46 protein-coding genes (2 of these 46 cut by a window edge) are annotated in these 57,671 nt (G+C 53.2%); 16 read left to right on the top strand and 30 right to left on the bottom strand.

From position 1 onward, the window contains the following. Positions 1-495, bottom strand: partial view of a YsnF/AvaK domain-containing protein gene (locus tag FOV68_RS20990; RefSeq protein ID WP_143991492.1) — the start only. It extends 984 nt beyond the left edge of the window; only the first 495 of its 1,479 coding nucleotides appear in the window; it begins with the start codon at positions 493-495; its stop codon lies off the left edge, out of view. A gap of 286 nt (positions 496-781) precedes the next feature. After that, complete coding sequence (locus FOV68_RS20985) at positions 782-1,351, bottom strand: pyridoxamine 5'-phosphate oxidase family protein (protein ID WP_143991491.1); 570 nt, start codon at positions 1,349-1,351, stop codon at positions 782-784. Between the two features lie 260 nt (positions 1,352-1,611). Between FOV68_RS20985 and FOV68_RS20980 the strand changes: the two genes are divergently transcribed. Next, positions 1,612-2,196 carry a GNAT family N-acetyltransferase gene (locus tag FOV68_RS20980; protein WP_143991490.1) on the top strand — a complete coding sequence of 195 codons (585 nt, stop codon included), beginning with the start codon at positions 1,612-1,614 and terminating at the stop codon, positions 2,194-2,196. A gap of 47 nt (positions 2,197-2,243) precedes the next feature. Here FOV68_RS20980 and FOV68_RS20975 read toward each other — a convergent pair whose 3' ends face one another. The 3 genes from FOV68_RS20975 to FOV68_RS20955 all read right to left on the bottom strand — a co-directional run bounded on the left by FOV68_RS20975 (position 2,244) and on the right by FOV68_RS20955 (position 6,823). After that, positions 2,244-4,382 carry an EAL domain-containing protein gene (locus tag FOV68_RS20975; protein ID WP_143991489.1) on the bottom strand — a complete coding sequence of 713 codons (2,139 nt, stop codon included), beginning with the start codon at positions 4,380-4,382 and terminating at the stop codon, positions 2,244-2,246. A 405-nt stretch (positions 4,383-4,787) separates the two neighbouring features. Further along, entirely contained in the window at positions 4,788-5,027 is a 240-nt protein-coding gene (locus tag FOV68_RS20965) for a hypothetical protein (protein WP_031593758.1), read from the bottom strand. A 362-nt stretch (positions 5,028-5,389) separates the two neighbouring features. Continuing rightward, positions 5,390-6,823, bottom strand: a complete 1,434-nt coding sequence (locus tag FOV68_RS20955; RefSeq protein ID WP_143991488.1) for a methyl-accepting chemotaxis protein — start codon at positions 6,821-6,823, stop codon at positions 5,390-5,392. A 346-nt stretch (positions 6,824-7,169) separates the two neighbouring features. On the opposite strand from FOV68_RS20955, the gene FOV68_RS20950 reads away from it, so the two are divergent. Beyond that, positions 7,170-8,951 (top strand): GGDEF and EAL domain-containing protein, encoded by a 1,782-nt coding sequence (locus tag FOV68_RS20950; RefSeq protein ID WP_143991487.1) that lies wholly within the window; start codon positions 7,170-7,172, stop codon positions 8,949-8,951. Positions 8,952-8,971: 20 nt separating this feature from the next. On the opposite strand, the gene FOV68_RS20945 is transcribed toward FOV68_RS20950, so the two are convergent. Together FOV68_RS20945 and FOV68_RS20940 are read right to left on the bottom strand one after the other, a co-directional pair. Then, the gene (locus FOV68_RS20945; protein WP_069027152.1) at positions 8,972-10,555 is read right to left on the bottom strand and encodes a diguanylate cyclase; all 1,584 of its coding nucleotides are present in this window, start codon (positions 10,553-10,555) and stop codon (positions 8,972-8,974) included. 403 nt (positions 10,556-10,958) lie between these two features. Then, complete coding sequence (locus FOV68_RS20940) at positions 10,959-11,132, bottom strand: hypothetical protein (RefSeq protein WP_231115725.1); 174 nt, start codon at positions 11,130-11,132, stop codon at positions 10,959-10,961. Between the two features lie 518 nt (positions 11,133-11,650). Here FOV68_RS20940 and FOV68_RS20935 point away from each other — a divergent pair. Further along, positions 11,651-12,562 (top strand): hypothetical protein, encoded by a 912-nt coding sequence (locus FOV68_RS20935; protein ID WP_031593112.1) that lies wholly within the window; start codon positions 11,651-11,653, stop codon positions 12,560-12,562. A gap of 1 nt (position 12,563) precedes the next feature. Here FOV68_RS20935 and FOV68_RS20930 read toward each other — a convergent pair whose 3' ends face one another. Beyond that, positions 12,564-12,809, bottom strand: a complete 246-nt coding sequence (locus tag FOV68_RS20930; protein WP_031593111.1) for a hypothetical protein — start codon at positions 12,807-12,809, stop codon at positions 12,564-12,566. Positions 12,810-13,028: 219 nt separating this feature from the next. On the opposite strand from FOV68_RS20930, the gene FOV68_RS20925 reads away from it, so the two are divergent. From FOV68_RS20925 to FOV68_RS20910, 4 genes are all read left to right on the top strand, one after another. After that, entirely contained in the window at positions 13,029-13,562 is a 534-nt protein-coding gene (locus FOV68_RS20925; RefSeq protein ID WP_186289768.1) for an SRPBCC family protein, read from the top strand. Next, positions 13,563-14,729: a zinc-dependent alcohol dehydrogenase gene (locus FOV68_RS20920; protein ID WP_031593109.1), complete on the top strand. Its 1,167-nt coding sequence runs from the start codon at positions 13,563-13,565 to the stop codon at positions 14,727-14,729. A 337-nt stretch (positions 14,730-15,066) separates the two neighbouring features. Beyond that, complete coding sequence (locus FOV68_RS20915) at positions 15,067-15,612, top strand: chorismate mutase (protein ID WP_031593108.1); 546 nt, start codon at positions 15,067-15,069, stop codon at positions 15,610-15,612. 22 nt (positions 15,613-15,634) lie between these two features. Continuing rightward, positions 15,635-16,825 (top strand): cytochrome P450, encoded by a 1,191-nt coding sequence (locus FOV68_RS20910; RefSeq protein ID WP_143991485.1) that lies wholly within the window; start codon positions 15,635-15,637, stop codon positions 16,823-16,825. Positions 16,826-16,860: 35 nt separating this feature from the next. Here the strand turns inward: FOV68_RS20910 and FOV68_RS20905 are convergent, their stop codons facing one another. The 7 genes from FOV68_RS20905 to FOV68_RS20875 form a co-directional block, all read right to left on the bottom strand. Then, the gene (locus tag FOV68_RS20905) at positions 16,861-17,865 is read right to left on the bottom strand and encodes a substrate-binding domain-containing protein (protein WP_039387344.1); all 1,005 of its coding nucleotides are present in this window, start codon (positions 17,863-17,865) and stop codon (positions 16,861-16,863) included. 29 nt (positions 17,866-17,894) lie between these two features. Then, complete coding sequence (locus FOV68_RS20900) at positions 17,895-19,304, bottom strand: sucrose-6-phosphate hydrolase (protein WP_143991484.1); 1,410 nt, start codon at positions 19,302-19,304, stop codon at positions 17,895-17,897. Next, positions 19,304-20,674 (bottom strand): sucrose-specific PTS transporter subunit IIBC, encoded by a 1,371-nt coding sequence (locus FOV68_RS20895; RefSeq protein ID WP_010256928.1) that lies wholly within the window; start codon positions 20,672-20,674, stop codon positions 19,304-19,306. Before FOV68_RS20895 ends, FOV68_RS20900 begins: the two co-directional genes overlap by 1 nt. 67 nt (positions 20,675-20,741) lie before the next feature. Next, complete coding sequence (locus FOV68_RS20890; RefSeq protein ID WP_031593101.1) at positions 20,742-22,277, bottom strand: carbohydrate porin; 1,536 nt, start codon at positions 22,275-22,277, stop codon at positions 20,742-20,744. Positions 22,278-22,434: 157 nt separating this feature from the next. After that, a complete protein-coding gene (locus tag FOV68_RS20885) occupies positions 22,435-23,361 on the bottom strand; it encodes an aminoimidazole riboside kinase (RefSeq protein WP_143790106.1) in 927 nt (308 codons plus the stop codon). A gap of 219 nt (positions 23,362-23,580) precedes the next feature. Then, a complete protein-coding gene (locus FOV68_RS20880; RefSeq protein ID WP_143991483.1) occupies positions 23,581-24,552 on the bottom strand; it encodes a ParB family protein in 972 nt (323 codons plus the stop codon). Continuing rightward, positions 24,549-25,751 (bottom strand): AAA family ATPase, encoded by a 1,203-nt coding sequence (locus tag FOV68_RS20875; protein ID WP_010256940.1) that lies wholly within the window; start codon positions 25,749-25,751, stop codon positions 24,549-24,551. Before FOV68_RS20875 ends, FOV68_RS20880 begins: the two co-directional genes overlap by 4 nt. 2,010 nt (positions 25,752-27,761) lie before the next feature. Between FOV68_RS20875 and FOV68_RS20870 the strand changes: the two genes are divergently transcribed. Further along, positions 27,762-28,835: a RepB family plasmid replication initiator protein gene (locus FOV68_RS20870; RefSeq protein WP_031593098.1), complete on the top strand. Its 1,074-nt coding sequence runs from the start codon at positions 27,762-27,764 to the stop codon at positions 28,833-28,835. A gap of 1,363 nt (positions 28,836-30,198) precedes the next feature. Here FOV68_RS20870 and FOV68_RS20865 read toward each other — a convergent pair. The 4 genes from FOV68_RS20865 to FOV68_RS20850 form a co-directional block, all read right to left on the bottom strand. Further along, positions 30,199-31,386, bottom strand: a complete 1,188-nt coding sequence (locus FOV68_RS20865) for a diguanylate phosphodiesterase (RefSeq protein ID WP_143991482.1) — start codon at positions 31,384-31,386, stop codon at positions 30,199-30,201. A 251-nt stretch (positions 31,387-31,637) separates the two neighbouring features. Further along, positions 31,638-31,847, bottom strand: coding sequence for a YdgH/BhsA/McbA-like domain containing protein (locus tag FOV68_RS20860; RefSeq protein ID WP_143991481.1), 210 nt, complete (start codon positions 31,845-31,847; stop codon positions 31,638-31,640). Positions 31,848-32,048: 201 nt separating this feature from the next. Then, positions 32,049-33,833 carry a GGDEF and EAL domain-containing protein gene (locus tag FOV68_RS20855; RefSeq protein WP_134161885.1) on the bottom strand — a complete coding sequence of 595 codons (1,785 nt, stop codon included), beginning with the start codon at positions 33,831-33,833 and terminating at the stop codon, positions 32,049-32,051. Positions 33,834-34,352: 519 nt separating this feature from the next. Continuing rightward, the gene (locus tag FOV68_RS20850; RefSeq protein ID WP_010256955.1) at positions 34,353-34,577 is read right to left on the bottom strand and encodes a DUF3606 domain-containing protein; all 225 of its coding nucleotides are present in this window, start codon (positions 34,575-34,577) and stop codon (positions 34,353-34,355) included. Positions 34,578-34,946: 369 nt separating this feature from the next. On the opposite strand from FOV68_RS20850, the gene FOV68_RS20845 reads away from it, so the two are divergent. Further along, the gene (locus FOV68_RS20845; protein WP_022624236.1) at positions 34,947-35,186 is read left to right on the top strand and encodes a hypothetical protein; all 240 of its coding nucleotides are present in this window, start codon (positions 34,947-34,949) and stop codon (positions 35,184-35,186) included. A gap of 175 nt (positions 35,187-35,361) precedes the next feature. Continuing rightward, positions 35,362-35,850: an Hsp20 family protein gene (locus FOV68_RS20840; RefSeq protein WP_039387365.1), complete on the top strand. Its 489-nt coding sequence runs from the start codon at positions 35,362-35,364 to the stop codon at positions 35,848-35,850. A gap of 73 nt (positions 35,851-35,923) precedes the next feature. Here FOV68_RS20840 and FOV68_RS20835 read toward each other — a convergent pair whose 3' ends face one another. The 3 genes from FOV68_RS20835 to FOV68_RS20825 all read right to left on the bottom strand — a co-directional run bounded on the left by FOV68_RS20835 (position 35,924) and on the right by FOV68_RS20825 (position 38,482). Continuing rightward, entirely contained in the window at positions 35,924-36,688 is a 765-nt protein-coding gene (locus tag FOV68_RS20835; RefSeq protein ID WP_143991480.1) for a MerR family transcriptional regulator, read from the bottom strand. A 195-nt stretch (positions 36,689-36,883) separates the two neighbouring features. Next, positions 36,884-37,093, bottom strand: a complete 210-nt coding sequence (locus tag FOV68_RS20830) for a CsbD family protein (RefSeq protein ID WP_010256969.1) — start codon at positions 37,091-37,093, stop codon at positions 36,884-36,886. A 159-nt stretch (positions 37,094-37,252) separates the two neighbouring features. Beyond that, positions 37,253-38,482 (bottom strand): diguanylate phosphodiesterase, encoded by a 1,230-nt coding sequence (locus FOV68_RS20825; RefSeq protein WP_143991479.1) that lies wholly within the window; start codon positions 38,480-38,482, stop codon positions 37,253-37,255. Between the two features lie 956 nt (positions 38,483-39,438). Here FOV68_RS20825 and FOV68_RS24445 point away from each other — a divergent pair. After that, positions 39,439-39,672, top strand: a complete 234-nt coding sequence (locus FOV68_RS24445; RefSeq protein WP_060678836.1) for a hypothetical protein — start codon at positions 39,439-39,441, stop codon at positions 39,670-39,672. 75 nt (positions 39,673-39,747) lie between these two features. On the opposite strand, the gene FOV68_RS20815 is transcribed toward FOV68_RS24445, so the two are convergent. Then, positions 39,748-40,077, bottom strand: coding sequence for a hypothetical protein (locus tag FOV68_RS20815; protein ID WP_031593089.1), 330 nt, complete (start codon positions 40,075-40,077; stop codon positions 39,748-39,750). 638 nt (positions 40,078-40,715) lie between these two features. On the opposite strand from FOV68_RS20815, the gene FOV68_RS20810 reads away from it, so the two are divergent. Beyond that, the gene (locus tag FOV68_RS20810; protein ID WP_143991478.1) at positions 40,716-42,374 is read left to right on the top strand and encodes a methyl-accepting chemotaxis protein; all 1,659 of its coding nucleotides are present in this window, start codon (positions 40,716-40,718) and stop codon (positions 42,372-42,374) included. Between the two features lie 604 nt (positions 42,375-42,978). Then, positions 42,979-44,904: a methyl-accepting chemotaxis protein gene (locus FOV68_RS20805; protein ID WP_143991477.1), complete on the top strand. Its 1,926-nt coding sequence runs from the start codon at positions 42,979-42,981 to the stop codon at positions 44,902-44,904. Positions 44,905-44,959: 55 nt separating this feature from the next. Here the strand turns inward: FOV68_RS20805 and FOV68_RS20800 are convergent, their stop codons facing one another. The 3 genes from FOV68_RS20800 to FOV68_RS20790 all read right to left on the bottom strand — a co-directional run bounded on the left by FOV68_RS20800 (position 44,960) and on the right by FOV68_RS20790 (position 49,518). Continuing rightward, entirely contained in the window at positions 44,960-45,760 is an 801-nt protein-coding gene (locus tag FOV68_RS20800) for an MBL fold metallo-hydrolase (protein ID WP_031593086.1), read from the bottom strand. Between the two features lie 77 nt (positions 45,761-45,837). Further along, entirely contained in the window at positions 45,838-46,953 is a 1,116-nt protein-coding gene (locus FOV68_RS20795; RefSeq protein WP_143991476.1) for a metallophosphoesterase, read from the bottom strand. A 237-nt stretch (positions 46,954-47,190) separates the two neighbouring features. Beyond that, entirely contained in the window at positions 47,191-49,518 is a 2,328-nt protein-coding gene (locus FOV68_RS20790; protein ID WP_143991475.1) for an FdhF/YdeP family oxidoreductase, read from the bottom strand. Between the two features lie 228 nt (positions 49,519-49,746). Here FOV68_RS20790 and FOV68_RS20785 point away from each other — a divergent pair, with 228 nt between their 5' ends. Beyond that, positions 49,747-50,316 (top strand): cyclophilin-like fold protein, encoded by a 570-nt coding sequence (locus FOV68_RS20785; RefSeq protein WP_255473728.1) that lies wholly within the window; start codon positions 49,747-49,749, stop codon positions 50,314-50,316. 173 nt (positions 50,317-50,489) lie between these two features. Here the strand turns inward: FOV68_RS20785 and yajD are convergent, their stop codons facing one another. Next, the gene (yajD, locus tag FOV68_RS20780) at positions 50,490-50,837 is read right to left on the bottom strand and encodes an HNH nuclease YajD (RefSeq protein ID WP_003850685.1); all 348 of its coding nucleotides are present in this window, start codon (positions 50,835-50,837) and stop codon (positions 50,490-50,492) included. Positions 50,838-51,171: 334 nt separating this feature from the next. Beyond that, positions 51,172-51,339, bottom strand: coding sequence for a hypothetical protein (locus FOV68_RS24075; RefSeq protein ID WP_009093121.1), 168 nt, complete (start codon positions 51,337-51,339; stop codon positions 51,172-51,174). A gap of 287 nt (positions 51,340-51,626) precedes the next feature. Here FOV68_RS24075 and FOV68_RS20775 point away from each other — a divergent pair, with 287 nt between their 5' ends. Beyond that, entirely contained in the window at positions 51,627-54,731 is a 3,105-nt protein-coding gene (locus FOV68_RS20775; protein WP_143991474.1) for an efflux RND transporter permease subunit, read from the top strand. 49 nt (positions 54,732-54,780) lie between these two features. On the opposite strand, the gene FOV68_RS20770 is transcribed toward FOV68_RS20775, so the two are convergent. Together FOV68_RS20770 and FOV68_RS20765 are read right to left on the bottom strand one after the other, a co-directional pair. Further along, positions 54,781-55,806 carry an alpha/beta hydrolase gene (locus FOV68_RS20770; RefSeq protein WP_143991473.1) on the bottom strand — a complete coding sequence of 342 codons (1,026 nt, stop codon included), beginning with the start codon at positions 55,804-55,806 and terminating at the stop codon, positions 54,781-54,783. A gap of 68 nt (positions 55,807-55,874) precedes the next feature. Next, positions 55,875-56,999, bottom strand: coding sequence for an MFS transporter (locus FOV68_RS20765; protein ID WP_143991519.1), 1,125 nt, complete (start codon positions 56,997-56,999; stop codon positions 55,875-55,877). Positions 57,000-57,201: 202 nt separating this feature from the next. Here FOV68_RS20765 and FOV68_RS20760 point away from each other — a divergent pair, with 202 nt between their 5' ends. Then, on the top strand, positions 57,202-57,671 hold the 5' portion of the coding sequence (locus FOV68_RS20760) for a LysR family transcriptional regulator (protein WP_143991472.1). The gene runs 427 nt beyond the window's last position; the window shows 470 of its 897 coding nt (coding positions 1-470); the start codon lies at positions 57,202-57,204; its stop codon lies beyond the right edge, outside the window.

The raw sequence follows: 57,671 nt of genomic DNA, 5'->3' as shown, positions 1-57,671 counted from the left end.
CTTTGCACCCTCTGCCAGTGAGATATTGCTGAACATTGTTACGATTGTTTCACGCGCCATGTTGTGCTCCTCGGTGATGGATTTGGACGGCTCTGAATAGGGTATTCGGGTCAGGTGAGCGTGCTGTTTTCGCAGGGAGACAACCTGTTCTGTCGCTTCCTCACTGACAACTTTGCGGATATGCCACTCCTCTTTCAGCACCAGATGACGAACGATCTCGATTTCCTCTTCAACGACAGGAATGATCAGAACACCATTTTCTTCACGGATCTCCGGCATCTCAGCCAGGCGTTCCGATTTAGGAATGCGTTCTATTTCCGCCGTCTGGTGCCGGAGCATCAGCGCAATCTTCTGCTGATGCTCAGTGACCTGTCGGGTAACCCTGACATGACCGTCGATGACCCGCTGTTTCGAGACCTCAACGGTTTCCTCCGCCAGGCTTATCACCTGGTCGCTACCCTCTGACCCTGGTTTTTCAGGAGGTTGATTGTTCATGTTTAACCTGCCTGTGATACAGAGCGATCATTTGTTCTTTTCTTTACCTTGAGCATAAGTCACTGCTTTTCGGTTAGTAAAAGCCTGGCACAAACAATGACAAAAGATAGTAAAAAGCAGAAAAACGCCATTATATGAAGATAACGTGGTGCTAAAATCGATTAAGCGGTGCGGCAGATAAAAAACAGATAACGAAGCGGCAGACAGTGAAATCTCTTTTATCGCGTGCGCGAAAACAGGATCAATCAGGCGTTAACCCGACCTGAAGTGAATCAGGCATATCGGGTCAGGGGTTGAGCCATTCGCTTTCCTGCAACTCGCCGTTAGCCGAATAGCGAAACAGGGCGCGCTGATTTTCGTTTCGCTGAAGCTGATAGGCGTCCAGCATACTGGCCTGAAAAATCACCACGCCAAAACGGGACTCCCCGGTTTCCGCTGCCGTCGCGTCAGGCGTTTCGTTAGCCGTTGTCCGCGCTTCCCCCGGAGGTCCGCCGGTGTAAGGCTGCCGCGTGTGCTGCGGTAACGCACGCCAGGCTGCCCGGGCAACATCACTTCCCGCCGCATAACACTCAACCCGCCCTGCCAGCCGCAGCTGCAGGCGACGCTGATGGCAATATCCCAGCACGGTAACCTGCGGATTCGCCGCCATCTCCTGCCACTTCGGGCTGCGAACATCCGTATGAAATGTCAGCATCCGGCGGTCGTCGACACACTGGCGCAGAACCACGGTGCGCGCCTGAGGTTGCAACAGAGCATCGACCGTACAGAGCATCAGATAACGAAATCCGCCCTGTGGATCGGGCGCAGATTCCTGCAGTGCAGCCCAGGCTCCAGTTTCAAACGTTTTCAATTCCATGGGGATTACTCTCATCAGGGTCAATTTTCAGCCATCTGGCTAAAAGCGTAGCAATGAAGTGGGAAGAAGGCCTGACAGCGCAGCGATAAGAGCAAATGTGGCCAGCGGGATCTGGATAATACACGAGAGCAGGCGCTGTTGAGATAGCGTCGGGATTGCGGGATACCTCGCAGAGCAGCGAAAGCACGTCCCGCCAGTCAGCCACTCTGTGTTATTTTTGCGCCATCGCCACAGAGATCCGATCCACAGGGAGTTGCACGATGACAACTGAAGAGCCAGCTAAAGTACCGGCTGAAATACCGCTGAAAGTCACCTCGCCACGCCTGACTTATCGGCCACTTCGGCAGGAAGACTGGCCCTTCTATCTGGCAGTCAGTCAGGATAGATCGGTGATGCAGTACATCAGCGATCCGCGCAGCGCTGAAGAGATCAGAACCCACTCATTTGATGTCCGCCTGCCCGCCTGGTACAAGGGTTGCAGGCACTGGCTCTGTCTGGTTATCGGAGAAAAAACATCCGGTTCTCCGGCTGGCTTTTGCGGGTTTATCGATCGCGGAGAGGGTATTGCGGAGTTTGGCTTTATTCTGGCCGCAGATGCGCAGGGCAAAGGCTACGGCAGCGAGTCTCTGCATGCCATTATCACCTTCTGCTTTGAGCAACAGGATTACCGCAAACTGATCGCGACGGTGACAGCAGGCAATGCGGCCTCACGCCGGACCCTGATCTCAGCGAGCTTTGTGCAGGAGGGAACGTTGCGGCAGAACTTCTTTCTCAACGGCCAGTGGCAGGATGACTGGATCTTCGGCTTGCTGAAACAGGAATACCGGCCCGCACACTCACCCTGAGGCGCAGACTATCAGGCGTCGGGCATTCTCCTCTCCGCTCGCCACCATCAGACCGATTCGCGTGGCGTAATGTCGGAACCACTGGCGACAGCGGGTGGATAGTGCTCCTCTCCGCACAGCATCGCCTCAAAGTCCGCCGGCGTCAGTGGCTGGCACAGACCATTGCCCTGCATAATGTCGCATCCGGCGGCGGTAACAAAGGCGATCTGCTCTTTGTCTTCCACCCCTTCGGCAGCCACCCGGATACCCAGGCTTTTGCCGAGCGCGGTAATTGCCCGGAACATCATACGCACCCGCACGCTGGAACCCAGCTCGTGCGTCATCGACTTATCGATTTTAAAACCCGTCACAACGCTATAGCGCAGCAGGTTAATCGCCCCCAGCGTACGCCCGTAATGATCGATAACGAACGAGGCTCCCGTTCGGCGTACGGCGTCAACCTGAACCGGCATATCCTGCATCAGCACGGCCAGCAGTGGCTCATCCACTTCCAGCTCGACAAAACCGGCATCGCCTCCGGCACTCTCACGTATCACCGTCTCCAGGCTGTTCCCTGCCAGCTGGCGCGGAAACAGGTTGATGCTGACGCGAAGCTGAGGAGAGCGAACCTGCCACTGCCGGACCTGTGCCAGAGCACTGCGGATGATCCATTCACCCAGCGTGACTGAAAGCGGGCTTTTAACCAGCATGCCTATAAATTCAGCCGGCAACAGCAGCCCGCGCGTCGGATGCTGCCAGCGCACCAGCGTCTCACAGCCAATAAGCTTTCCGCTTTCAACGTCGTAGCGGGGCTGATAGTAAAGAGTGAACTGCTGCTGCCGCACAGCCGTTTCCAGTTCGCGCTCAAAGCGGCGGCGCTGCTGCTCCGCCTCACGAAACGCGGGCATAAACAGCATGCTGCAGCCTTTACCCGACGCTTTGGCGCGGTAGAGCGCCAGATCAGCGGCGGACATCACCGAAGAGGGATCCCTTCCGTGCTCCGGATAGGAGGCGATGCCGGTGCTGGCACCGACCACCACCGGCGAGTCGTGATAGCGGAATGGCGTCTGAACGGCCGCAATCAGTTTCTCCGCAGTGATCGCTGCCTCAGCACTGCCGCCCGCTAACAGGATCACAAATTCATCACCGCCCAGGCGCGCAGCCGTCACAGCACTGGCGCACACCGCACGAATCTGTTCGGCAACGTGACACAACAACGCATCGCCTGCCGCATGTCCCAGCGTATCGTTAACCTCTTTAAAACCATCGAGATCGGTCATCAGTAACGTATAGGGGACGCCCGCCCGGGTCAGCTGGCCCACCTGATCCATAAACGCGCTCCGGCTGGCGAGACGTGTCAGCATATCCAGTGAGGCCAGCTCACAGAGTCGCGCCTCACTCTCATAGCGGGCCGTGACATCGCGGATGATCATGCCCACCAGCCGCTCGCCCTCTTCACGCCAGCCCGAAAAAGAGACCTCTGCCGGAAATTCACGACCTTCACGCGTCACACCCCATATCTGCAAAGAGCGAGGGTGCGAGATAGCCGCTTCGTCAGAGGTAATCCGGACCAGTTCATTACGGTAGTCAGTCTGACAGCGAGCAGGGATCAGCTCGCTGATATACTGGCCGCGCATCTCCTCTGCGCTGTAGCCAAACAGCGCGGTGGCAGCCGGGTTCCAGAAGGTTATGCCACGCCGAAGGTCGGTGCAGACAATGGCGTCAGGCGAAGTGGATGAGATCGCCTCGAGTCGCTGCTGGCTGGTGTAGCGCAATAACTCCAGACGATGCATCTCCATGCGATCCATCACCAGTGCAGCAATATCAATCAGATGCTTCCGGTCCTCTGCGGTCAGCGGCTCACGCGGATGGCTGTCGGTCAGGCAGACCGTGCCAATGTGATGCCCATCCGGGGTCGAAAGCGGGATCCCCGCGTAAAAGCGGATAAAGGGGTAACCGTGAACCAGTGGACTATCGCAGAAGCGCGGATCTTTCAGCGTATCGGGCACGCAGAGGATATCGCCCTGCGCCAGCGTATGGTGGCAGAAGGCAACGTTGCGCGCCGTACCTGAAATATTTAAACCGTAACGGGAGGCGAAGAACTGTCGCTTTTCATCGATAAGCGAGACAAAAGCGACCGGCACCCGAAACAGCCGCGCGGCAAGCGTAGTAAGGCGATCCAGCGCATCGGTCGGCGGTGAATCCATCAGATGATACTGCTTAAGTGCGTCGAGGCGAGCCGCCTCGGCATCATGATAAACTGGACGTTTCAGCGTAACTCTCCTCTGATGTTATCTGCTGTGGCAGGCCAGCCACAGCATAAAGAGGACACGTTCAATCAGACAGAACGCGCAGAGTTCACTGCCGACCCGCTGCCAGAAGAAAGGCCCGTCAGTGAACCCGGCAGCAACAGGTTGCCGCGCTGAGCCCGATAAAGCTGACGCCGCAAACATAAAGGCATCAGTTAATACGTTATGCCTGGCAGAGAGGGTGCGACGAACGCCCAACATTATCTGGCCAGAACAGAGCAGACGAGCGGTAAACACGCTTCGCTTAACTCTCTATATCGGCCCGACATGACTTTACTTAAGAGAAAACAGGGGCTGAATGCCTTACTTTTTGAGCTTCGGTACCAGTTGATAGTGCGGATGCTCTCCGGCGAGCAACATCAGCAGTTCATATTCTCCCTGGCTGAGCAGCGCAGGATTTTTCGCTGCTTCTTTGGTCTGCCAGACACGCTGACTAAGATCGAAACGCTCGGCTGCAATCTCCTGAGAGAGACCGGCCGCAAGGCGTAGTTCACGTACGTTGTGCTGGACGGCGACAGGCCGTTGTAAAATCTGATTTCCCATATAAATACTCCGCATAACGGTGCCCCGGCGAGATGGCCTGGCGGAAGAACACGCCTGCGGCCAAAACATAAATTTGAGTTAAGTTTTAAAAGCCCGGCATTTTACACTTATCAGGAAAGCGTAGCGCACCAGTAAAAACAGAGAAAATAACCTGAATTATATTTAAATCGCTGCCCGGATAATTTTTGTACCGCTGAGAAGAGTAATTGTCATTCTGAATGGTGGCGTTGATCCAATGATGATCAACGTCAATCACAGTCACAAAAAATGACCGTTTCATTCCTCTTTTAAAAAGAGTGAGCGTTAATCGTTATCCCGTCCCGGACAGACATTATCTACAGTTCAGAAAAAATACGTTCAGGCTATGCCCGCGCAAACGTTGCCCAGCCACCTTTTTCAGCAGGCGTGACGCGTTTAGTCTCTAAGGCGAGAGGAGGATGCGGCAGGGTAAAGCGCGTAATCACGCTGCCCAGCGTTTCAGTCTGTCCACTGAGACTGCCTGCCGTCGCCGAAACCTGCTGAACCAGCGTCGCATTCTGCTGCGTTACGCGATCAAGTTCTGCAACGGCGACCGTGACCTGAGCAATCCCTTTGCTCTGTTCATCCGAAGCCAGCGCAATCTGTCCGATCAGTTCATTCACGCCGCCGACGCCGCGCAGCACGGCCTCCATGGTGGTACCTGCGCTCTCAGCCGCCCGCCGTCCATCGTCAACGCGTGCCACGGTATCGGCAATCAGCTCTTCGATCTCTTTAGAGGCAGCAGCACTTCGCTGTGCCAGTGAACGTACCTCACTGGCGACCACCGCGAAGCCGCGGCCCTGCTCACCCGCACGGGCAGCTTCTACAGCGGCGTTTAACGCCAGAATGTTGGTCTGAAACGCAATGCCATTGATAGTGGTGGTGAACTGCCGGATTTTTTCTGATCCCTGAGCGATGCTGGTGATGGCTGCCGATACCAACTGAACCAGTTCTACGCCCTGCTGAGTCGTATCCGTGGTGCTGGCAGCCAGTTCACGTGCCTCCCGGGCATTCTGTGCATTGTGACGCACGGTGACGGTAATCTCCTCCATACTGGCTGCGGTCTGCTCCAGCGCAGCAGCCTGAGTGGATGTCCGGTCGGAGAGATCGGCATTACCCGCAGCAATGTCGCCCGCTTCACGATGAAGAATGGCGGCGTTGTCTCGGATAGCGCTGACCGTCTGCAACAGACTGTGCTGCATCTCTTTGACCAGCGGCACCAGTTGTCCGACACAGTTGCGCCCCAGATCTTCCGGCTCGCGCGTCAGATCGCCATCGGCAATAATTTTTAAATGACCGCGAATTTTACCTACCGGACGCACCAGATGAACGACCAGATAGCGGTCGCAAAACAGCAGTAACGCTACTGCCGCCAGCAGTGCTGCCAGCAAGACGCCCTCAAGCCGATGCCGGTCAGCCTTCAGCGGGGCCTGATTCCCGGCCAGCTGCTGCGTCACCTTGTCCAGCTGCGCACGGGCAACCGTTGCGTATTCTGAGGGGGTTGTCGTGAGTGCCGCGCGGAAGTTATCCCAGTCAGCATCTGCCGGGGTGGAGGCGACGAGCGCGTTTTTATCGGCTGGCGTACCGCTCTGCATGACGATAGCGCTGTGCGCCAGAAAGCTCAGCTGCTGCGTCAGAACGGCCGAACGATCGGTTTGACGAAAGATATCGCGCACTACCTGGCTGCTGTAGCCGCCTGCCAGCACGACGATGCCCAGTGAGACGATCATCATCCACAGCACAACGCGGCGGATAGTGAAATGCCTGAGTGAATTCATGAGGTTTCCCCGATGTTGTCATTGGTGTGGTTAAAATTAAGCAAAAATAAGTTATGTCATCTACTTTAGTGCGTTATTATATAGTGCACTATGTTTATGCTCTATATACTGGCAGGATATTTAAGAAATTAAAAGTTTTTAACGACAAAATAATAGAATCGTAATTACTAAAATATTTCGTTAAAGAAAAGGTATTTGCTATTCTGACCAGTAGTGGCGTGCAGTGTGATAAAAAATAAATGGTCATGACTCTTTCTTTTTGCAGAATTTGCCTGTAGTCATGACGTCATACCCTTCAATTTTTCTGTTTAATTTCGCGCCGTAATCAGCCGGTGCGGAGGAATCCATGCTTATGAGTCTCAGCGACGGCGACGATTGCCGTACGCGAACACTGCACGCGCTGCGCAGTAACGACGAAAGTCGTGACGATGTGTTGCGACAGTTCGTCCGGCTGGCCAGCCAGGCACTCGGTATACCCGGCAGCTTTATCTCCGTACTGGATGATGAGATGCAGCATGTAAAGGCCGCGCAAAATTTCACACTCACTCAATCCTCCCGGCAGGACTCGCTCTGCCGCCATGCAGTGGACAGTGACAGCACCGTGGTAGTACCCGATACGTTGCTGGATACCCGCTTTGCTGAGCATCCGCTGATTGTTGGCGCGCCTTTTATCCGCTTTTATGCCGGCGTACCGCTTAAAAGCAGCACAGGTCTGATACTGGGTACGCTGTGCGTGACTGACACCGCGCCTCATCCCTTTAATGCGGATCAGGTCGCCATGCTGAAGATGCTGGCGGCACTGGTGATGTCATTTCTTGAGGCCTGGTACTCGGCTGGCTTTGCCGACCCGGTAACCGGTCTGCCCAACCGCCAGCGTCTGATTCGCGACCTTCAATTTCTTGCCGCCTCCGGTGACACCACGCCACGGCGGCTGGTGCTGATTGACTGTATCGATATGCCGCGCGCCTACGAGCTTGCACGCTCAATGGGCATGGGGCCGGTTGAAAGCCTGTTGAAAGATGTGGCGACACTGCTGCCGCTGCGCCTGAGGCCTGCGCCAGGAGAGATGCTCTACACCGTAGCCACCGGGCGCTTTGCCCTGCTGACACGTCAGGAGAGCAGACTCACTGCCAGCTGGGTGGCAAACAAGCTGGCCGGGATCAGCGCGGATCTCGGCGATGGGCTGTCGGTTGCACTGATGACCCACACCGGTGAGGCGAGTTTCAATACCGGGGAGATGCCTGCCCAGGAGATCCTGCGGCGTGCCGTTAGCGCGCTGCACGAGGCCATTACACGCGACGTCGCCTCGATGCCTTTTAGCGAGGCTACTGATACGCGCCATACGCAGGACTTCACCCTGATGCATGATCTGGCCATCGCGATACGCCAGGATAAGGGATTGTGGCTGGCGTATCAGCCTAAAATCTGTCTGCACAGCGGCAAGCCAATTGGCCTGGAGGCCCTGATCCGCTGGCAGCATCCGCAGCGCGGCGAACTGTCTCCTGCACAGTTTTTACCCTTTGCCGTGCAAACCGCGCTGCTCAGCGAACTGACCACCTGGGTGACAGAGCACGCCATCGCCCGGCTCTCCCGGCTGCGCAACAGCTATATTCAGCTGCCCATCACCATTAACGTCAGCAGCAGCGATTTTTCCCGTGACGGGTTTGCCGACGAGCTGGAAGAGCAGATGATCAGGGCGAAGCTCCCGGTTTCGCTGCTGGGCATTGAGTGTCTGGAGACGGAACGGATTCTGGAGAGCGCAACCGCAATGCGGGGGCTTGAGATGCTGAAACTTCGTGGATTCGGTATTTCACTGGATGACTTTGGAACCGGCTACAGCAATATCAGTTATCTGCGGCGCATACCGCTGGATGTGATCAAGCTGGACCGTTCACTGATCAGCGAAATTTCATCTGACACCGCATCGCGCGTCATCGCCCGCAGTATTATAGCGATGCTTAAAGATCTCGATTATATGGTGCTGGCTGAGGGCGTGGAGAATGCGGAAACCGATACGGCGCTGACCGAGTTCGGCTGCGACCAGGCACAGGGCTTTTTCTACTCGAGGCCGCTGCCTGAAGCGGCACTGGATGAGTGGCTCGGCTGGCGATTGCGCAGTAAGTGCTGAGTCTGTCCCACCCTGGAATCTTACCCGGCCGAATCAGACGCGCTGAACCCCTCAGGTCCGGCAATGATGACGGTATTACGCCCGGCGGCTTTTGCTTCGTAAAGCGCTTCATCGGCACGCCGCAGCAGAGAGTCGCGATCGCTATCCTGAGCACTCCGTGAAGCCACCCCGGCTGATATCGTCATCGTTCCGGCAAACGGAAAGGTGGTGGCGCTGACGGTCTCACGGATGCGCTCCGCGGTGCGGACGGCATCAGCCAGCGTGGTATGCGGCAGCAGCAGAATAAACTCCTCGCCACCAAACCGGCTGACGATATCGCCGGTGCGACAGGCCTGACGCAGCAACGCTGCCAGGCTCACCAGAACCGCATCACCCGCGTCATGCCCGTACCAGTCGTTTATCTTCTTAAAATGGTCAATATCAATGGCTATGGCACACTGTTCATGCTCGCTGTCTGACTGCGCCGCCAGCGCCGAAAATCCGCGTCGGTTACAGAGCCCGGTCAGCGGATCGGTCATCGCCTCATCGTTTAGCGCGGCAAGGTGACCTGCAACGGCGTGGCGATGCGCCTGCACGGCTTCTTTGAGCCGGTCAGCCTCGTAATACCAGGTTTTTACCGTGGCGAGAGATTCCGCCTGCGCTTCGCTGCCGCCATCGCGCACTCTGTCAGCCAGCTTTTCCAGTGGAGAGGCGATCCGACCGGCCATAAAGGCAATAATAGCCGCCGTCACGGCAATAATGCCCAGAACGAACCAGACAGCGCTTTCTGCTGTGCGCATCAGAATTTGCCTGACCGTTTCAGAAGTGCCGGTAATAAACACGTTCCAGCCCGTTTTATGCAGTGTGCCATAGCCGGTCAGATAGTGCTGTCCATCACTCTCCAGCGTGAAATGCCCACTTTCTGTCGTGGCGAGCCGTTTCTGCAGTGCCAGACTCAGCAGCATCTTTGTTCCGACGCGCGCCGCGTCATGACTGAAAATAATCAGCCCTTCATTGCTGACCACGCTGACCGTTGACCCATTGGTATAAAAATGCTGGCTCAGGATCTCGCTCAGCATGCTCTGTTTCTTGAGATAAATAGTCCCGCCAATGTAGCCCAGATAGCGGCCATCTTCGCTGAACAGAGGTTGTGATAAAAACACCACATAGTTACCGGCAGCAGAGGTAAAAGGAGCTGAGATAAAAGGCTTTTGGGTCGCTATGGCCTGCAGGCTGGCCGCCGAGTGTAGCTTCACGCCAATGAGATTCAGACTATCGGGTGACGTTGCTGCAATAATGGCATCATGATTGACCACCACCACCGAGTTGAAAAAGCCCGACTGCATTCGCAGGCGATCGCTCTCTGCTTCCAGTCGTTTGATATCACTGAGCCCCTTGATCTGCGACGCACTCCAGGCCAGTTCACGTTGCGCTGTCGCCAGGTAACGATCGGTGGTATCAGCCAGCTTGCGGGCATAGGCAATGTTCCCTTCAAGCAGACTGTCTTCGATGTTGGCCTTCTGAAACAGCAGCAGCGCACTCAGCAGCAGACCGGAGGTCAGAATGACGCCCCCGATGGAAAGCAAAGTCAGCAGCGAGCGAAGGCGCATTTTTTCATAGGGCATTGCAGTCGGGATCCGGATTAAGTGTCATCTGAGTGTAACAGTAGACGTTTCTCGTCAAGGGCAGAACAGAAGATGATTTACACAGGATCACGGCGCATTGGCGGGCGCAGCCCACAACCGTCCAGTCCTGCATAAAGGAAAGGATTGTTTAGCGTTTCGATAGCCCTGATAAGCAACAGCAGAAAATGATTAAGCAGTAATAATGATACTGAGCAGACCGGAATCTGTGCAGATGACGCGCTATTATTATCGCTGACCGTGATAACAACGCCATCCGGTTGCTGAAAATAACGGGGCAGGCTCTGCCCCGTTATTTATTGTGTTAAAAATATGCGTAGAACAGTTAAATAAAACCTGCATCAACAATAATTAATTGTGCATCAGCCTTATCTTTTAAGCGAATTTAACGCCAAAAGGATTTAATATAAGAGCGGCTGCTGAGCCTTTTAATAAAATGATGCGGACAGGTAAAGCGACGCCCTTCCCATTCAAGATTAAACCACTGAAATTCATCATCTTTAATTTTTTCCAGCAGGGTCATTGCCTGCATCGGCGTCTGAAAAGCATAAGCTTTCATCACGCCCTCCTGGGTGCATAAATCAATATGAACCATGTAACCCCCGGGTGTTAAAAAGAACGGAAATTTTATAATTATTGAACAGCCTCGTTATCATAATCCATTTATCGGCTGCCGATTATCTGATTCCGTAATATTTAAGTAAAAATTTCACCTCTATTTCGCGTTTAAATTTTTGGGCAACCCTGCCTTATTTCATCAATTAATTTGACCATGTATACGAAATCCAGCCAGACCCGAAGAGATCGTTACCCATGTTTAATTCAGCTCAGAGGGTCGGAGCGATAAGCGATCACACAAGATGACGGACATCTGCTCATATTGTTAGCATTGAACCGTCTGGCAGGTCCGGAGCCGTCATGCAGAGGGGATCTAATGGTGCTTGCTGAGAGGTTGAGATGGTCATAAACAGAGCACATCGTTTACACTCTCATCAGCCTCATCTGCAAGCCGGCAACGGTACAGATTTATCGCGGAGAGAGGCAGGAGATCACTGACGGCGGGCAATAAGGAATCTTATGCTGGATTATATGGTGTCGCTCTACCGTACTGTTCCTGTCTCATCTGAACGTCTCAGCGACTGGCTTGCCAGCTGGCTGGCGCAGCAGCAGACACGATGCCACGATCACCATTTTTCTGCCGCCTTTCCATGGCGTGAAACCGGTCTGCCCCAGCACGCCTTTTTGCAGCGTGAACTGACGATAAATGGCCAGCGTTATCTCACCGGGCCGCGCTATCTGGGTGGCGATCCTGCACAGCCCTTTATTGAGGTTGTTGCGCGTGACGGCATCATCGATTACAGGGTCGCTAGCGCCATTATGCAGGCATGGCAGCCGCTGAAACCTCTGAAGCTGCGCATCCTGTTGCCTGCGACTTATCCTGACATCGGTATAACCGATCAACTGCTTTTCCTCAGCGACCTGGCTTCACTCTCTGTTCCTGTCGACGAAGATATTTCACTGGTGACAGCCTGCCGGAAAGATTATCCCGCCTGTATCACGGCGATTAATCGCGCCTATCGTGCCAGCTGGCACACGCTGCCGCATCTGCGCGATCAGCTACTGGCAACCAGCAGGCAGGAGTTACGGGAGGATATCGCCGCGGGACATGTGTTTCTGATTATCTGGCAGGGCATAGTGGCAGGGCTGATGATTTGTGTCCCCCGGCGACTGACCTTTATTGAGGGGTTTCAGATTATGGATGAAGTGATAATGCCCGCTTATCAGGGCCGTGGACTCGCCGCGCGCGCTCAGCAGCGTTTGCAGCAGCAGCTTCATCATCAATATGGTGAGAAGGCGCTGCTCACCGGTACCATTCTGCCCGGTAATACTCCTTCACTGCGCAGCGCACAAAATGCCGGGCGACGCTGCGTGCTGAAATATCATTTTTTTACCCCTGACGATTTACGTGCGGGCCAACGGGCAATTTAAATCACCACAAAGCCAGCTCAATCAACTTATCCTGCACGCTGTAAACGCGCTGCTTAAGGCTCAGGCTCTCGTCTGCGCTGATCCATTTTGCCTCAAACGCACCATTAATTTTTTCCAGTGCGATTTTGGTGCTGCTTTTCAGACCTTCGTGCCAGTTCGCGTCTGAACGTTTTGCCGCCTGATTTTCCAGGCTCTCAACTAACGCCGCGACACTTTTACCACCGGTAGTCGCTTCAGATTCAGACATATCTACCTCTTGTTGCTGCTAAAAAACCGCCACACTCGCGAATCACATTATACCTGAACCCAGACCGGCATGGCGCTTTCCTGTGCGCACGACCCGGCATCCTTTCTGACATCGCAGATCTTCGCGGAAGGGCACGGCTTCGCTCGCAAAATTCCGCTAGCTGTTCTTAACTCAGATTGAATGATTTTCGTTCCACTGAGAGAGCTACCGGAGGACGTTTTGACAACAACATCTCAGACAACCGCCAGTGATAATACCCTGACACTGCGGCGCTGGATTACCGTCGGTTTGCCCGCCACTGAACTTTTTGCCCTTTGGCTTGAGCCCGATACCCTGCCACGCATTATGAGCCACTTTGCCAGCGTGAAAACGGTTAATAAAAGCGATGCGCACTGGCAGATTGAAGGGCCATTAGGTAAGCACTACCGCTGGGAAACCCGCATTGTTGAAGCGCAGCCAGGCGAAATGATTGTCTGGCGCTCGCTGGAAGGTGCTGACATTCCTAACGAAGGTGAATTACGTCTGCGCCCTGCCCCGGGTGAATGGGGTACTGAACTGGCTCTGACGTTGCACTTCACCCCACCGGGTGGCGCACTGGGAAAAAAGGTGACGACGTTATTTGATCTGTTACCGAAAGAGGTGGCCAGCAAAGCGTTACATCGCTTTAAGAGTCTGGCAGAGACCGGTGAGATCCCCACGCTGCAGGGGCAGCCTGCGGGTCGTCATGCCGGACATCAGGATAAGGAGAAATAAATGCGCGCACTCTGCTGGAATGGCGTTAACGATTTAAGCGTTGAAACCGTGGCCGATCCTGGTCTGCTCAATCCTCATGATGCCATTATTCGCGTCAGGCTCACTACCACCTGCGGTTCCGATTTGCACGTCATTGATGGCCTGATTCCGGGTATGCGGGAAGGCGACATCCTGGGGCATGAATTCATGGGAGAAGTGGTGGAGGTCGGCAGCGCGGTCAACAATATCCGACGCGGTGATCGGGTGGTGGTACCCTCCTTTATCTCATGTGGTTCCTGCTGGTATTGCCAGCATCAGTTGCCCTCCTGTTGTGACAATACCCATCCGCAGTGGGAGAAAGGAGAGACGGTGCTGGGTCACGCGACCGGTGGCATATACGCTTACAGTCACGCGTTTGGTGGCTATGCAGGCTCACACGCAGAATATGTTCGCGTGCCTTTTGCGGACAATGATTGCTTCGTCGTCCCTGAGGGCGTAACCGATGAGCAGGCGCTGTTCCTCTCCGATGCGACTCCCACCGGCTACATGGGCGCCGATTTCTGTAATATTCATCCGGGTGACACGGTGGTGGTCTGGGGTTGTGGCGGCGTCGGCCTGATGGCACAGCAAAGCGCATGGTTGATGGGAGCTCATCAGGTCATCGGTATCGATCGCTATCCGGAGCGACTGGCGATGGCGCGCGACTACGCCGGCAGCATCACACTGGATTATACGGAGGTCGATATCAACGAAGCACTGCTGGAGTTAACCGGCGGACGCGGCCCGGACAGCTGTATTGATGCTGTTGGTATGGAAGCACGTGGCGAGGGATTAAGTCAGGTCTACGACAAGACCAAACAGATGCTGCATCTTGAAACTGATGTGGGCGCAGCATTGCGGCAGGCGATGTATGTCTGCCGTAAAGGCGGCAACATCGCCATTCTGGGGGTGTACGGCGTCATGGATAAGTTTCCGCTAGGGCTGATGATCAATAAGAGCCTGACCATTCGTACTGCCCAGCAGCATGGGCAACGCTACATGCACCGTCTGCTTGAACATGTTGCCCGAAACGAACTGAACCCGGCTTTCATGGCGACGCATCGTTTTCCGCTGGAAGAGGCGCCGCGGGGCTATGAAATGTTTAAACATAAAGAAGATGGCTGCGTTCGTGCCGTGTTCGTTCCCTGATAACAGGTCTGTCGTGACTCCGCAAAACCCGATCCGGGCGGCTGTGCCTCCCTGCTAAACCTCAGCTTATCTTCGCAGATGATCCCATCAGACGCCGGACGCTCTTAATCGAATTATGACAGCCGGTAACGGCCTGACCGGGCTGAAATCAACCGGGCACAATGACATACCAATATGAAGCTTTCATGAATTAAAAGCGAAAAACCGGCTTTAAATTAACAACATGCCAGTATCAGGCTGGCACAGGCCTCTGTTCACATTTTGAAAACAAAATAATCACACATAGTTATTTTTTCATGCCTAAATTAGTGCCAGTTTTCATTTATGGAGCAGGCAAATGACGCACTTTGTGGCAATTTTTTTCTCTTCACTGTTTATGTGCAGTAACGTTTTTGCAGGTTCGGTTTCATCTGTTTCTCTTGGATCACTCTCTTCTGCGCTCAATGAACGGATGCAGGTGATGAAAGCGGTGGCGGGTTATAAAGCACTGCATCATTTACCTATTGAGGATCTGCCACGGGAACAGGTGGTGCTGGATAACATGCTGCAAAACGCACAACAGGCCGGGCTTGAACCCCACTCCGTGGAGCCGTTTGTTCACGCTTTGATGAACGCCAGCAAGGCGATCCAGTATCGCTATCGGGCTGACTGGCTCTCAGCTCCAGACAGCGCTGTTCCTGTCAGGGATCTGACCGAGACCAGACAGCAGATACAACAGCTGGATACCCAGCTCCTGACGGCGATCAGCCAGCGCCTGATGGCTGGCGCCTTCTCGCAGGAGGACAAAGAATTTCTGATGTCACAACTCACGGCACCTCACCTCAGTGAAAGTGATAAAAACAGCCTGTTCGCTTCCCTCTCCCGCATTCAGCGCCAGCACTAACCCTCAATCAGCGGAGTATGCTATGCAGCTTCATGAACTCATGAACCCCGACTACTCTGACAATCCCTTTCCCCTTTATCGAAAACTGCATCAGCAGGGACCGCTTATCCCTGCCGGAGAGAAGATCATCATCAGTGGCAGTCACGCCGTGGTGGACGCCCTGCTGAACGACCGGCGGGTCGGTAAAAATTATATGGAAAGTGTCAGAGTAAGATTTGGTGATGATGCAGCCGGACTGCCGCTGTTTCAGGGTATCAGCAGAATGTTTCTGGTGCTGAACCCACCCGATCATAACCGGTTAAGAGGACTGGTTATGAAGGCGTTCAGCGCCCGGGAGATTAAATCCCTCCGGGAGATGGCGCTGACGATAGCCAATGAACTGGTTGATGCACTGGAAGGCCGTCGTGCCTGCGATCTGGCTCAGGCATTCGCTTTTCCGCTACCGGTGCGCATTATCTGCCGGATGCTGGATGTCTCAGAATCTGATGCACCAGAACTGGGTCGCCTTACCTCTGCGCTGGTCAGGGTTTTCGATCCTCAAATCAGCCAGTCGGATTTGCTGAAAGCCGCTGAAGCATTTGCCGTGCTGGAAAATTACTTCAGTGCCGTGATCGTCTCCCGTCGTGACAGCACCGCCAGCGATCTGGTGTCACTTTTTCTGCGCAGCGACAGTGACGGCGACCAGCTGGATCACGATGAGATCATCGCCAATGTGATACTGCTGTTTCTTGCCGGTCATGAGACAACGTCAAATATGCTGTGCAACACCATTCTGGCCCTGCATGCTCATCCGCAGGAACTTGCGAGCCTGACACAGAATCATGCGCTGATACCCGATGCCATAGAGGAATGTCTGCGCTACGACAGTTCGGTCCAGATGCTTTACCGCACGACTCTGGAAGAGATTGAGTTGGCAGGCGAGCTCATCCCGCCCGGAACCCGCTTCTTCCTTAGCCTTGGTGCAGCCAATCACGACCCGCTGGTATTTACCTCTCCGGAACGGCTGAATATCCGGCGGCATGAGGGGCGATGTCTGGCATTCGGTGGCGGTATACATCACTGTATGGGCTACCGGCTGGCACTGGCAGAAATGGAGGTGGCGCTGGAAGTATTACTGACCCGATTGCCAGAGATGCGGCCCGTGGCCGCTGGCGTTCGCCGCAACCACAGAGCCAATCTGCGCGGCGTCACCGCCCTGCCGGTCGAATGGTAAAGCACTGCAGCGCCCTGCCCTGAAGCGCCCGGCGGTTAACCGCGCAGCCGCAGCGTGGCGGGCAGGATTAGCTGACTGTCAGCGGGATCCTCTCCAGCGATCATGGTGGTCAGCATAGAAAAGCAGGCCTGCGCCAGTGCCGGGACATTCTGCTCAACCGTGTCGATCGGAATGGAGAGTGAATCATAGAGATAGTGATCGTCGAAACTGGCAATGCGGATGTCGCTGGTCAGCAGGTTATGCTCGCTCATGTAGCGCAGTACTCCCTCCAGCAGACCGCAGGCGGCGGTGAACATCGCTTTAGGGGGGCGTCCCAGCCGGCGACAGAGCGCGGCAAACATCTCATAGCCACTGCCGGGATGGTAGTTACCCTGAATTATCCACTCCGGCCGCAGCGTCACACCCGCCCGCATCAGTCCCTCTTTGAATCCCGTCAGACGATCCTGGGTCGGGGAGAGGTCAGACTGTCCGCCAAGAAAATAGATCTCCTCCGGACAGGTGCGCGCCAGCTTTTCGACCAGCTCAGCGGTGGGCGTCACAGAGTCGGTGATGACCCAGGGCAGCCTGGTATTGTTCATGTGGCGGTCAAACAGCAGCACCGGCAGCTGTTCGCTGAGGCTGACATAGTCGCTGTCGCTCAGCATACTGGAGGCGACAATCAGCCCGTCGACCTGACGCGCCACCAGGTTATTGACCACGGCCATCTCCTGACCGGCATTTTCATCGGTGCAGGAGATCAACAGTTGCAGACCGGCCGCGCGACAGAGATTTTCCAGCGCATGGGAAAAGGCCGCAAAGCCGTGGTTGGTGATTTCCGGTACCACCAGCCCCAGCGTATGACTGCGGGCGTCATGCAGCATCCGGGCGTGGATGCTGGGCTGATAATGGTGTTCCCGGGCCAGTGTCAGAACCCGCTCACGCGTCTCCTTCGCCACCCGTAACTCTTCGCCACGGCCGTTGAGCACCAGGCTGGCAGTGGCTTTAGAAACCCCAGCCAGTCCGGCGATGTCACTGATGGTAACGCGTTTTGTTTTTCTCACGGCAAGGCATCGGTTAGTGAAACAAGGACTTATTCTACCATGCAGCGGCGTAACGACCAGTAGCGGGCCTGCAGTTCTGCGCGACCGCGCAGGGTTAGCATCGCCGGGTGGTCCGGAAAATAACGGCTGCTCATCACCCCTTCCCCGTCGTTGATAAAGATCTCAACGCTGGAGTGATCACACAGGATCTGCAACCGGCGCGCAGCCCCTGTCCAGTAACGATAGGTCCATTGACCCGATACCAGGCTGCGACGGGCAAGCCGCAGTTCATTCTGCTGCCACGTCAGGATTAGCGTATCGGCGAAATTGAGTTCTATATCGCCCAGGCTCTCCAGCGCAAGCTCCAGCCGCTGCGCGGCGATTGGCGGCGCGTCATCGGCGCGGCCCTGGTAGTGCTGCTCCCTCTCCCGCAGCGCCTGCAGTTCTGCAATCGGCTGCTGACAGAGCCGGCCATTGCGGGAGCTCAGCTCGCGCAGACAGGTCATCTGATGGATCCAGTGATGCGCCACGGTTGGCTGGGCCATCTCTTCACCGTCTGGTGTTCCCATCCAGCCCACCAGCAGACGCCGGCCGTCAGCGGTCAGCGTGGTTTGTGGTGCATAGAATTCAAACCCGGCATCCATTTCGTTCAGCGGGCCGTGCAGGTATGCAGCCTGCTGATAATCCAGCGAGCCACTCAGCCAGGCGCAGGCGTGACTGTTCAGGTAGCGTTTCTCTTCAGGCATAACACCCTGCGGACAGCAGATCAGATAGGTGCTGTCGCCGAGCGTGAACATATCCGGGCACTCCCACATGTAGCCAGCGGCATCCAGCCCGCCCAGTTTGCTGCCCGCAATCTCGCCGAGGTTCTGCCACTCGCGCAGATTATCAGAACGCAAAAGCAATACCCTGCCCTGCAGCTGGGTATTCTGCGCGGCCAGCACCATGTACCAGTAATCTTCATGACGCCACACTTTGGGATCGCGAACGTGGCCGGTGTAGCCCTCCGGCACGGCGATAACCGGACCGAGTTTGTCAAAACCGCCAGTGCTGTTCTGCTGCGCCAGACACTGCCACGCGGTGCGTGAACCATCATCAAACTTCACATTGCCAGTGTAGATCAGCATCAGTACACCGTTATCGTCTACCGCACTGCCCGAGTAACAACCGCCGCGGTCATACTCCTCGTCTGGCATCAGGGCGATGGGCTGATGCTGCCAGTGCAGCAGATCGGCTGAGCGCCAGTGTCCCCAGCATTTTTGCTGATGCGCGCACTCCAGCGCGTTCCACTGATAGAAGAGATGATATTCACCGTCGAAATGGATAAAGCCATTGGGATCGTTTAGCAGGCCGGTTACCGGTGCCAGATGCCAGCCAGGGTAATGGCTGTCGCTGAGCGCCTTTGGCATACCCTGCATCACCGCCTGCAGAATGGCGGCAAGACGTGTTGATGAGGCCATTATTCAGAATCCGTTTTGTATTTAAGCAGGTAAGAGATTACAAACGCAGTGGTGAACGCGATGGCGATGCCGATGACATAGTTGAGCAGAGAGCCAGCCTGGACAATCGCCATGCCCGGCAAACCGGTCAGTCCGACCGCAGTCATATAAACATGGACCGACACCACCCAGGCACCACCGAGCGCGCCGCCCACCAGACCCGCTATAAAGGGTTTCATAAAGCGCAGGTTAATACCAAAGATAGCCGCCTCGGTAATCCCCAGCAGCGCGGAAAACGCTGAAGGCAGCGAAATCGCTTTGATCTTCGCATCGCGGGTTTTAAACCATACGGCCAGACAGGCACCGCCCTGAGCCACGTTCGCCATCGCCCAGATAGGCAGCAGGAAGTTCACGCCGATGGAAGGATTGCCCAGCAGTCCGGCTTCGATAGCGTGAAAACTGTGATGGACGCCGGTAATCACAATCACCGAATAGAGTCCACCAAACACCAGTCCCGCCAGCCAGCCAGCGTGCGCAATCAGCGTACTGAGAATAAAGGAGATGCCATCACCCAGCATACGACCCGCCGGTCCGATAATCAGCAACGCAATAAAGCCAGAGATAATCACCGTCAGGAACGGGGTCAGGATCAGATCCAGCGCATCCGGGATAACCCGACGCAGCTGCTTTTCCAGCATGCTCATAAACCACACCGCCAGCAGCACCGGGAATACCGTGCCCTGATAGCCAATCATCGCCACTTCAATGCCGAAGAAGTTCATGGTGTGGAAACCGGCGGCGACGCCCCAGGCGTTGGTCAGCGCCGGATGAGTGAGAATGCCGCCCAGTGTCGCACCAAGAAACGGGTTACCACCAAACTCGCGGGCAGCCGTAAAGCCAATCAGGATCGGCAGGATAATAAAGGCCGCCGAGCTGCACATATCCAGCATGATATAGAGCGCATTTTCCGGATTGACCCAGCCGTAAGTTTTGACCATCCCCAACAGGCCCATCAGCAGACCTGATGCCACAATCGCCGGAATGATCGGCACAAAGATGTTCGACAACAGGCGGGCGATGCGCTGGAAAGGGTTGAGCTTACGTGCGGCTATATCAGCGGCCTCGGATTTGCTCGATTCACTGATGCCTGCCTCGGCGATAAAGGCAGCATAGACCTTGTTCACCACGCCGGTTCCGAAGATAACCTGAAGCTGGCCCGCATTGCGGAAGCAGCCTTTAACCCCCTCAATCCGGCCAATCGCGGTGGTATCCGCTTTTTCATCATCCGCCAGCACCAGCCGCAGCCGGGTGGCACAGTGAGCAGCACTGGCGATGTTCTCTTTACCACCCAGCAGGGGCAGCAATGCCCGCGATATTTTTACATAGTCCATACACACCTCAATCTTGTTATGTTTTTATCCATCCTGATCTCTGGCCCCGGCATCCGGGGCCGCCCGGTCAGAACCAGGTTTCCATCTGTACGCCGAAGTTCCATTCGCCACCGGCATCGAATCCTTTACTGCCGAAAGCGTCGTCACTGGCATAGTTATCCAGCCGGTGATCCCAGTTCATCCAGGTTGCAAAGAGACGAATTTCCGGACGTTTGAGGAAGTCACCGACATCACCGGCTTTCAGGGTTGGCGCAACGGTGAGTTTGGTAAAGCTGCCGCTGACCGCATTACGGTTGTTGTAGCCTTCGGGACGCAGATCCATGTACTGATAAGAGCCTTCATACTGCATCTCAAAGTTCTGGGTGATTTCCTGAATCAGCCGCAGGTTAACTGTCGCCCAGTCATAGCTGTCACCTTTGACATAACGATCGTCACTACGCTGAGCCAGTAAAGCAGGTGCAATGTGCCAGCCACCGCCCAGCGGGGTAATACCGTAACTCGCCAGACGCCAGGTGTTCGCTTCCGGCAACAGTGCGCCATCAGAACCAATCGACTTCACCTCTGCGCCCAGTCCATGACCATAGAGCAGTGCAGTTTTCGAGGTGCCCTCTGTCAGCCCATAAAAGCTGTCGTTATGCAGGCCAAGCAGCGCATGTACGCCGGTTTCTGCCGCATCGCTTTTGACTCTGAGGCCGTCGATATCCCGTCGGTCATCGTTATCTTTCGCACGCATACCGCTGACCATCAGCTGCACCGGCCCGACAAAGTTATTCAGCGACAGGATGTAGTTCTGCGCAGTGTTTTCATTGTTTTCGATGTCGCCAAAGGTACGACCATAAAGGGAAATGTTACTGCGCGCCTGATCGCTCCATTTCATGTCGTAAATACCGGCACCAGTACCGGCAAGAAACACCACATCGGAGTCGATCCAGTGAATATCAAAGTTATCGCGATCAAAACGTTTACCGGCCCAGACCGTGGCGTTATCGAATGCGCCGCTGAAGGTGGGAAGCTGCCCGAGCTCGACAAACGCCTGACGCAGGTTGAGATCGCTGCTGGCGGCTGTCCAGTCGTTGTAGGTGCGCTGTCCATCGGCCAGCATCGCTTTGAAACGGGTGGTGGCGCCGTTGTCCAGCGTCTGCTTATGTTCAAGGTTGAGCTCAACGTAGGTATCCGGCTCATTGCCAAGGCGACCAACGTGCCCGCCGGTTTCCCCGGCAGGGGTCACGGTCGGGCCACCCTGAGTTTTGGCGGCCGAGCTGTTCATCAGCAATCCTGAACGGGCATAACCGTGGAACTCGAAGCCACCTTCATCGGTTGATTTCTGTTCCAGTTTCGCGGTGCGCTGCGCGACCTCAGCGGTGGAGTTTTGGGTCTGTTGCTGCACGGCAGCCAGCTGCTGTGCCTGCTTCTCAGCCATCTGTGCCTGTTTCTCAGCGACCTGTGCGCGGGTTTCCGCTGCATTCGCTCGCTGCTCGGCTGCCTGCAGTCGCTGCTCCATGGCCGCAAGGCGTGCCTCAATGCTGCTCATACTGGAGTCGGCCCAGACTGATGTGGAAAGTAATATCGTTGAGAGACTCACTGCTAACGCGCTTTTTTTCATTTTTTATGTCCCTGAAGAGAGGCTATCACCACCGGATTTTTTGCTAAACCGGTTTAGGCGCAAATCATAGCCACGGGTAATTTCCCTGCGCAATGAAAATAGCTAAACCGGTTTAGTGATTGTGAGATAGCTCCCAAAACAGGGGGAATAATGATAATCAGTCTGGCAGGTCGTTCAGCTGGTGGAGCCGCGGAAGTGCTGTCATGGCTCCTTTAGCCGTGGTTGCCAGTGCACCGCAGCGTTGTGCGCTGGTAAGGCAGATGGCCAGCTGCGATTCATCGGCAGGCAGACCCGACTTCGCCAGCCCCCAGAGTAATCCGGCCACAAAGGCATCACCTGCGCCTGTAGTGTCAACGCTGACCACGGGTGAAGTAGCATAGTGGCATAGCTGGCCCTGATAGCAGGCGATCACCCCTTCCCTGCCCCGCGTGACCAGCAATAGTTTTATGCTGAATCGCGCCGCCAGCTTCGGCATGCTGACAGTGGATTCCTGATCCGGACAGAGAAAATCGAGTTCCTCGTCGGACAGTTTAACCACGTCCGCATGGCTCAGCACCTCGTTCACCACCGCATGCAGCAGTTGCGGATCGGGCCAGAGGTCATGACGCAGATTTAAATCGAAACTGACATGGCCGCCTGCTGCCCGGATCTGCTTCATGGCGGTCAGGGTCGCCGTGCGTGACGGTTCAGCTGATAAGGCAATAGAACAGCAATGCAGCCACTCCCCGTGCCGGAATACGGGCAGGTCTTGCGCCTCAAGAAACAGGTCAGCACTCGGCCTCACCATAAAGGTAAAGGACCGTTCGCCATGGTCATCCAGTCCGACCACTACGGTTGAAGTGCGGTGCTGGGTATCGGCAATCATGTAGCGGGTATCAACCTTCTCTTCAATGAGCGTCTGCCGCATAAACTCACCAAAGGGATCATCCCCTACTCGTCCGATAAAACCGCTGTTTCCCTGCAGACGGGCAATTCCAACGGCGACATTGGCAGGCGCCCCGCCCGGACACTGCATCAGGCGACCCGGCATTTCGGGAAGCAAATCCACCACGGCATCCCCGAGGCACCATACGCGTACAGACATAAAAAACTCCTCTGATTAATCCTGACAGCTAAACCGTTTTAGCTATAGCGATAAACCGTGCTGAGTTCAAGCGTTACCCATCGGAAATGATGTGTGACTAACAGAAGTCGTGATCAGGCGAAGCGATAAGATACGGATTGCACAATCGGGAGGCCGGTGGAGGGAAGAATTAAAAAACCGGCACAGGGGCCGGTTCCGGTATTCAAACCGTAAAGAGAATTATTTTAACGTGGAGAGTATCTGTCTGATCGACGCGTCGATCTGTTCAGCAATCTCTTTTGGCAGACGGCTAAATTCATACTGCACGGTGCGCTTCTCATCATTAGTTTTACGACGCGCGTAGGTGTTAGCAGTGGTAAAGGTAGCCAGCTTTTCCGTCACCGTCTTGCTGACGGGTGCAGTTTTTTTTAACTGACGACGGGCGCTTTTAAAGCCGTTAAGAATCGCGCTCTTTTTCTCATCCGCATTGGCGCTTAGCACGGAATCATTAGCTTTTAGCGTTTGCTTAATATCGCTGACCAGCGCGGTGACATCAACCGCTTCCGCTTTCGCCTCTTCCCAGACATCGAGCAGCAACTGGTAATCCTGAAGTGTCAGCTCAGATACGACCGGAAAGAGTTCGATAAATTCAGCGGGTACGGCTGCGGCCTGGAACGCACGTGAGACCTTGGCGTTTGAGATGCCTTCTGCTTTAGCAATCTCTGTTTTGCTCATGCCATTTTCGTTCATCAGCATAAAGCGCAGGCCTAATTCACGCAGGTTATGCTCTTTTGCTGTCTGAATATCAGCGGCCAGCTGACGCGCATCACTGAGGCTCAGTTCATCAGCGGTGACCAGTACTTCCAGACTGGCACCGGAAAGAATACATGCGGCGCGGCGGCGCGAACCATCCATGATTTCAATCCGGTCACCGTTGACACGACCAATAGCCGGAAAAAATTGCTGCAGCGTAATGGTGCGGGTGATCTCCTGAAGCGATTCCGGCGTCAGCGTGCTCTGATCACGTCCGTTGATTTTTGGGTCAACGCTGGTTCTGGTTTCAATATCATCATGCAGGATTAGCTGGCGCACAAAGGTGGCCTTCGCGCCCGACTTCAGCGTAAATGTGCGCGACTGGCTGCTGCTGTCGATCATGTTTGCGATAGCAGAATCACCAAACTTGCGCCCGATGCGCTGTATAGGTTTGCTCACAGGGTACTCCTGATATATTCAATGCGGTCAAACACAGCCCTTGAGAACTGCTCGGCTTCATATTTAGCTTTGCGCAGAGCGTCCGCACTGCCCGGATAAGAGGAGGGATTGGCACTGATCACCGTATCAAAGGATTCGCCGCAGCGTTCAAATCCATCCAGTCGCGGCAGGCTGCAGTCCAGCATCGATTTAGTAAACACTTCCCTGGCATAGCTTTGCGAAGTCAGGTGATCGTGTTTAGAAGTCATTTTGGACATAAAGCCGATATTGGCTTTAAGCCGGGGTTCAATGCCTTCGGACTCAATACGCTCCAGCATTTCCGGCAGACGCGTCAGATACTTCATGGTGGAGTGGAAATCGACCTGTGCCGGGGGCGTCGGCGTCAGCAGTACATCACTGGCCGCAATTGCATTCAGCATGAATGAATCAAGGTGAGGTCCGGTATCAAGGAAGATAAAATCGTAGTCACCCGCCAGACGATCAATCACGTTACGGCGTAATACTTCCGAAGGCGCAACGCCTGGCAGATGCTCAGCAACCAGCTCTTCCCAGTCGCTTGCAACAAAACCATCGTCGATAGAGGCTGGGATCACATCAACGCCTGGCATGACAGTAGGTTTAATGAATTGCTTACGAAGCTGGTCAGCATCCAGATCGTTCAGCATCGCCTGCGCTGCCGTCTCCAGAACTGAACCGACACTGTTGGTATGACTCAGGAACATCGTGCTTGATGCCTGTGGATCCAGGTCGATAACCAAAATACGCAGGTCATTGTGCAGCATAGAAGGATGTGCACGCATACCGTGGGCCAGCGTGACGGTGCTGACTGTTTTCGAAACACCACCTTTAAGGCTGACAACAAATACGACAAAGGGGCCATCGTGCCGGTCGCGATATTTAGGTACTTTACGATGCTGATAGATGTCGACCACATTCTGGATAGTCAGGGCATATTGTGAGGTGCTGCCGGTCTGTTTTTTCCCAAACTGATAACCTGCTGCTTCCATATCACCAATTGCGGCGACAACAGCATGCTTACTCAGCAATGGCATGTTGGCGACAGCATTGCGGGAGAAGGTCTGGTAAAAACCGGTCTGGTTAAATTCCTGACGCTGCTGCTCAATATGGTTACTCAGTCCATGTAACATGGAATTGGCACGTGTGGCCATTTCCAGCACTCCACCATAATCACGCTTCATAAGCCCCTCTGCGTTAATGTTTTTTGCATACTACACAAAAAGCACATACCTGCCAATTTTTTAGAAAAATGCCAAAAACCTGGATTTTTTCTCCGCGATGGTGAGATGCAAGCAGTATTACTTTTGTGAATCACTGGAAAGTGAATCGCTCTGCTTTTTTGTCTTACAGGCTGGTTGAGACAGAGAACTTAAAATGGCGACACGAAACGAATATTTTAAGGACTAATGATTCGGATCGGTGCATTCCGATTCTGATAAATCATCTGCCAGTCTGCTGATTACTCGTAAACCGTTTTCATGTATTATCAATGGTGTTTTCAGCATGAAAATTCAATAAAAGTTACTATAAATCAGGTAATTACGAGTGAAATAGCCTGGTGATAAATTTCCAGAATTAATGTACTTTCACTCAGTACTTACTCCTGGTGGAGAGTTTTACTCAGAAGCTATTACAGTGTTTTTGAACCTGAAGGAGTAGGCATAACGGTAAAGTGCGCTAGTAATCGTTACTTCTATCAGTGCTAACTTATGATCACTGCTTTTAAATCTATGCCCTTTGATGCCCTGTCATTATTTAGCGGTCATAATCTGTCTCGCTGCTTGTACACATAATGTCAGGCATTTTTTCCGCATAAGACTTTTTAGTGCGGGGCTTAGTCCTGAAAAGATGAGGGTTTAATTCGCTTAACATTTTATGATGTCACGAACCAAAATAATGAAAGAGTAAGACTGCCGATTTAAGAGCAGGAGCAGGGGACAGGATTAAAGCGGCAAGGCTTACAGCAATCTTAATTAGGATAATTCACCATAATGTAACATACCGGACAGTCAGAATTAACGCTCTGCTGTGCTGGATTCAGATCCGGATATTATCTCTTCATCTTCATCTCATTCTTACATGCCTGAAATTGCTTCCTTCGCACTAAGCCTGTTTATAAGCTTTAGTTAGTTTCCGAACGTATTTGTTCTTCCTGTTGTTCTTTCACCGGCGACTTATTAATTTCTTGCGGGAACGTCATTTTAATTTCTCTTTTAGTATGTCTGACAGATTCTGAGCACTGACAAAACAAAGATATTGCGCTAAGTAAGCATCCCCTGGTGTTTTCATCATGAAAATAATAAATAAATCATTATTTATCAAATAGATAGGTGTTTAATGTCATGGTGAGTTCTCTGTATTTTCACTGGCCGCGCTTCAGAGACCTGATTCAAACCTGGTAACCTTATAGATTTAATGGTTATAGGTGTATGCAACATTCCAGTCTTACCTATGCTCTGCGTTAGATCGCTTTGTCCGTAAAAAATCTTCTCAACCGGGCTTCTGGTAAACCACACGTTCAGAACTGAAGGTAAGAATCACTTCTGACCGTGACTCTCAGCTAATTCTTTGTTTGATGTGTTTATCCCCGTTATCCACAGGCCAGATCCAATTGGTCGATCCTCAATAGATCAAATTGAGATCCTTAACAGATCCCTGCAGCGTCTGAAGCCTTGTTACACAAGGCCTGGAAGGGGGCCAGTAACCACTGTAGCGAGAAGAATAACCACTATAATGAGTATAACAACCACTATAGCGAGAAAAGCAACCGCGCTGGCGAGTACTCAACAACCACTATAGCGAGTAAATGGCCTGAATCGGTGTGCATAACCCTGCTTATGTGTAGATGACGGCTTTTTCCAGAGTGCTTGCGATGAAAGACGGAGATCAAGGAAAGGGGGAGGGCGGTGGTTCGACTCTTTTTCAGTCAGTTTTCTCAGGTTATCCACTGAATAGATCCAATAACAGATCCATTTAAGATCCTTATTAAGTTCCCTAAAGATCCCGGCATAGCTTCAGGCCACGGTATGACTGCGTTAAAGCCGGGTAGATAACCACTATAACGAGTAAAACAACCACTGTATCGAGAGAAATAACCACTATGGTAAGTAGATTAACCGCTGTAGTGAGTGATAGTATCCACTGTATCGAGTAACAGCGGCTCTCGCCTGTTCACATCACGGATCTTCCTAATGCCAAGAAAAGAACCAGATATCCTGAACATAGCTGATGCGTTTAGTGAAACAGATAAACGTACAGGTGAAGTTGTTACTCTTACCCCCAACAGTAACAACACCGTCCAGCCGGTAGCATTGATGCGACTCGGTTTATTTGTTCCGACGTTAAAATCCACAGCACGCAGTCAGAAAAACCAGATGAACGCCATGGATGTGACCCAGGATCTTAAACAGTTATCCCTGGTCAGGTCAGAAGGCTATGACAACATCAAGATTCTGGGTGCCCGCCTGGATATGGATAATGATTTCAAAACCTGGGTCGGGATCATTCGTGCTTTCGCTACGCATGAGTGTCTGGGAGACACGGTAACGCTCTCATTCGTTGAATTTGCCAAACTATGCGGCATACCCTCAGTGCGGCTCTCCTCGAAGCTCAGAAGCCGCTTGGACGCTTCGCTGACCCGTATTGCCTCTAACACCCTGACTTTTACCAGTAAGGGCGGAGAGAACTACACGACGCATCTGGTGCAGTCTGCGAAATACAGCATCAAGAAGGACACGGTAACGCTGCAGGCCGATCCCAAGATCTTTGAGCTGTATCAGTTCGACAGAAAGGTTCTGCTGCAGCTTAAAGCCATCAATGAGCTGGCACGCAAAGAGTCTGCTCAGGCGCTCTACACCTTCATTGAAAGCCTTCCGCCAAAGCCTGCGCCGATATCTATGGCGCGTCTGCGCGCCAGACTTAATCTGACCTCGCGCGTGATAACGCAGAATGCCACCGTCAGAAAGGCCATGGAGCAGTTGAAAGAGATCGGCTATCTCGACTATACCGAAACCCGACGTGGTTCATCAGTCTACTTCTGGGTTCATTACCGTCATCCTAAACTGCGTCCGGCCGAACTGCCGCTCAGTAAGTCAGGCCTGATCGATGATGAGATGGATGAGTTTGACGATCTTGATATCGATTCCGACGTAATTGACGTCACCCTGCCTGAACCGGTGATTGAAGAGGATAGCAGTGAGCTGGTGATGGTCTCGCGTGAGGAAAAAGAGCTGCTGAACAAAATCAGGAAGCAGAAGAAGCAATGACCCGGTTTTTGCAAACATGTACTCCGCTTTCAACCTCTTATCGGGAACGCCGGGCTGAAAGGCAATAACCACTGTAGCGAGTAACGTTACTCACTATAGTGGTTGCCAGCCCGTCAGCAACATACGTAACGCCTGTCTGAACAGGGTTAATCGCGCTATTACTCACTCCCCATCGGCAGGGCCTGAATTGAGCCCGGTGCTGTGTTTACTCTCTATAGTGGTTATTCTCTCCCGGAAGAGCGGTCTCAAAGAGCGTAACAGCCAGAATGATCCCATCTTTACTCGCTATAGTGGTTATCCACCTGATCACGGCACATAATGCACGCCAGACATGATGTATTCACGCAGGCTGTGCAGTGAAATTGGTGTTATTACTCTACTCGCTATAGTGGTTATCTCCTCCGTTACCGCGCTTTTTCAGCTCCCTTTCGTCCAATAAGGGTGAGTAAACTACACGCTACAGTGGTTATCAGGTTGTTTTATCGCTAAAGCGGTCAGTTAATGATCAGATGTTGACGCTGGGGAATGAGATATTCTCGCTACAGTGGTTGTTAATTGGGAGCAGAAATGGGGAGCTTACTCGCTATAGTGGTTGTTATTGTCACTGGCCTATGCTCGATATAGTGGTTATCTTAAATATAGTAAGCACTCACTATCAATTTATATATTGTCAGTAAAAGACTTCCTGTTAAATTGCCAAATGCCCACACCTATAGATGGTTACTCGCCACAGCCGTTAAACAATGTGGCGTGCTTCAGGTTTTTGCAGCCACAGAGCTCAACTTTCTTCTCAAAGCGTTTCTGCCAGGCCGTACGCAGGGCGGTTTGTGTAATCAAGGGTCAAGATTCATTGTTGAGAGGGAGATCGGGTTTTTACTCGCTATAGTGGTTATGACTAAGTGAAACCGTACCTGGAGTACCTGAAACACTGGGTAATGCGCCTTCGCGCTGCAATTCATAAGGACGAATGACAATTTACTTGCTCCGTTTACTCGCTACAGTGGTTTCCGAATCCTGAATATCGTTACTTTACTCGCTACAGTGGATAGGTGATGAAGTTTGATCCTAAAAATGAATCCGCAGCCACTGATTTGCTCAGTGGAAGAGTTAAACAGGTAACTTTACTCGCTACAGTGGTTACCCAATAGAGCTAAGCCAGAATGAGTGCAGAGGTTAAGGTATGACCGGAACCTGCAGTTAGGCGCTGCTGTTATTGCTGTCGCAAGAACGGGTCCGATGGGGGCGCGGGGGAGGGGAGATGTTTAATGGGACCGCTGCGGCTCTGATACTGCCGCGCAGGGCATCGGTGAAGAAAGCGGCCTCGCAATGACGTACCGCTTTATCACCATCGGGACAGAGAGTGTTACATCGCCTCACGGTATTCCGGCCAGGCAACGGATTGTGCTTCATAGCGCCCCGCGGCTGCGAACAGCGTGCCCTGGAAGTTGATCACGCCTGCAGCCTCCAGCCACATCCACTCTTCTGCCTGTACGATCCCTGCCGCGATGACGGTAATTTCGAGTGCTGAACAGCATTTAATAATCGCCTGAACCACCGCCTGCTTTGGCCCACTGCGATGAACGTCGCGGGTGATACCGGCATCAATACGAATGCGGTCGGGCTGAATGTGAGTCAGCAAGGACAATCCCGCGGAGCCGTCACCAAAATTGTCGATCGACAGACTGATTCCGACTGCTTTTAGCGCGCGTACGGCATCAGAGAACGCTTCCAGCTGCGAGATCACTGCGGTTTCACTTACGCCAACTACAACCTGCTCAGGAACCAGTCCCGCCTGCTGAATAGCGGTCACAATATGATCAACGGCATCGGGTATCACCACCAGCGTCATAGGCAGCAGGCTGACGTACAGTGTCATACCGTCCGGGCAGACCAGGCCAGCGTGGGAAAACGTCTTTTTCACGGTTTCCAGATCGTTAACATAAAGCTGATCGCCTGAGGTTTCGTCGGCGGGAGCAGGCCGCAGGGTGGTCGCTTCAATCGCTGTAACCTGACGAGCGAGGGGATCCACCACCGGGCGAAAGCTGACGCCTTCTGTCTCCGGACGGGAATCCGGCACATCATTGTGCTCAGAAATAAACTCCCAGTAACCCGGCGGGAGGACCTCGTAGTAGTTCTCTTTCTCGCGAGACTCTACAAACGTGCGCAGGAATTGCAGTGCCCGATCATCATAGGTGAGGCGATATTTGGACGTCCCTTTATCCAGCACTGCCTGCAGGAGCGACGAGCGATCGTGTTCACGCAGGTCAAAGAGGGCCATGCCCGCATTACCAAATCGGCGGTAAGGCGCATAGTCGCGCATCAGCTCCACCACATTGTGGTGCCGTCGATCTGCACAAATTCTCTGATAGACTGCCTGAATGCCCGCTTCCGGACCCTCAAGTAATTGAAAAAAATGGGTGCCGTTAAATAATAAGATGCCGGTCACGTCGTGAGCCGCATTTATTTTGCTGGCGTTGTCGACCATCGCGGGCAGAGTTCTGATGGGAAAGTCATCTGAAATATGGCTGCGGTATATTATGGTAGTCAGCATGTGCAGCTCCGTTTTATAAGATTGTTGCGCACACGCTAGCATTGTTCAAAAAATGTTTCATCTCTACTTATTCACTGCCGCACAGACTGCACCTCGGCAGGTGGCAGTAAGCGAAGCGGCAAATTACGGGGCACGGTTTCAACAATCGTAATGGGATCAGAGATGCTGAACCTGAGCAGACGAACTTATGCTTCCTGCATAATAAAAAAGGCCGCCGTAATGGCAGCCTCATCGTATTGAAGGAGTAAATGTTATTTGATCAGTTCAGCGGAGACATAAGCACGATTATCAACGCGTGCGCCGGTAATTTTATAGGATGCACCTGCATCTTTGGCCTGTGCCGCGACTTTCGCTTCAGCAGCATCCAGGGTAGAAGCGGTAGCGGTAATAGTCTGGGCAAAACTACCGAATGAAATCAGAGAGAGTGCAACAACAGCAACGAAAGTTTTGATGGATTTCATGGTCAATTCCTTAGCGTATTTCAGTCAGGCAGAGGCGTTTTTCCTCGATGTAATGAATGATAGGCGCGATCTCGCCAGACTGATATAGCTAACTTTTGCTGATATTGATCAAATATTTTGAATTAGAATCATAGGAGGATATCAGAGCTCGATCTGCTCACTGAAAACGCAATCTGATATCAGATTGCGCCTGCTCCAGTTTTAATGACACTCGCCACGCAGCTTCCAGTGCAGCCAGTGATCCAATGCTTCTTCGTTCAACGGCTTCGAATAGAAATAGCCCTGAGCCTGATCGCAGCCATATTCGGTCAGGGATGTTACTGCATCCGGACACTCAACCCCTTCTGCCACTACGGTATAGTCCAGCTCTTTAAGCATGGCGATGATGCTGCGTGCAATGATACGTGAAGCCGTGTCAGAGGAAAGCTCACTGATCAGGGAACGATCCAGCTTAATCACATCAAGCGGCATGCGACGCAGATAACTGATATTGCTGTAGCCGGAACCGAAATCATCGAGTGAAATAGTGAATCCTCGTGCTCTGAGCATCTCCAGCCCGCGCAGGGCGGTCGGGCTTTCAAGGATACGTTCGGTTTCCAGACATTCGATTCCCAGCAGAGAGGTCGGGAGCTTAGATTTGACCATCTTACTTTCCAGCGCTGAAGCGAACCCCTCGCGCGCAAAGTCACGTACGCTGACGTTTATCGTTAGCGGCAGCTGGATGCAGTTATTCCTCAACCGGCTGAGGCGCTCAACCGCCCGATCGATAATCCAGGCAGTCAGTACAGAGAGCAGATCGGTCTGCTCAGCCAGCGGGATAAAGGCAGCAGGAGAAAGTTCGCCCCGGCTGGGATGTTGCCAGCGGATAAGCGCTTCCAGACCCACGGGTTTACCACTTTGCAGGCAAATTTTCGGCTGATAGACCATATATAGCCCGGTGTTCTCGCGTAACGCCGTTTTAAGATCGGTCATCAGCAGGAAATCTTCTGAACGCTGCGTTTCGGCCTCAGCGTCAAAGCGCTGAGAGGGCAGCCCACGGCCGACCGCTTCATGCAGCGCACTGACCGCACGGCCTAATATTTCAGACGCTGGCATGCTGCCAGCGACAAAGTCAGCCTCACCGGTATGGGGAGTCAGCGCGACCGACAGACCTTCATCCATATCCGCACTGATGCCTTCCAGACGACCGGCTACCCAGGCTGCACTGAGTCGGCTATCCGCTCGGGTCAGGATAGCAAAGCGGCCGGTGGCCACCGTATAGATCATCTCCCCAACCGCTGGACGCAGGCGCAGCGGCAGCAGAGTGGCCATATCTTTCAGCAGGCTCTCAACCGGGCTCATTCCCATGGTGCGGGCCAGTTCATAAGCACGCGACATATCAATGCAATCAATCAGAACCAGACGGCGTGGCGTGGTATCGCCGGCAACGGCAAGATATTGCAAATCACGTATCAGGCGCTGACGGTTAGGCAGCCCGGTCACCGGATCGGTAAAACCCGCCGAGTGCCAGGCTTCAAGAAAGGACATTACCAGCGTAGAGAGCAGCGTTAATGTCGTCACCTGGTCACTGGGAAACGCATGTGGCTCGGTGTCGGTCACACATAGTGTTCCCAGAATAATGCCATCGCGTGTTTTCAGTGGCACACCGACATAAAAGCGGATAAAGGGTGCGCCAGTGATCAGGGGATGCGTGACAAAACGCGCATCGTAATAAGTATCAGGGACGATTACCGCACTGTCGCTATCAACCACGTGGCGACAAAGTGAATCCGCACGCTTTGAGCGTTGCAGATCAAAATTGTGTGATGCCCGAACGGTCTGGAACTCGTCATCCAGCACCGATATAAAGCTGCCCGGGATACCCAGGGCCTGACTGGCTAACCGGACAAATTTCCGGAGAACTTCATCGCGGCTTTCATCAGGGTCGCGCAACGCCTGTAAGGCGCGGCTGCGGCGCTCATTGTCGCCGTTTAAATTGTTTAACATGTGTGTAGAACCCCCGCACCGGCTGATTACGGAGCGAAAAAAGAAAACTGTCCGGAGCGAAATGTGATTCGGGCGGCAGGAAATATGGCGTGATTTTTATTTTCACCCGGATGATAAGGGACTATGCAGCGGGTGTCTCTTAATATTTTCTTTAACGCATTAAAGGGGTTGTTACGATTCGAAAATTTAATCGAAGATGCGCCTGATTATTTACATTTGTTCATTTTATATAGCCAGGAGAGGGTTTTTACGGTTGTTAATGTTTATTTTCCGTCAGGAGATGAATAAGCATTCAGGGTGGTTAATGTTATTTCTAAGTCAGTTTTACAGTGAAACAGGTCTGCAGCCAGAGACGGATCGCTATCCGCTGGTTGATAAGGGAGGTAACCTATTAAAACTCAAGGTAAAAGCCCGAAAAGATGAAGACCGGCAGATATGACCTGTCAGTGTACTCCTGACTGCTATAGGTCAATCTACCGCAAGACCGCCAGTAACGCGTCGCTTCAGACAGTAATCAGTTTAACCTTTCATGCCGTGTGTGAATTGTGTCGGACGACGTGGCGGCGGGTTTTGCTCCAGCCAGTCACGTACCTGTTCGGTCCGCGGCCCTCGCTCGCGGATCGCGCGTGTCAGCCTTTCCTGTGTCGTCCTCAGTTCCTGGGTCCAGTAGGTGATTTGCCACTGTTCACGAATTTCCACCTGCGACAGATCGTCGGGCGAGCGACGCTGGATAGGATTTTTCATTTATTATCCTCCTCTTTTTCAATGATGCTGCCTGAACATGACCCTCAGGCTATACATCTATCCTGATGAAGAAAGGGAGATTGAGGTAGCGGATTAATCCCTGAATGGCTCTTAAGGCAAATAACAGGATAATTCCTGGCTGGAGGAATAAAGCACTCTATGGAAATAGAAAAGTCTCTGTCAGGACAAAATATACCGCTTCGCTTATAAAAAAATCATGCATGATTTTTAACTCTGAAATTTGACATTTATTTAAAATAGTCAATTATTCTCTGGTCTTTTCGTTCTGGCCGCTCTCAGGTCGCTTCGCTTTTATTGATGGCGAAGCGCTGTGCCTTTGCGGTTTAATCATGTTTAAGGAGTCTTTGTTTGGTGAATCGTCCCCCCAGGCCGCCTGTGGTCGTCCAGAGTAATGTACGTGAACTTCGTCTTGCCGCCGGGCTCTCACAGCAGAGCGCTGCTGAGCGTTTTGACCTTAGCCTGCGCGTCTGGCAAACCAAAGAAGCCGCAGGTAACCCGACATTATTAAGTCAGGGAGAATATGAGTTGCTGTTATTACTGGCTGGCTGTCATCCCCATTTTGCTCTTGCACCTCAGAGCAAAAAGTAACGGTTGCGTTAATATCCTGAAATTTATTGCTGTGGTAACCGGCTGTCTGATAACGGTAAAAAAATTATATTTACCGACTTGAAAGCTGACAACTGATCCCTATTTATGGAGATGATCGGAAATATGAACCCGATCAGATGAACTTTTGGATGAACCTGTTCAGGAGATTATCACCATGTCAGTACAACAATTTTCAGTGTTCCCTTCGCTGGCTGATTCTGTCTTTTCAGACCGCTTTAACCGCATCGATAAATTGTTCAGTCAGCTTACTGGCGACAGCCCGGTAACGTCGGTTCCCGCTTACGATCTGCAGCGGGTAGAGGATAATCGCTATGCGTTGACCGTCAGCGTACCTGGCTGGAAAGAGCATGAACTGGAGATCGAGTTACGAGGCGGACGGCTTTCAGTGGCCGGTCACAGAGAGAAATCGTCCCAGGAAGCGTCTGGCGAGGGCCGGGAAGAGAACACCAGCTGGATCCACCGCGGCATTTCCCGACACGATTTCCAGCTGAGCTTTTCCATTCCAGAGCACATGAAGGTCACCGGAGCCAGCCTGGCGGAAGGTCTGCTTAGCATTGATCTGATCCAGGAAATACCGGAGAGCGAGAAACCGCGCCGTATCCCGATTGCGATCGGCGGTCAGCGTACCCTTGAACATCAGTAATATGAACAGGGCGGAAACGGCACAGGCTGTTTCCGCCTTTTTAATCGCTGGCAGGTAAGAAAGTCAAAAAAGTTCAGGCGCTGGCAGCCATAAGGCTGATTTGCGACGGTAAGCCGGTATTCGTTCCGGTCAGCATGATCGGTTCACCCGCCTCAAGACTGGAGTGAAATGCAGCCTTCATCGATGCGCTGATACCATCACCACACCACATCAGATGATGCTCAAAGCGGCGTTGCGCCACGGCGGGAATACCTGACGCATCTGCTGCAACTTCAACCCGAAAGCCCTGTCCGTTAAGCCGTATCGCTTCCATCCAGATCTCGGTTTCATCTGTGACGCTGACTGCTTCAAGAAACAGCGGTACGGTGCTGCGTCGTTGTGAGGCCAGCGCCAGGCGCTCCCACTGACTGACTACCGCTGAATGAAAACGCTGCTGTCGCCACGCCGCACCTTCGCTGAGGTCAGTGCGCAGCCAGAGGTTGAGCGGTCGCAGGTAGCGATTAACATAATCATCACCACAATAGTCGGTATTCATCATCTGTAGTTCGCGATCAATATCTGCGTCCGTATTGTGCGCCAGCAGATGCAACATATCCTCTTCCCGACAGGCCCAGCCGCCAGGCAGCGTAACGCTGGACCAGTTTAGCGCAGTATGGATATCAAAGAGCGTATGACCCCCTGAGGTCATTTCACGCACACAGAGCGCACGCGTAAGCTGATTATCTGAGTAGCCAGCAGGACCAGGCGGCGTTAACAGTCCGGCACGGCGCCAGCGGCGCAGAGTTTCAGGAAGAACACCGACGAGACCACATACGGTGTCAGTAGAGTGCTGGGGCATAATTGATATCCGGAAGGCATTGAGATCCCATGAACAGGGAAGATGACGCAGTATGCGCGTCAGGAATAAATAAAGAAACAATCATTTCCATAATCTGCCGGTGTATCGGGTGCAGAGATGGCAGTGGGTGAGAGGGATTAAACAGGTCTACAGGGCAGGTGCCGGACGCAGGGACGCCCGGCGATTAAGAACGCGTTACCAGTGGTACTTGTTGGAATCTTCCCACTCTTTCACTTCTTTTTCGGCACGATCTTTCTCGTAGCCGTAGCGTTCCTGAATTTTACCGACCAGCTGATCGCGCTTCCCTTCTACAACGGTCATATCATCATCCGTAAGATCACCCCATTTTTCCTTAACTTTACCTTTGAACTGCTTCCAGTTACCGCCAATGCGATCTTCGTTCATGATGACTCTCCCATTTCCGGTTGTTGTCCAGTGACCTGATGAATATCTGTGTTGCCTGAAGGCTGTCAGATGAATCAAGCATGGCACAGCTTTTGCCTTTTGCAGCGAAGCGGTGTGAGCCGCATCAAATTATGGGCAAAAGGGCAGGAAAGGGAGTGATCACGGCGAGGGCGATTCCGGGCGTCGTGCTGGCCAGCTTACTGCAGGCAGGGCATTGAGAGCTGGACGGGCAAACAAAAAGCCCTGGTAATAGCGTACCCCGGCACCTTCCAGCCAGAGCCACTCTTCAATTTTTTCAACCCCTTCCGCAATGACCGTAATTTCCAGCGCCTGACAGCATTTAATGATGGCCATCACTATCGCCTGACGCGGGCCACTGCGGTGGATATCGGTGATTAGCTTGCGATCGATTTTAACTTTGTCGGGCTGGAAATCGGCTAACAGCGACAGGCCAGCGAAACCGGCGCCAAAATCGTCGAGCGCCAGGCTGATCCCGGCCGCTTTCAGCTGCTGGACAGCAAACTGGAATGCGTCGAAGCGCGAGATGATCTCATCTTCGGTCACTTCAACCACCACCTGCTCTGGTCGCAATCCCTGCTGCCTGATCTGCTGGATAAGATGTTCAACAGCATTATCGATTACCACCAGCGACATGGGCAGCAGGTTGACGGAGAGTGTCTGCTCGCGCAACCCCAGATGCCTGGCCAGCTGGAAAGCGTAGGTTTTAGAGTGCAGATCGCCCTGGTAGCGCTCGCTTTCTGGCAACTGTGAAAAGTAATCAGCGGGTGATGCGCCGTGCTGACCACGTATTAAGGCTTCACAGGAGACAATCCGGCGATTCGCTGTATCCACGATAGGCTGTAAAGCAAATTCACAACGCTGACCCGGTGCCGGTTGCCAGGCTGGCTGAGTTTCGGAGGTGACTGGCGTTGTCAGCGTCCACTGACTGGCAGGATCAATTTTGATAAACGTCTCTTTATCCCGCCCCTCGACGAAAGAACGCAGGAACTTTACCACCCGGTCATCTCTGATCCGTTCATCACTCAGTGTGACCCGCTTAAGCAGGGCATCCACTACGGTGTGTTTCTGATAATCACGTAAATCAAACAAGGCCATACCGGCATGACCGAAGCGACGCGCAGGGGCGTAATCCCGCATCAGCTCAATCAGGTTAAAATGCCGCTCATCCTGACTGATACGCTGGAAAACTGTGTGAACGTTGTCGATGCTACCCTCCAGCACCTGAAAAAAGTGTTGACCGTCATAGAGCAGTATCCCGGTGACTTCAGCCTCGGCATTTTTGATACTGGCGCGCTCCACCAGCGCTTTCAATCTCTCTGGCGAGACAGAACCCGCAAGCTGGCTACGGTAAATAAGGGTGGAGAGCATAATCAGACTCACGTGGCAAAAGTTACTGATTAAACATATCACAGAAATATTGCCGGTTAAGGGCACAACTGCGACCATTATGCCGTTATATTTGCAGCATTAATTTAATCGTAGATTCAGGTAGTACGACAGGATTCGACAATCAGGACATCAGATGGCGGTGCGGCAATAACCGGGCATAGAAATGACTGGAAAAGAAAAGCCCCCGCAAAAGCGGGAGCGAACAGCAGATATAGCGCATTATTATAACGTTACAGCATCCCTGGTGAGGCGCTGGTCAATCTGATATTGCCAGATTATTACGCACTTTTTACTCTCTTTACCATGTCATTCTGGCGAGGTTTTTAAGCGGGTAAAAATCCGTTTATTTGCTAATCCGGAAAATTGTTTTCAGATTCAATCCGCTGTTTCAGGCTTCTGCTGATGTCCGCACCGCCAATGAATTATCAGCTTACAAATCAACCACTTTTCCAGACACGCCTTTAACGTCATCAGCACAGTAGTCCGCAACGCATGAACGTTGCCGGTCTGCAGAGACAATCAGAAGTGGGTATCTGCGTTATCTGAAAAAAGTGCCCCCTGTAAAGGGGGCAAGGGTAGGAGTCAGATCGCTCTGTAAAAGAAGTGGATTTCATCACAGAGCCATTTAAAGATAGGGCAAAAACCATGTTTATGCCGCTACGGTTAACTCTTTTTTTAGTTAGATATCAAATAATTAAAACGCTAACAATGTTTAATGACTCTAAAAATCAACACCTTAATCCGAAATGAAAACGATTTCTAAGATTAGGATTAAAGTCCTGTTTCGGCTGCTGCTTCTGCTATAAATGGCCACAATTAAGCCATTGCTTAGCGATCTGAGAGTGGTACACAGAGCAGGCTTGACCGTTTAAAAGAATAATCGTACTGTTCATGCATACAGTATTTTGTCGGTTGAGAGCAGGTGTGGGGTAGAGATGTCACAGGATGATGAGGTCTGGTCAGCATTCAGAGAGGCGATGAGGCGGGATGATACCGGTCAGTGCACAGTGAGTACCCGGGATTTTGTGGCTGAACTGGAACAACGCAACTCACCTCACACGCTTCGGGCCGCGAATACGTGGATAGAGATGCATATCACGACTTTCAGTGATATCTCAATTGAGCCCGGGGAATGTCGGCTGTTCCAGGTGCCTGCGGCGCGTGATTAAAACGTGCCGCAGCGCAGACAGGATAATAAAGCGTTTCAGCCTGCCCGCTGTAACAGGTTCAGGCTGAAGCAGGCATCAGAGCCTGGATGTGTTCCGACGCATGTCAGACCGATCCTGGAATTTAGGATTCGCGGGGTAGCTCTTCTCGCACGCCATGCGCGCCAGATTCAATGCGACTTTGCGTTTTTTAAGCTTTAACTTCGGCAACCACTCTTTGAACTGTGCCGTTAGCGACGCTGCCTGCTGCTCGTTGGTGACACGACAGATAAACAGCTTGCTCTTGGTCTGACGACTGACATCAATGGCATAGATCTCTACACCTGCGCTGCACACTTCATATTCAACATCCGTAAACTGCATGTGTGGCCAAAGACCGGTTCTGGTTTCAAATGTGGCTAAATCCATGACGACTACCTTTTTTTATTTTAAGCGTTATTGCTACCCAACAGACTAAAGCCTGGTCGGGCCAGTGAGCATAGACCAGATTCAGCATTCCGCCAGCGATTTCACTGATTAAATCTGGCCCTGACACAAAAGGTTAAAATCTGATATGGACGCCTGTTATCCGACAGGTAGCAAGTTACCCTCCTATCAGAAAATCTGATGACAGACTGTCATGCTGTTTTTTTACCCTTCAGCTCTTCAGCTTTACAACCCCTGCCGTTGCTGCTTCTGTCACGGCATCTCACAAAATTTATTGCCTTCTCTTTACAATTAACATCATCAGAACTGTTGAATTAGCGAGCTAATTATCAGATCCCAATGAATGACTGCTGCCGCTTCATTGTGACCATCCGGCAGTGGAAAACTTCTGACAGCCCATCTGGTAAATTTATCGCAGATGATGAGATGTAAAAGGGCGTGTCAAAATAAAAATTAACTAATGCCAGAATAGTTTTTTCTGTAGTTCACTCTGTGCCATTCGCAAGGAAAAATAAAAAAATATATTCGCCATGCTTAATTAAAGCCCTGCAGACAAAAGCCGATAAGAACGATCCAACTTTGAATTATGTCCAGATTATTCTTTTTTGCCGGGGGCAAGTATGACTATTACACAACGTCTGGTATTGATTTTCTCACTGCTTGCAATGTCACTGATTGCACTGGTGATTATCTCTTTATCAGTGATTTCGGGCTTTCAATCCCGCTTTGAATATGTACAGATGAACGCGATACCCAGCATTCGCGATATCAATAAATCGATCAGCGTCACCAACCAGTTGGGTATTGCGCTTTATCGCCACCACAGCACCAGTGATGCGACAAAATTCCCTGCTGCGGAACAGCACATTGAAAATCTGCTTACACAGATTAAGTCGCTCAATGATTACTACATGGCTAACGACATTTCGAACGATGAAGACAAAGCGATGACGGAACAGGCCTATAAAAATCTGGATGCGGTCCGCAGCGCATTGCCGGCATTTCTTGCCGCCTCACGCGCCCATAATGATGCTGTCACGCTGCCGTTATTGCAGAGTGAGGGCGGTATTGGTGCCGCAGCCCGTAAGATGGAAGCGGATTTCACCCGTCAGATTCAGTTTAATATCGATATTGGCGAACAGCTCAGGGCGGAGAACAAGCGCGTTTATAGCCAGACCCTGTGGGCGATGTCTGGCGGATCGCTGCTGCTTATTCTGATACTGGCCGGTTTCTCCGCTAAGGTGATTCTTGGCATCAAAAAGAGCCTTTCAGGCATGGTCAATACCATGACGCAGGTGAGTCATACCCTCGACCTGACTCATACCGCGGAGGTCCGCAGTAAGGATGAGATCGGCAAAACGGCGATGGCATTTAATCAGCTGCTGGCGCGCGTCTCCGGCACGCTGCTCTCTGTCAATCACGCCGCGCAATCAGTCAGTACCGGATCAACGCAGATTGCCGCAGGCAACGAAGATCTCTCTGCACGTACGGAAGAACAGGCGGCTTCACTGGAGCAAACCTCAGCCAGCATGGCGACACTGAGCGAAACGGTGCGACAGAACTCAGAAGGTGCGCAACAGGCCAGCAGCCTGGCAAATAACGCGAATCACATGTCAATCCAGAATGGGACGGCGGTGAAGCAGATGCTCAGCACCATGGATGAAATCCGCGCCAGCTCTGCCAAAATCTCTGAAATTACCGGACTGATTGAAGGCATCGCGTTTCAGACCAATATTCTGGCGCTGAATGCGGCAGTCGAAGCAGCGCGTGCGGGCGAGCATGGTCGCGGCTTCGCCGTTGTTGCCTCTGAAGTGCGCAATCTGGCGCAGCGCTCCTCTTCTGCCGCCCGTGAAATTAAGGATCTTATCTCAACATCGGTTTCACAGGTCGAGCACGGTTTAGAGCAGGCCAGCGGCGTTGGATCTAATAGTGAAAATGTCCGTCAGGCGATTCAGCAGGTGGCCGATCTGGTCAATGAGATTGCGGCGGCTACCTCTGAGCAGAGCAAAGGCATTGAACAGGTTCATCAGGCTATCGGTCAGATGGATGAAGTGACGCAACAGAACGCCTCGCTGGTGGAAGAGGCCTCATCCGCCTCTAAGTCGCTGCAGGAGCAGGCAGAAACGCTGTCGGGACTGGTGGCGACCTTTAAGCTGGAAAGCAATCACAGTGCAGTGCAGTCGCAGCAGACCGCTGCAGTACGGCGTCCGGTATTACACACAAAGCAGCCTGAGCACCAGACCATCGACCTGACTAAGGCGAACTGGGAAAGTTTTTAATGGTTGAGCAGTAACTTAAGGGCCTCCACAATGTGGGGGCTTTTTTTTATCTTAAATCAGAATAAATAAAACGGCTTTTCCTGAAATAAATATAATATGAAATCGATTTCATTATAAAAGCGCAGGTAACTCTTTAGGGTTGTAAGGTTTAAATTGAAATTGGCCGGGCGTGGATATTTGTTTTGGCAGTCTGGTGGTAATGAGTCAGATACAGGCAGGATGTCAGTTATCGGCTATTCATGACGTAACTTGAATTTCTTTATTTTCAAAACAACAACGCTGAAGTCAGGCTCGAGGCTTAATGTTTTATGTGTAGTGATTTTATTTTAATATATTGATTTATAAAATAATTATTACAATTTGGCTTAGGTTAATATTGAAGTAAATATTGTCATTTTATTCACTGTAAAATAACGCAGCGCAATCTATACTCCCTTCCGTGTTAAATGTACTTCTGATTTTTTATACGAAACTCCTTTCTTCATAGCGACATTGTGCTGCATGAGGCATCTCTGGCTATGTAAAAGAAATGGTAAAAATAATATTACGAAAGCTATTTCGTGCGCTACACACCTGCACGCCTCACACATCAGAGCGGAAAAGAATGAAAAAAATACTCGATCAGATTAATTTGCCAGCGAAATTCCTGTTACTGGGATCCTTTGCGCTGGTGCTGTTTATTTTACCCACCTTTCTGTTTATTCAGACGGGCAACCAGCTTATCGATACAAAGAAAGTTGAGCTCACCGGAATTCCGGTTGAGAAAAAAGTCCTTCAGTTACTTAACCTGCTACAGCGTCATCGGGCTGAAAGCGCAATCGCAATTGGCCAGAACAAACCAGATAACCCGCCGCGTATGGCATTAGTGACCCAGATTAATAGTCTGTCTGAGAGCATTGTTGCCGATTTGCGCCAAAGCGATGAGCAGGCGCAGCCATTAAAGCGCCTTGAGCAGGTTAATCAGGAGTGGCGTCAGTTACAGGAGGACCTCAATGGCGGCCGACTGACGCTGGCGAGCAGCCTGACGAATCACACTCATCTGATTCAGGTGCTGCTGGACACCAATCAGGATGTGCTGGATTTTTATCAACTTTCACTGGATGCCGATTTAAATACCTACCAGCTGATCGTGAGTATCTTTAGTCGCCTGCCGCTGCTCACTGAAACGCTGGGTCAGATTCGCGGCAATGGTGCCTCGCTGATTGCCAGCGGTAAAGCATCTGATGCCGAGCGTAGTCGTCTGGCATTTCAGCTTGATAATGGCAAAACGGCACTGTCGCAGTTCAGCAGCAATATGGATAAGGTGTTTATGATTGAACCGGATCTCAAAGCGACCTTTGGTGATCTGGCGCAGAATGCGAAACAGCAGGCCCTGAGTGCATTGCAACTGGCTGAAGGCGCTATCGTAACCGGACAGGTCAGCATTACGCCGGTTGAATATGTGCGGGTCTTAACTGAGGCGATCAACCGCTACGGCATGCTGGGTAACCAGAGCAGCGATCGACTGCAGGAATTACTGCTATCTCAAATTGATGAGCGTCGTCAGGGACAGTATCTGTTACTGGCAGGTCTGTTTGCCGTCGCGTTGCTGGCCATTCTGCTGGCCGTCATGATCACCCGTTCAGTGACCCGGCCGGTTAAAGAAGCGGTCGAAGTTGCCAGCCGTGTCGCGGCAGGTGATCTGACGGCACAGCTGACCGTTTCCGGCAGCAATGAGATGTCTGAGCTTCTGAATGCACTGATGCGGATGCAGCAGCGTCTTGCTCAGCTGGTGTCGGATATCAAAGGTAACGCGGCCACCATCGCCAACTCCTCAGAAGAGATTGCTCGTGGCAATGGCGATCTGTCGTCACGCACCGAGCAACAGGCGGCTTCACTGGCTGAAACGGCTGCCAGTATGGAGCAGCTGGCGGCAATCATTCAGCAAAACGCGGATAACACGCGCTTTGCCTCTGCCCGTGCAGAGTCTGCCACGCAGGCTGCACTCTCCAGTGGTGCAGCAATGGATTCGGTGATGGAGACCATGCACAAAATTCGTGGCAGCTCAGGTAAAATTGAAGAGATTACATCGGTGATCGATAGTATCGCCTTCCAGACCAACATTCTGGCACTGAATGCGGCCGTGGAAGCGGCACGCGCCGGTGAGCAGGGTAAAGGTTTTGCGGTTGTTGCATCGGAAGTGCGGGCACTGGCACAACGTTCAGCCAGTGCAGCTAAAGAGATCAAGGGTCTGATTGAGCAGTCGGTCGGCCACGCGCAGGAAGGGATCGCCATGGCGCAGAACGCAGGCGATAAGGTGAAACAGAGCGTCAGCGCCATTGAACAGACCTCTCAGCTGATGCGCGACATCACTTCTTCATCCGAAGAGCAGAGCAGTGGTATCTCGCAGGTCAATATCGCGGTAAACCAGATGGATCAGGTGACGCAGCAGAACGCCGTGCTGGTAGAAGAGTCGGCCTCCTCAGCTGATGAACTCGCCGCGCGTGCAGGGCAGTTACGTACGATGGTTGCGGTGTTCCAGACTGCATAATGATGTTAAACAGCCGCCTGTGGGCGGCTGTTCTCTTCTCAGCGTTTATAGCCTGCTAGGCCTGATGATCCTGCAGACAGGCCAGATACTTCTCTCCCGACCGCATCACCTTCTCTTTTGCCTGCTGATGGATATCCTGCCCTTCAAACGCGCCATACAGTTGCCCGAATGTGACGCCGGAGAGCCGATGCAGTATGTCGCCTACCGTAGCGGCTGACAGCGGCAGCATATTCGGGTAGCTCCACATAAACGACACGCCATGCGCACCCGGCGTGACCTGGATAATATCACCCGCCAGAATCACCCCTTCGCCTTCGTCCCAGTGCAGCACGCTGCCGCCGGGAAAATGGCCGCCCAGCCGTAACAGCGTCACAGAGGGCATCAGCGTCAGCGACTCGCCCTGCCATAACTGGATATGCGGACTCTTCCGCACAATCCATTGGCGATCGCGGGCGTGCAGATGAATGGGCGCATTAAACGCTTCAGCCCACTCCTGCATGGTGGTGTAGTAGTGCGGATGTGAAATGGCGATAGCATCAATGCCGCCCAGCGCCGCGATCAGCGTATAGGTGGCATCATCAAGGTTGGCAATGCAGTCCCACAGCACGTTGCCGTGCGGCGTGCGCAGCAGAAAAGCGCGCTGGTTGATGGCAAACTCAGGCACGGTTTTAAGACTTAACAGCGCATCGCTATGGGCCGTCCACTTATTGGCGTGGCTGGCGCGCAGTTCATCAAACGCGATCCAGCGCTGACCAGCGGCCGGAACGTACTGGCGTTCATCATCACAGATTTTACAGTGCTGATGAGTGGAATGAGCGGGATAAGCCGTTCCGCAGGCGGTACATAACATCGTCATGGTGATCTCCTTTGTCTCACTCAATCTTATGCACACCTGCGAAAACCGCACTTTCCTGAGGCTATTTCTTCACGCAACTACGGCTGGCGGCGAAGGGTAATCCGGGTGAGTTCTGAGGGACGACCCAGCCTCACCGCCATGCCTGGCCAGAGTGCCGTGCCGTTATTCACATAGAGCTGCATTCCACCAACCTGATAAAGCCCGGAAACAAACCCGGCGTTGGGTTTAGCAAACAGCCTGTCCAGCCCGATAATCAGTCCGCCATGCGTATGTCCTGAGAGCTGCACATCCACGCCCTGCGCTGCGTTCTGGCGTGCATTGCGTGGCTGGTGATCCAGCAGGATTACCGGCGCGTTTTCAGGTGCCTGTTCCAGCGCGCGGGCCAGATCCGGGCCGACCGCGTTTCTGCCGGGTGCGGAGGCGTCCGGCAGGCCGGCAATCACCAGCTTTGCAGTTCCGCGCTGGATAACGGTATGGCTGTTGAGCAGAGGTTGCAGACCCAGTGAGGCCAGATGCGCCGTCCAGATTGCCTGATGGAAGAAATATTCATGATTGCCGGTGATAGCCCATACGCCGTCAGGCGCTGCCAGCCCGCGCAGCGGCGCAACGTCCTGTCGTCGATGCGCCAGACTGCCATCGATCACATCGCCCGTGACCACAATCAGATCGGCTTTGAGAGACATTGCCCGTTCAACCATTGCGGCGGTCCAGGCCGCATTAAACAACCGGGTGATATGCAGGTCGGTCAGCTGCAGCAGCTGATAGCCATCGAATTCAGCGGGCAGGTTGGGCAGCGCAAGAGTCACATCTTTGACCGGCGGCACGCGTATCGCCTGCTGAACGCCAAAGGCAGCCAGCCCCATCGCCAGCACAACGGCCAGATAGAGAACACCGGGAACCAGCTCCAGCGGATGACGCAACAGCAGGGCAATCAGCATGACCGCATCCATCAGCATCTGAAGCAGCGCCAGCAGCAGCACGGTGCTGTAGGCCCAGTTAAACAGAATGATGATAATGCGGGGCATTTCAGCGGAAAAGATCCCGCCTGAGGTAAAACGGCTCACCAGCAGATATTGTGAAGCCAGCAGCACCAGAGCGGAGAGCAGGATCTTTACAGCCAGTGGCAGGGACAAGGGAATAATGACGCGCGCAATAACATACCAGCTGGGTAAGCTGAAAATCAGGTGAAACATGGCATTTTTCCGGTAGGGCGCTGAACATCTGCGCAGGCAAAAAAGAGTCGATCGTTTATAGAGCCGTTTTCAGGACTGTAGTGTATATGATGTTACCGTCAGGCTTGCTTCACGTCGGGTGCTTTACAGGCGGTAAAGCAGGCAGAGAGGATCGATAAAACTTCAGGGCGCGACAATAAAAACAGCGTGACCGGAGCACCGGCCACGCTGGCAACATTCGCAAATTGAGACGCCTGACTAGCGTAAAACGCCTGAGGTCGTCCGGGTCTCGTCAGTTACACGTTTCATGGATATCGGAATACTTTTATAGGCGGGAATGCCGCTTTTGGTATCGTGGCTGTCGAGCGGAACCATCACATTGGCTTCGGGATAGTAAGCGCCGACCGAACCTGGGGCCATATCAATAATCACGATGGTCAGGTTTTTCATCTGGCGCGAGGTGGGATTGCCATCCGGGTCCAGCGCCATCAGATCGACACGATCACCTACCCGTAACTGTCGCTTCTCCGCCTCTTCTGCATTGATAAACAGCACATCGCGGCGGCCTGTCACGCCACGATAGCGGTCATTCAGCCCGTAAAGTGTGGTGTTGTACTGATCGTGACTGCGCAGGGTAGTGAGCACCAGATCATGGCACTTCAGTGACCGGGGATCTTCATTGATGCCTTGCATCACTTTAAACTGCGCACGGCCAGAGGGTGTGAGCCAGACGCGCTCTGAGGCGGCATTATGAAGCCGGAATCCGCCCGGATGCTTAATCCTCTCATTGAAGTTTTCAAACGCCGGGAACACCGCTTCAATGGCATCGCGGATGCGGCTGTAATCGGCTGCCATGGCCGACCAGTCAACCACGCTGTCCGGCAGCGTTGCCTTCGCCAGTGAGGCGACCAGCGCCGGTTCAGACTTAAGATGGGGTGAGGCGGGATCCAGCGAACCGCGTGAGGCATGCACCATCGACATTGAATCTTCCACGGTGACGCTCTGCGCGCCGGTTGCCTGAACATCGGTCTCTGTTCGGCCCAGCACCGGCAGCAGATAATTATGTTTACCCAGTAACAGGTGCGAGCGGTTCAGTTTGGTCGCCATATGCACCACCAGATCAAGATTGCGCATCGCCGGGAACGTGACTTGTGGATCGGAAATCGCTTCCGCCAGGTTGCCGCCCAGACAAAGCAACGCTTTGGCTTTGCCGTCGCGCATCGCCTTTATTGCCTCAACGGCGCCGTGACCATGCTTCTGCGGCGGGCGGAAACCAAACACCTTCTCCAGACTATCAAGCAGCGATTGCGGTGGAATCTCAGTAATGCCCACTGTGCGATCGCCCTGCACATTGGAGTGACCGCGTAACGGACAGATACCTGCACCCGGCTTGCCGATATTGCCGCGCATCAGCAGCAGGTTAGCGATTTGCTGCACGTTCTGAGTGCCGTACTGGTGCTGGGTAATGCCCATGCCATAACAGATGATGGTACGTTCAGCGCTGGCGGAGAGCCGGGCGATATGCTGGATCTCCTCACGGGCCATGCCCGAGACTTTCAGGATATGCTCCCAGTCCGTGCTCTCCAGGTCGGCTTTCAGGGCGTCAAAGCCTTCAGTGTGCTCAGTAATGAATGCTTCATCAATGACGCCGGGTTCGCCTTTGCTCAGCGCCTCCTCGTGCATAGTGAGCAGGATCTTCATCACCCCTTTCAGCATCGCTGCGTCACCGCCCACCCTGACCTTGTAGTAGGTCGATGCCAGTTCAGTGGAGCTCATTGACAGCATCTCAATCGGGCTCTGCGGCGAAGTAAAACGCTCCAGGCCACGTTCACGCAGCGGGTTGATCGCCACAATAGTGGCACCGCGTTTCGACACTTCCCGTAGCGTGCCCAGCATGCGCGGATGGTTGGTACCTGGGTTGTGGCCGATACAAAGGACCAGGTCGCAGTGATCAAAATCTTCCAGCTCTACCGTACCTTTGCCGACGCCAATTGACTCCGGAAGCCCGACACTGGTCGGTTCATGGCACATGTTTGAGCAGTCAGGGAAGTTATTGGTGCCATATTCGCGGGCGAAAAGTTGCCACAGAAACGCCGCTTCATTGGAGGCGCGTCCCGAGGTATAAAACTCGACGCTGTCCGGATCGTCGTAACTGCGCAGATGCTCTCCAATCTCCCGGAACGCCGTCTCCCATTCGATGGGCTGATAGGTATCCGTAGCGGCATCGTACTTCATCGGATGGGTCAGGCGGCCTTCGCCCTCCAGATGCAGTGCGCTGCGCTCCCACAGCTCAGTCACGGTATGAGCGGCAAAAAATTCCGGTGTGGTGCGTTTGCTGGTCGCTTCCCAGGAGACGGCTTTTGCGCCGTTTTCGCAGAACTCAAATGATGAGGCATGTTGCGGGTCGGGCCAGGCGCAGCCCGGACAGTCAAAGCCCTGCGGCTGGTTGACTTTAAACAGGGCGATCACATCCTGCTTCACAGACATCTGGCCGCGGATAGCATCGGCAACCGCCTTCAATGCGCCCCAGCCTCCGGCAGCGCCCCCATAAGGAGCGATGCCATTTGTGCGATTTTGCTCTTTCATAATGCTCCACATTGTCTCTGTTGTTATTTATTAAGCCTGGTACAGAAATAGTTGCAACAACGTGGAAACCGGCTGTTATTCAGGGAAAATATTTCTCAAAATGTTTCGACAGTCCGAAACGTAAGCCGCAAATCAGTTCAGCACCTCAGATGAAGCGCAGCGCATCCAGGCTGTTGCAGAATAAGCGGTGCGTGAGTTCCGCCGACAAGGAGATGATGCAGGTGAAGGGTGAAGGATAAATCTTTACCATCAGGTAACGGCAGGTACGTGAGCCAGTTTATTCAGGGCTGGACGGCGATCGCAGTAACGCACTCCATGTCTGAACAGATGCGCCATAATCCGGAGAGCAACCTTATGAAAAGAGCCTTACTTTTGCTGGTTTTACTTTCCAGCTATAGTCTGATACCCGCTAAAGCCAGTGGCCCGGTTCGGGCAGGAGAGCTGCATCCCATGAAGATTATTATGACGATCAACCATCAGTCGTATGAGATTGCGCTGGCGGATAACGCCACCGCGAAAGCATTTGTACAGCAACTCCCGCTGACCATGACGATGGCGGAGCTGAACGGCAATGAGAAGTTTGCAGACCTGCCTGCTGCTCTTAATAACGATCCGCACAAACCCGGCACGATCCAGCAGGGCGATGTGATGCTGTATGGCAATAAGACGCTGGTTCTTTTTTACGAGACATTCCAGACCTCCTATAGCTACACGCCAATAGGAAAGGTGCTGTCGACAGATAGCCTCAAAAAGAGTGTCGGTGAAGGGGGGATTAACGTACGGTTCACCCGGCCATGACTGATATCAAAATCTGAAATAACCGGCTGGTAAAAGATTCATATCGCGCTGAGTCTGGCCAGGGTGGCATCTGGCACGACGGACTACACTGCGTTCTGGCCGCGGCCAGACGTTGTGAGCCTCTTCGGGAAGCGAGACTGTCAGGCCGGTCGGCCAGCCTGACAGTTCAGCCATTACTTCTTCTTATTCAGCATCGACTTCAGGTCAGCAAAGGGATTGTAGGTAGCCTCACCGACATCTTTTTGTGCGTCCTCGCCAGCCACTACACGGGTGCCATACTGGTCAGCCTCGGTGTACTTTGAGTGCTCGTGGTCATGACAATAGAGACACAACAACTCCCAGTTACTGCCATCTTCCGGGTTGTTGGTGTGGTCGTGATCGATATGGTGAACCGTCAGTTCGCGCAGGTTTGAATAGACAAACTCGCGTGAGCAGCGTCCACACACCCACGGATAGATTTTAAGTGCTTTCTCACGGTAGCCGCTTTCCAGCCGCGTATAGTTTTTAGGGATCAAAGCCATTGCCGGGATAACCTGTTATGCAGAGAAAATTTTACGATAGTGATGCCAATATATCCCATAACGGAACAGAAGAAGAAATCATCGTGTTCCGCGGGACGGGAGGCTTTAAAATCCAGAGGGTTAGCTGAAAAACAGCGTAGCCGCCTTATATGATTTTTCCAGCACGTCTCGCAGTTCTGTATAACTGCCGGGCCTGTAAGAAGGCACAAAATCCTGTCGCTGTGATGAAATGTGAAAAATAATAAATCTCTACGATCCCGCTCGCGCTAACCCCATTAATCAGCAGGATAGTGCCCTAAACATCCCTGTTTACCGCTTTGCTTAAAAAATGACATTAAATGTAATGCATGACACCATAAACGGCCCAGAAAATGGCGTTAGCGCCCAGATAAGTCCAGCACCCCCAGTAGGCTATGGGTTCACGACGGGTGCGGAGTTTAGGCAGGAAGGCCAGTAAATAGAGGGCAGAGGCGATAAGCGAAACGAAGTAGAAAAATTTCATGGTTTTCTCCTGATCAATATCCTTTATTTGAGGATAGTCAGGGCTCACCATTTTGCTTAATGCATCATCAGATTCGTTATGGATCGGCTTTCTCTTTGATGCCTACATCGGATGTCAGCACAGTTAAATCCGCGATAAATCGAAAATGCAGCGTCACGGGATCCCTCAGCTTTAAGAAAAGAACACGTCAGGATGTTCAGCCTGAGGTTACACCCTATAATCAACGCTGTTTGTTAGCCTGCAGGAATGCAGGTTTTGCACCCGCCCAAAAGGAAGAGATCCCGCTGATGTTTTCTCGTTTTTTTATTTATCGTCCCGTTTTTGCATGGGTTGTTGCCATTTTAATCATGCTGCTTGGCGCGCTCTCTATTACCCTGTTGCCGGTTGAACAATATCCCGATGTTGCACCGCCTTCGGTGAATATCAGCGCAACGTACACCGGTGCTTCTGCAGAGACGCTGGAGAACAGCGTCACGCAGGTGATCGAGCAGCAGCTTACCGGGCTGGATAATCTGCTCTATTTTACCTCCAGCAGCAGTTCACAGGGGAATGTGTCGGTTACCGTCACCTTCAGTCAGGGCACCGATCCGGACACGGCTCAGGTGCAGGTGCAGAACAAGGTGCAGCAGGCACTCTCCCGTCTGCCCAGCGAAGTGCAGCAGCTTGGTGTTACCGTGACCAAATCGCAGTCAAACTTCCTGCTGGTGATGGGGTTGTATGACACCACGGGCAAAAGTAACAGCACGGATATCGGTGACTGGCTGGTCAGTAATATGCAGGAGCCGCTGGCCAGGACCGAAGGGGTAGGTGACATCCAGGTGTTCGGCGGTCAGTACGCGATGCGCATCTGGCTCGATCCCTTCAAACTCAACTCCTTTGCGTTGCAGCCCTCCGATGTGTCGGCGGCAATACGCTCGCAGAACATTCAGGTTTCAGCCGGTAAAATCGGCGGCCTGCCATCGCCTGATAATCAGCAGCTCACCGCCACGGTCAGAGCGCAGTCGCGACTGCAGACGCCAGAGCAGTTCCGAAACATCATCGTCAAAAGCGACAAAAGCGGTGCCATCGTGCGCGTGGGTGATGTGGCGCGGGTGGAGCTGGGCGGCGAATCTTATGACATGACCACCCGACTCAACGGGCATCCTGCGGCGGGTGTCGGTGTGATGCTGGCGCCGGGCGCAAATGCGCTGGCCACCGCGACGCTGGTGAAAAACAAAGTTGAAGAGTATCGCCACTCAATGCCGGAAGGTTATGAGGTGGCCTATGCGCTCGACAGCACTGACTTCATCAAAATCTCCGTTGAGGATGTGGTGATCACCCTGATCGAAGCGATCGCGCTGGTAGTGGTGGTGATGTACCTGTTCCTGCAGAATATCCGTGCGACGCTGATCCCGGCGCTGGCGGTGCCGGTGGTACTGCTTGGCACCTTTGGCGTACTGGCGCTGTGCGGTTACACCATCAATACCCTGACGCTGTTTGCTATGGTGCTGGCCATCGGGCTGCTGGTGGATGATGCCATCGTGGTCGTCGAAAACGTCGAACGCATTATGCATGACGAAGGTCTGCCGGCGCGTGAGGCAACGGAAAAGTCGATGAAAGAGATCTCCGGCGCGCTGGTGGCTATCGCGCTCGTGCTCTCCGCGGTATTTCTCCCCATGGCCTTTTTCGCCGGGTCGACCGGTGTGATTTACCGGCAGTTCTCCATCACCATCATCGCTGCCATGACCTTCTCTGTGCTGGTGGCACTGACCCTGACGCCTGCACTGTGTGGCATGTTGCTGCGGCCGACCTCACCCCATCGTAAAGGCTTCTTTGGCGGTTTTAACCGCTTTTATGCCGCCACCGAGCGCCAGTATCGTCACAAAGTGGTAAGCACTCTGCGCCGTCCGCTGATCATGGTGTCGCTTTATACGGCAATGGGCGTGGTACTGTTTGTGATGTTTACCCGCTTGCCGGGTAGCTTCCTGCCGACTGAAGATCAGGGCAGCATCATGCTTCAGGCGACATTGCCAGCGGGTGCTACGGCCAGCCGTACAGAGGCAGTCAATCAGCAGATAGTTGACTGGTTCCTGACCGAAGAGAAACAGAATATTGATGTGGTCTTCACCATCAACGGTTTTAACTTCAGCGGTGCTGCGCAGAATGCCGGTATGGCGTTTATCAAGCTTAAGAACTGGGATCAGCGACCGGGTAGTGAAAACTCTGCCGAAGCGATTGCCGGGCGCGCCACCTACGCGCTGGCGTCGATTCGGGATGCGCAGATTTTTGCGCTGACGCCGCCGTCGGTGCCGGGTCTGGGACAGAACAACGGCTTTACCTATGAGCTGCTGGCCAGTGGTGGCACCACGCGTGAACAACTGGGCAACCTGCGCGATCAGCTGCTACAAAGCGCAGCGCAAAGTCCGGAACTGCTCGGCGTGCGGGCCAATATCCTGCCACAAACGCCGCAGTTGCAGGTCGATATTGATACCAGCAAAGCGGTGGCACTGGGACTGCAGCTGGATGACGTGACCGATACGCTGACCAGCGCCTGGGGCGGTGCCTATATCAATGACTTCATCGACCGGGGTCGGGTAAAGCGGGTTTATGTTCAGGGCGACGGTCAGTATCGTTCATCACCTTCGGATCTGGATAAATGGTACATCCGTAACAGTGAGGGCACCATGACGCCATTCTCGGCGTTTGCCTCGACCCGATGGACCATGGGACCCGAAAGCCTTAATCGCTACAACGGCTCTGCCTCCTACGAAATTCAGGGTCAGAACGCCGAAGGGTTCAGCTCCGGCGATGCTATGAACACCATTGAGCGACTGGCCAATGAACTCCCGGCAGGGACTACAGGGGCATGGAGCGGTCTTTCGCTGCAGGAGAAGCAGGCGGGCGGGCAGTCAACCACGCTGTATGCGATCTCGATTCTGGTGGTTTTCCTCTGTCTTGCTGCGCTGTATGAGAGCTGGTCGGTGCCTTTCTCCGTGCTGTTAGCGGTGCCGCTCGGCGTGCTGGGTACCGTGCTGGCGGTGGCACTGCGCGGATTAAGCAATGATATCTACTTCCAGGTGGCGTTGCTGACCACGGTCGGACTCACCTCCAAAAACGCGATACTGATCATCGAATTTGCGGAGGATGCGGTTCATCGGGGAAGTTCGCTGAGTGCGGCTGCGTTGCAGGCAGCACGAACCCGTCTGCGGCCGATAATGATGACGTCGCTGGCCTTTATCGCCGGGGTGATCCCGCTGGCGGTGGCGACGGGTGCCGGTGCTAACAGCCGCATCGCCATCGGCACCGGTATCATCGGCGGTACGCTGGCAGGCACGGTACTGGCGCTGTTCTTTGTTCCGCTGTTCTTTGTGCTGGTGAAGCACTACCTGACCCGCCATCGCAAAGGCCAATAACGCAGAAAGCCCGTCTGCAGGCGGGCTGGTATTAATGATCAGCGGAAGATTACAAATGCTGTTTAAAGAAGGCGGTCAGCTTCGCAAACGGGATCAGGTCAGTGCGGTCATAAAGGTCCACATGGCCTGCATCAGGCACGATATAGAGCTCTTTGGGCTGTGCCGCACGCTGGAACGCATCTTCGCTGAACTCGCGTGAATGCGCTTTATCACCCGTGATGAAGAGCATCGGGCGCGGTGAGATGGTCTCAATGTCATTAAACGGATAGAAGTTCATGAACTTCACGTTGCTGGTGAGCGTCGGGTGCGTGGTCAGCGCAGCTGAACTGTTTTTCGGGGTGAACTCACCGCGAGACGTCCGGTAAAAATCATAGAACTCTTTGGCTATCGGAGGCGAATCAGCATCGATTTTATGTGGTGTACCACTGGTGTACTCAGTTTTACCCCCGGTGAACTCTACATAGCGTTGCTGTGCCGCCGCTTCAATGATTTGCTTGCGCTGCGCCAGTGTCTGGCTTTTATTAAGTGCATTACGGTTGGCTGACCCCATGTCATACATGCTGACGGTAGCAATGGCTTTCATGCGGGGATCAATCTTCGCTGCGCTGATGACAAAACTGCCACTGCCACAGATGCCCAGCACACCAATCCTGTCGCGATCGACAAATTGGCGGGTACCCAGGTAATCCACGGCGGCGCTGAAGTCTTCGGCATAGATATCCGGAGAGACCGCGTTGCGCGGCTGGCCTTCACTTTCGCCCCAGAATGAAAGATCAATTGCCAGGGTAACAAATCCCTGCTCAGCCATTTTCTGCGCATAGAGGCTGGCGCTCTGCTCTTTGACTGCGCCCATCGGATGACCTACCACAATCGCCGGAAGGCGCACCGTTTTACCGGCCTCTTTCGGTCTGTACAGGGTGCCGGTCACACCCATCTGATACTGGTTTTTAAAGGTGACTTTCTCGCGGGTGACTTTATCGCTTTGATAAAAGTTATCGGCGCCGCGTGACATATCGGCAGCGCTGGCCGCAAATGAACTGAGCAACAGTCCAAACATCAGAGTTAATGCTCTCATAAGAAGATCCTTATCGGGGTTGACGACATGAGGGCAACGGGTTGCCCGGTTAAACAACGCATCTGCTATCAGGCAGCGCTTTCCTTACGGGCGGTGATCATCGCCAGTCCGGCGGCAGTGACCAGTAATGTGGCGCTGATGGCAAAGGTGGTCTGCCAGCCTGCATGGTCAAAGGCCAGGCCACCCAGCGTCGACCCCAAAGCAATCGACAGCTGTACGATGGCCACCATTAATCCGCCACCGGTCTCGGCATTATCCGGAAAGGTTCTGGCGATCCAGGCCCACCATCCGGTTGGTGCCGCTGTTGCCACCAGTCCCCAGATGCCAAGCAGTGGCGCCACCAGCCACAGGTGATGACCGAACACCATGAGCAGCACCGCAACCAGCGCCATAATCAACGGGATGATCATCAGGGTCAGATAGAATCCGCGCTGCAAAACAGCGCCGATAATCAGCGTGCCGATAAAGCCGGCGACGCCAATAGTCAGCAGCACCAGCGACAGCGCAGAAACGTCAACCTGCGTCACGGTTTCCAGAAACGGGCGGAGATAGGTAAACAGGGTGAACTGGCCCATAAAGAGCAGGCCGCAGGCGGTCAGACCCACCGTAACCAGCGGCGAACGCAGCAGCTGCAGGATTTTTCCGCTGCGCTGCCGGGCCGAATCGACTGGCATCGATGGCAGCGTTAACGCCTGCCAGAGCAGTGCGATCAAGGCTACCGGCACCAGGCTGAAAAAAGCCCCGCGCCAGCCGATGACAGAACCGAGATAGCTGCCCAGCGGTGCAGCGATAACCGTCGCCAGCGCATTGCCGCCGTTGAAAATGGCCAGCGCGCGCGGCACCTGCCCGGTGGGTACCAGCCGGATAGCGACCGCCGCTGACATCGACCAGAAACCGCCAATCACCACGCCAATCAATGCCCGGCCAGTCATGTAAGTCAGATAGTTGGGTGCCATCGCCACCATCAATCCGGATAGTGCCATTACCAGCGTGAGCGCCAGCAACAGAATTTTGCGGTCGAGGTTCCCTGCGATGCGGGTTATTGAGAGGCTGGTGATCACTGCCAGTACACCGGAGATAGCGATGCCCTGTCCGACCAGACCTTCGCTGACCGCCAGATCTTGTGATAACGGCGATAACAGGCTGACCGGCATGAATTCAGAGGCGATAAGCGCGAATACACACAGCGTCATTGCCCAGACACCACCCCAGTGCGCTTCTTTATGCCGGGGGGAACAGTCAGTTGTTTCCGTGGAAGTCATGTTGTTTCCTGTTTCATTGTTTGCGGTGCCGATGAACTCAGGAAATTTTACTGTTTCGCTTTATATTGACTAACTAATGAATCCTTAATGGGGTTATAACCAGAACTTATAAATCTATCGGCGGAAGTGCAGTATGAAGCGCAACATGAATGACCTGCAGGCTTTTATTACCGTGGCGCGTGAGGGCAGCTTTACCCGCGCGGCAGCGCTGCTGGGCGTGACGCAACCCGCGTTAAGTCAGACCATTACCGCGCTGGAAAACCGGATGGAGATTCGGCTGCTTACCCGCACGACCCGTAACGTCTCACCGACCGCAGCGGGTGAACGGTTAATCCAGGCGATTGGCAACCGGTTCGATGAAATTGAGGCGGAACTGGATATGCTGACCGCGATGCGGGACAAACCAGCCGGCACAGTCCGGATCACCTGCGGACCGCATATTCTGAGCTCGCTCCTGATGCCAAAACTGACGCCATTGCTGGCGGCTTATCCTGATATCCGGCTTGAGTTCGATGCTAATCATGGCTTACGCAATATCGTGGCCGACCGATTTGATGCAGGGGTCAGGATGGGAGACACCATTGATAAAGACATGGTGGCGAT

This window comes from Pantoea sp. paga (assembly GCF_007558755.1).
GTDB classification, from domain to species: Bacteria; Pseudomonadota; Gammaproteobacteria; order Enterobacterales; family Enterobacteriaceae; genus Pantoea; species Pantoea agglomerans.
This window is presented reverse-complemented; position numbering and strand designations above follow the sequence as displayed.

Excerpts from the sequence above, each read along its gene's own strand:
- FOV68_RS20985 (WP_143991491.1), bottom strand. The coding sequence starts at position 1,351 with ATGGAATTGAAAACGTTTGAAACTGGAGCCTGGGCTGCACTGCAGGAA.
- FOV68_RS20980 (WP_143991490.1), top strand. The coding sequence starts at position 1,612 with ATGACAACTGAAGAGCCAGCTAAAGTACCGGCTGAAATACCGCTGAAA.
- FOV68_RS20975 (WP_143991489.1), bottom strand. The coding sequence starts at position 4,382 with ATGGATTCACCGCCGACCGATGCGCTGGATCGCCTTACTACGCTTGCC.
- FOV68_RS20965 (WP_031593758.1), bottom strand. The coding sequence starts at position 5,027 with ATGGGAAATCAGATTTTACAACGGCCTGTCGCCGTCCAGCACAACGTA.
- FOV68_RS20955 (WP_143991488.1), bottom strand. The coding sequence starts at position 6,823 with ATGAATTCACTCAGGCATTTCACTATCCGCCGCGTTGTGCTGTGGATG.
- FOV68_RS20950 (WP_143991487.1), top strand. The coding sequence starts at position 7,170 with ATGCTTATGAGTCTCAGCGACGGCGACGATTGCCGTACGCGAACACTG.
- FOV68_RS20945 (WP_069027152.1), bottom strand. The coding sequence starts at position 10,555 with ATGCCCTATGAAAAAATGCGCCTTCGCTCGCTGCTGACTTTGCTTTCC.
- FOV68_RS20940 (WP_231115725.1), bottom strand. The coding sequence starts at position 11,132 with ATGAAAGCTTATGCTTTTCAGACGCCGATGCAGGCAATGACCCTGCTG.
- FOV68_RS20935 (WP_031593112.1), top strand. The coding sequence starts at position 11,651 with ATGCTGGATTATATGGTGTCGCTCTACCGTACTGTTCCTGTCTCATCT.
- FOV68_RS20930 (WP_031593111.1), bottom strand. The coding sequence starts at position 12,809 with ATGTCTGAATCTGAAGCGACTACCGGTGGTAAAAGTGTCGCGGCGTTA.
- FOV68_RS20920 (WP_031593109.1), top strand. The coding sequence starts at position 13,563 with ATGCGCGCACTCTGCTGGAATGGCGTTAACGATTTAAGCGTTGAAACC.
- FOV68_RS20915 (WP_031593108.1), top strand. The coding sequence starts at position 15,067 with ATGACGCACTTTGTGGCAATTTTTTTCTCTTCACTGTTTATGTGCAGT.
- FOV68_RS20910 (WP_143991485.1), top strand. The coding sequence starts at position 15,635 with ATGCAGCTTCATGAACTCATGAACCCCGACTACTCTGACAATCCCTTT.
- FOV68_RS20900 (WP_143991484.1), bottom strand. The coding sequence starts at position 19,304 with ATGGCCTCATCAACACGTCTTGCCGCCATTCTGCAGGCGGTGATGCAG.
- FOV68_RS20895 (WP_010256928.1), bottom strand. The coding sequence starts at position 20,674 with ATGGACTATGTAAAAATATCGCGGGCATTGCTGCCCCTGCTGGGTGGT.
- FOV68_RS20890 (WP_031593101.1), bottom strand. The coding sequence starts at position 22,277 with ATGAAAAAAAGCGCGTTAGCAGTGAGTCTCTCAACGATATTACTTTCC.
- FOV68_RS20885 (WP_143790106.1), bottom strand. The coding sequence starts at position 23,361 with ATGTCTGTACGCGTATGGTGCCTCGGGGATGCCGTGGTGGATTTGCTT.
- FOV68_RS20875 (WP_010256940.1), bottom strand. The coding sequence starts at position 25,751 with ATGAAGCGTGATTATGGTGGAGTGCTGGAAATGGCCACACGTGCCAAT.
- FOV68_RS20870 (WP_031593098.1), top strand. The coding sequence starts at position 27,762 with ATGCCAAGAAAAGAACCAGATATCCTGAACATAGCTGATGCGTTTAGT.
- FOV68_RS20865 (WP_143991482.1), bottom strand. The coding sequence starts at position 31,386 with ATGCTGACTACCATAATATACCGCAGCCATATTTCAGATGACTTTCCC.
- FOV68_RS20860 (WP_143991481.1), bottom strand. The coding sequence starts at position 31,847 with ATGAAATCCATCAAAACTTTCGTTGCTGTTGTTGCACTCTCTCTGATT.
- FOV68_RS20855 (WP_134161885.1), bottom strand. The coding sequence starts at position 33,833 with ATGTTAAACAATTTAAACGGCGACAATGAGCGCCGCAGCCGCGCCTTA.
- FOV68_RS20850 (WP_010256955.1), bottom strand. The coding sequence starts at position 34,577 with ATGAAAAATCCTATCCAGCGTCGCTCGCCCGACGATCTGTCGCAGGTG.
- FOV68_RS20840 (WP_039387365.1), top strand. The coding sequence starts at position 35,362 with ATGTCAGTACAACAATTTTCAGTGTTCCCTTCGCTGGCTGATTCTGTC.
- FOV68_RS20835 (WP_143991480.1), bottom strand. The coding sequence starts at position 36,688 with ATGCCCCAGCACTCTACTGACACCGTATGTGGTCTCGTCGGTGTTCTT.
- FOV68_RS20830 (WP_010256969.1), bottom strand. The coding sequence starts at position 37,093 with ATGAACGAAGATCGCATTGGCGGTAACTGGAAGCAGTTCAAAGGTAAA.
- FOV68_RS20825 (WP_143991479.1), bottom strand. The coding sequence starts at position 38,482 with ATGCTCTCCACCCTTATTTACCGTAGCCAGCTTGCGGGTTCTGTCTCG.
- FOV68_RS24445 (WP_060678836.1), top strand. The coding sequence starts at position 39,439 with ATGTCACAGGATGATGAGGTCTGGTCAGCATTCAGAGAGGCGATGAGG.
- FOV68_RS20815 (WP_031593089.1), bottom strand. The coding sequence starts at position 40,077 with ATGGATTTAGCCACATTTGAAACCAGAACCGGTCTTTGGCCACACATG.
- FOV68_RS20810 (WP_143991478.1), top strand. The coding sequence starts at position 40,716 with ATGACTATTACACAACGTCTGGTATTGATTTTCTCACTGCTTGCAATG.
- FOV68_RS20805 (WP_143991477.1), top strand. The coding sequence starts at position 42,979 with ATGAAAAAAATACTCGATCAGATTAATTTGCCAGCGAAATTCCTGTTA.
- FOV68_RS20800 (WP_031593086.1), bottom strand. The coding sequence starts at position 45,760 with ATGACGATGTTATGTACCGCCTGCGGAACGGCTTATCCCGCTCATTCC.
- FOV68_RS20795 (WP_143991476.1), bottom strand. The coding sequence starts at position 46,953 with ATGTTTCACCTGATTTTCAGCTTACCCAGCTGGTATGTTATTGCGCGC.
- FOV68_RS20790 (WP_143991475.1), bottom strand. The coding sequence starts at position 49,518 with ATGAAAGAGCAAAATCGCACAAATGGCATCGCTCCTTATGGGGGCGCT.
- yajD (WP_003850685.1), bottom strand. The coding sequence starts at position 50,837 with ATGGCTTTGATCCCTAAAAACTATACGCGGCTGGAAAGCGGCTACCGT.
- FOV68_RS24075 (WP_009093121.1), bottom strand. The coding sequence starts at position 51,339 with ATGAAATTTTTCTACTTCGTTTCGCTTATCGCCTCTGCCCTCTATTTA.
- FOV68_RS20775 (WP_143991474.1), top strand. The coding sequence starts at position 51,627 with ATGTTTTCTCGTTTTTTTATTTATCGTCCCGTTTTTGCATGGGTTGTT.
- FOV68_RS20770 (WP_143991473.1), bottom strand. The coding sequence starts at position 55,806 with ATGAGAGCATTAACTCTGATGTTTGGACTGTTGCTCAGTTCATTTGCG.
- FOV68_RS20765 (WP_143991519.1), bottom strand. The coding sequence starts at position 56,999 with ATGACGCTGTGTGTATTCGCGCTTATCGCCTCTGAATTCATGCCGGTC.